The 55,433-nt window shown below is 63.8% G+C and carries 62 protein-coding genes (2 of these 62 only partly in view); 23 read left to right on the forward strand and 39 right to left on the reverse strand.

Annotated elements, in window-relative coordinates; genetic code table 11:
- The 17 genes from AC1DBL_RS01515 to AC1DBL_RS01595 form a co-directional block, all read left to right on the forward strand.
- Positions 1-112: the 3' portion of a Flp family type IVb pilin gene (locus AC1DBL_RS01515; protein WP_476925346.1), read on the forward strand. Its footprint begins 95 nt before the window's first position; only the last 112 of its 207 coding nucleotides appear in the window; its start codon lies off the left edge, out of view; the stop codon is at positions 110-112.
- Between the two features lie 165 nt (positions 113-277).
- Positions 278-1,006, forward strand: coding sequence for a Flp pilus assembly protein CpaB (cpaB, locus tag AC1DBL_RS01520; RefSeq protein WP_476925347.1), 729 nt, complete (start codon positions 278-280; stop codon positions 1,004-1,006).
- On the forward strand, positions 1,003-2,196 hold the full coding sequence (locus AC1DBL_RS01525) for a CpaE/TadZ family protein (RefSeq protein ID WP_476925348.1): 1,194 nt from the start codon (positions 1,003-1,005) through the stop codon (positions 2,194-2,196). Before cpaB (AC1DBL_RS01520) ends, AC1DBL_RS01525 begins: the two co-directional genes overlap by 4 nt.
- On the forward strand, positions 2,193-3,641 hold the full coding sequence (locus AC1DBL_RS01530; protein WP_476925349.1) for a CpaF family protein: 1,449 nt from the start codon (positions 2,193-2,195) through the stop codon (positions 3,639-3,641). The genes AC1DBL_RS01525 and AC1DBL_RS01530 overlap by 4 nt, the downstream gene beginning before the upstream one ends.
- Positions 3,638-4,591 (forward strand): type II secretion system F family protein, encoded by a 954-nt coding sequence (locus AC1DBL_RS01535; protein ID WP_476925350.1) that lies wholly within the window; start codon positions 3,638-3,640, stop codon positions 4,589-4,591. Before AC1DBL_RS01530 ends, AC1DBL_RS01535 begins: the two co-directional genes overlap by 4 nt.
- Positions 4,592-4,605: 14 nt before the next feature.
- Positions 4,606-5,487, forward strand: a complete 882-nt coding sequence (locus AC1DBL_RS01540; protein ID WP_476925351.1) for a type II secretion system F family protein — start codon at positions 4,606-4,608, stop codon at positions 5,485-5,487.
- Between the two features lie 80 nt (positions 5,488-5,567).
- A complete protein-coding gene (locus AC1DBL_RS01545) occupies positions 5,568-6,023 on the forward strand; it encodes a TadE/TadG family type IV pilus assembly protein (protein WP_476925352.1) in 456 nt (151 codons plus the stop codon).
- 53 nt (positions 6,024-6,076) lie between these two features.
- Complete coding sequence (locus AC1DBL_RS01550; protein WP_476925353.1) at positions 6,077-7,474, forward strand: pilus assembly protein TadG-related protein; 1,398 nt, start codon at positions 6,077-6,079, stop codon at positions 7,472-7,474.
- A gap of 255 nt (positions 7,475-7,729) precedes the next feature.
- Positions 7,730-7,945, forward strand: coding sequence for a Flp family type IVb pilin (locus AC1DBL_RS01555; protein ID WP_476925354.1), 216 nt, complete (start codon positions 7,730-7,732; stop codon positions 7,943-7,945).
- Positions 7,946-8,005: 60 nt separating this feature from the next.
- Positions 8,006-8,296 (forward strand): TadE/TadG family type IV pilus assembly protein, encoded by a 291-nt coding sequence (locus tag AC1DBL_RS01560; RefSeq protein ID WP_476925355.1) that lies wholly within the window; start codon positions 8,006-8,008, stop codon positions 8,294-8,296.
- A 2-nt stretch (positions 8,297-8,298) separates the two neighbouring features.
- A complete protein-coding gene (locus AC1DBL_RS01565) occupies positions 8,299-9,276 on the forward strand; it encodes a pilus assembly protein TadG-related protein (RefSeq protein WP_476925356.1) in 978 nt (325 codons plus the stop codon).
- Positions 9,277-9,293: 17 nt separating this feature from the next.
- Positions 9,294-10,043, forward strand: a complete 750-nt coding sequence (gene cpaB / locus AC1DBL_RS01570; protein ID WP_476925357.1) for a Flp pilus assembly protein CpaB — start codon at positions 9,294-9,296, stop codon at positions 10,041-10,043.
- Entirely contained in the window at positions 10,040-11,233 is a 1,194-nt protein-coding gene (locus tag AC1DBL_RS01575) for a CpaE/TadZ family protein (protein WP_476925358.1), read from the forward strand. Before cpaB (AC1DBL_RS01570) ends, AC1DBL_RS01575 begins: the two co-directional genes overlap by 4 nt.
- Complete coding sequence (locus AC1DBL_RS01580; RefSeq protein ID WP_476925359.1) at positions 11,234-12,784, forward strand: CpaF family protein; 1,551 nt, start codon at positions 11,234-11,236, stop codon at positions 12,782-12,784.
- A gap of 7 nt (positions 12,785-12,791) precedes the next feature.
- The gene (locus AC1DBL_RS01585) at positions 12,792-13,724 is read left to right on the forward strand and encodes a type II secretion system F family protein (RefSeq protein WP_476925360.1); all 933 of its coding nucleotides are present in this window, start codon (positions 12,792-12,794) and stop codon (positions 13,722-13,724) included.
- A 7-nt stretch (positions 13,725-13,731) separates the two neighbouring features.
- Positions 13,732-14,613 (forward strand): type II secretion system F family protein, encoded by an 882-nt coding sequence (locus AC1DBL_RS01590; protein ID WP_441417048.1) that lies wholly within the window; start codon positions 13,732-13,734, stop codon positions 14,611-14,613.
- 142 nt (positions 14,614-14,755) lie between these two features.
- Entirely contained in the window at positions 14,756-15,214 is a 459-nt protein-coding gene (locus AC1DBL_RS01595) for an Hpt domain-containing protein (RefSeq protein WP_441417047.1), read from the forward strand.
- Here the strand turns inward: AC1DBL_RS01595 and AC1DBL_RS01600 are convergent.
- The gene (locus tag AC1DBL_RS01600) at positions 15,211-15,993 is read right to left on the reverse strand and encodes a response regulator transcription factor (protein WP_441417046.1); all 783 of its coding nucleotides are present in this window, start codon (positions 15,991-15,993) and stop codon (positions 15,211-15,213) included. The genes AC1DBL_RS01595 and AC1DBL_RS01600 overlap by 4 nt on opposite strands.
- Before the next feature lie 247 nt (positions 15,994-16,240).
- Here AC1DBL_RS01600 and AC1DBL_RS01605 point away from each other — a divergent pair, with 247 nt between their 5' ends.
- Complete coding sequence (locus tag AC1DBL_RS01605; RefSeq protein WP_476925361.1) at positions 16,241-17,929, forward strand: sensor histidine kinase; 1,689 nt, start codon at positions 16,241-16,243, stop codon at positions 17,927-17,929.
- A 122-nt stretch (positions 17,930-18,051) separates the two neighbouring features.
- On the opposite strand, the gene AC1DBL_RS01610 is transcribed toward AC1DBL_RS01605, so the two are convergent.
- From AC1DBL_RS01610 to AC1DBL_RS01645, 8 genes are all read right to left on the reverse strand, one after another.
- Positions 18,052-18,942, reverse strand: coding sequence for a tRNA pseudouridine synthase A (locus AC1DBL_RS01610; RefSeq protein WP_476925362.1), 891 nt, complete (start codon positions 18,940-18,942; stop codon positions 18,052-18,054).
- Positions 18,943-18,973: 31 nt separating this feature from the next.
- Positions 18,974-19,540 (reverse strand): 50S ribosomal protein L17, encoded by a 567-nt coding sequence (gene rplQ / locus AC1DBL_RS01615; RefSeq protein ID WP_441417043.1) that lies wholly within the window; start codon positions 19,538-19,540, stop codon positions 18,974-18,976.
- Positions 19,541-19,615: 75 nt separating this feature from the next.
- A complete protein-coding gene (locus tag AC1DBL_RS01620; RefSeq protein ID WP_024366109.1) occupies positions 19,616-20,626 on the reverse strand; it encodes a DNA-directed RNA polymerase subunit alpha in 1,011 nt (336 codons plus the stop codon).
- 126 nt (positions 20,627-20,752) lie between these two features.
- Positions 20,753-21,154: a 30S ribosomal protein S11 gene (gene rpsK / locus AC1DBL_RS01625; protein WP_018773682.1), complete on the reverse strand. Its 402-nt coding sequence runs from the start codon at positions 21,152-21,154 to the stop codon at positions 20,753-20,755.
- Between the two features lie 52 nt (positions 21,155-21,206).
- Complete coding sequence (gene rpsM, locus AC1DBL_RS01630) at positions 21,207-21,581, reverse strand: 30S ribosomal protein S13 (RefSeq protein ID WP_024366110.1); 375 nt, start codon at positions 21,579-21,581, stop codon at positions 21,207-21,209.
- Between the two features lie 184 nt (positions 21,582-21,765).
- Positions 21,766-21,879 (reverse strand): 50S ribosomal protein L36, encoded by a 114-nt coding sequence (gene rpmJ, locus AC1DBL_RS01635; protein WP_009358722.1) that lies wholly within the window; start codon positions 21,877-21,879, stop codon positions 21,766-21,768.
- Positions 21,880-21,948: 69 nt separating this feature from the next.
- Positions 21,949-22,170, reverse strand: a complete 222-nt coding sequence (infA, locus tag AC1DBL_RS01640; protein WP_009358723.1) for a translation initiation factor IF-1 — start codon at positions 22,168-22,170, stop codon at positions 21,949-21,951.
- Positions 22,171-22,351: 181 nt separating this feature from the next.
- The gene (locus AC1DBL_RS01645; protein WP_476925363.1) at positions 22,352-23,353 is read right to left on the reverse strand and encodes a P1 family peptidase; all 1,002 of its coding nucleotides are present in this window, start codon (positions 23,351-23,353) and stop codon (positions 22,352-22,354) included.
- 234 nt (positions 23,354-23,587) lie between these two features.
- Between AC1DBL_RS01645 and AC1DBL_RS01650 the strand changes: the two genes are divergently transcribed.
- The 3 genes from AC1DBL_RS01650 to AC1DBL_RS01660 are packed head-to-tail and all read left to right on the forward strand — an operon-like array spanning position 23,588 to position 26,867.
- On the forward strand, positions 23,588-24,538 hold the full coding sequence (locus AC1DBL_RS01650) for a carbohydrate ABC transporter permease (RefSeq protein WP_476925364.1): 951 nt from the start codon (positions 23,588-23,590) through the stop codon (positions 24,536-24,538).
- Positions 24,535-25,461 carry a carbohydrate ABC transporter permease gene (locus AC1DBL_RS01655; protein WP_441417040.1) on the forward strand — a complete coding sequence of 309 codons (927 nt, stop codon included), beginning with the start codon at positions 24,535-24,537 and terminating at the stop codon, positions 25,459-25,461. The genes AC1DBL_RS01650 and AC1DBL_RS01655 overlap by 4 nt, the downstream gene beginning before the upstream one ends.
- A gap of 59 nt (positions 25,462-25,520) precedes the next feature.
- A complete protein-coding gene (locus AC1DBL_RS01660; protein ID WP_441417039.1) occupies positions 25,521-26,867 on the forward strand; it encodes an ABC transporter substrate-binding protein in 1,347 nt (448 codons plus the stop codon).
- 121 nt (positions 26,868-26,988) lie between these two features.
- On the opposite strand, the gene map is transcribed toward AC1DBL_RS01660, so the two are convergent.
- From map to rpsJ, 23 genes are all read right to left on the reverse strand, one after another.
- Positions 26,989-27,816: a type I methionyl aminopeptidase gene (map, locus tag AC1DBL_RS01665; RefSeq protein ID WP_441417038.1), complete on the reverse strand. Its 828-nt coding sequence runs from the start codon at positions 27,814-27,816 to the stop codon at positions 26,989-26,991.
- Between the two features lie 109 nt (positions 27,817-27,925).
- Positions 27,926-28,495 carry an adenylate kinase gene (locus AC1DBL_RS01670; RefSeq protein ID WP_441417836.1) on the reverse strand — a complete coding sequence of 190 codons (570 nt, stop codon included), beginning with the start codon at positions 28,493-28,495 and terminating at the stop codon, positions 27,926-27,928.
- 5 nt (positions 28,496-28,500) lie between these two features.
- A complete protein-coding gene (gene secY, locus AC1DBL_RS01675; protein ID WP_476908457.1) occupies positions 28,501-29,811 on the reverse strand; it encodes a preprotein translocase subunit SecY in 1,311 nt (436 codons plus the stop codon).
- 187 nt (positions 29,812-29,998) lie between these two features.
- The gene (gene rplO, locus AC1DBL_RS01680) at positions 29,999-30,493 is read right to left on the reverse strand and encodes a 50S ribosomal protein L15 (RefSeq protein WP_011692793.1); all 495 of its coding nucleotides are present in this window, start codon (positions 30,491-30,493) and stop codon (positions 29,999-30,001) included.
- Entirely contained in the window at positions 30,494-30,700 is a 207-nt protein-coding gene (gene rpmD / locus AC1DBL_RS01685) for a 50S ribosomal protein L30 (protein WP_056626615.1), read from the reverse strand.
- 3 nt (positions 30,701-30,703) lie between these two features.
- A complete protein-coding gene (gene rpsE / locus AC1DBL_RS01690; RefSeq protein WP_441417037.1) occupies positions 30,704-31,384 on the reverse strand; it encodes a 30S ribosomal protein S5 in 681 nt (226 codons plus the stop codon).
- Between the two features lie 26 nt (positions 31,385-31,410).
- The gene (rplR, locus tag AC1DBL_RS01695) at positions 31,411-31,794 is read right to left on the reverse strand and encodes a 50S ribosomal protein L18 (protein ID WP_018773674.1); all 384 of its coding nucleotides are present in this window, start codon (positions 31,792-31,794) and stop codon (positions 31,411-31,413) included.
- Positions 31,795-31,796: 2 nt separating this feature from the next.
- Positions 31,797-32,333 carry a 50S ribosomal protein L6 gene (gene rplF, locus AC1DBL_RS01700; RefSeq protein ID WP_028269576.1) on the reverse strand — a complete coding sequence of 179 codons (537 nt, stop codon included), beginning with the start codon at positions 32,331-32,333 and terminating at the stop codon, positions 31,797-31,799.
- Positions 32,334-32,351: 18 nt separating this feature from the next.
- Positions 32,352-32,750: a 30S ribosomal protein S8 gene (gene rpsH / locus AC1DBL_RS01705; protein ID WP_056737814.1), complete on the reverse strand. Its 399-nt coding sequence runs from the start codon at positions 32,748-32,750 to the stop codon at positions 32,352-32,354.
- A gap of 80 nt (positions 32,751-32,830) precedes the next feature.
- Positions 32,831-33,412: a 50S ribosomal protein L5 gene (gene rplE, locus AC1DBL_RS01710; RefSeq protein WP_056425240.1), complete on the reverse strand. Its 582-nt coding sequence runs from the start codon at positions 33,410-33,412 to the stop codon at positions 32,831-32,833.
- Positions 33,412-33,771, reverse strand: a complete 360-nt coding sequence (gene rplX / locus AC1DBL_RS01715) for a 50S ribosomal protein L24 (protein ID WP_066436866.1) — start codon at positions 33,769-33,771, stop codon at positions 33,412-33,414. The genes rplE and rplX overlap by 1 nt, the downstream gene beginning before the upstream one ends.
- Positions 33,772-33,774: 3 nt before the next feature.
- Complete coding sequence (gene rplN / locus AC1DBL_RS01720; RefSeq protein ID WP_003803789.1) at positions 33,775-34,143, reverse strand: 50S ribosomal protein L14; 369 nt, start codon at positions 34,141-34,143, stop codon at positions 33,775-33,777.
- Positions 34,144-34,698: 555 nt separating this feature from the next.
- Entirely contained in the window at positions 34,699-35,007 is a 309-nt protein-coding gene (gene rpsQ / locus AC1DBL_RS01725) for a 30S ribosomal protein S17 (RefSeq protein ID WP_056737811.1), read from the reverse strand.
- Positions 35,004-35,333 carry a 50S ribosomal protein L29 gene (gene rpmC, locus AC1DBL_RS01730; protein ID WP_011692802.1) on the reverse strand — a complete coding sequence of 110 codons (330 nt, stop codon included), beginning with the start codon at positions 35,331-35,333 and terminating at the stop codon, positions 35,004-35,006. Before rpmC ends, rpsQ begins: the two co-directional genes overlap by 4 nt.
- Positions 35,334-35,335: 2 nt before the next feature.
- Positions 35,336-35,752 (reverse strand): 50S ribosomal protein L16, encoded by a 417-nt coding sequence (rplP, locus tag AC1DBL_RS01735; RefSeq protein WP_138768571.1) that lies wholly within the window; start codon positions 35,750-35,752, stop codon positions 35,336-35,338.
- Complete coding sequence (gene rpsC / locus AC1DBL_RS01740; protein WP_441417036.1) at positions 35,753-36,586, reverse strand: 30S ribosomal protein S3; 834 nt, start codon at positions 36,584-36,586, stop codon at positions 35,753-35,755.
- Positions 36,587-36,952 carry a 50S ribosomal protein L22 gene (rplV, locus tag AC1DBL_RS01745; RefSeq protein ID WP_003803798.1) on the reverse strand — a complete coding sequence of 122 codons (366 nt, stop codon included), beginning with the start codon at positions 36,950-36,952 and terminating at the stop codon, positions 36,587-36,589.
- Positions 36,953-36,990: 38 nt separating this feature from the next.
- Complete coding sequence (gene rpsS / locus AC1DBL_RS01750; RefSeq protein ID WP_018773666.1) at positions 36,991-37,272, reverse strand: 30S ribosomal protein S19; 282 nt, start codon at positions 37,270-37,272, stop codon at positions 36,991-36,993.
- A 12-nt stretch (positions 37,273-37,284) separates the two neighbouring features.
- Positions 37,285-38,124, reverse strand: coding sequence for a 50S ribosomal protein L2 (gene rplB / locus AC1DBL_RS01755; protein ID WP_024366131.1), 840 nt, complete (start codon positions 38,122-38,124; stop codon positions 37,285-37,287).
- A gap of 29 nt (positions 38,125-38,153) precedes the next feature.
- Positions 38,154-38,459 (reverse strand): 50S ribosomal protein L23, encoded by a 306-nt coding sequence (gene rplW, locus AC1DBL_RS01760; protein WP_018773664.1) that lies wholly within the window; start codon positions 38,457-38,459, stop codon positions 38,154-38,156.
- Positions 38,456-39,076 carry a 50S ribosomal protein L4 gene (gene rplD / locus AC1DBL_RS01765; protein WP_441417035.1) on the reverse strand — a complete coding sequence of 207 codons (621 nt, stop codon included), beginning with the start codon at positions 39,074-39,076 and terminating at the stop codon, positions 38,456-38,458. The genes rplW and rplD overlap by 4 nt, the downstream gene beginning before the upstream one ends.
- Before the next feature lie 4 nt (positions 39,077-39,080).
- Positions 39,081-39,731: a 50S ribosomal protein L3 gene (gene rplC, locus AC1DBL_RS01770; RefSeq protein WP_003803812.1), complete on the reverse strand. Its 651-nt coding sequence runs from the start codon at positions 39,729-39,731 to the stop codon at positions 39,081-39,083.
- Positions 39,732-39,748: 17 nt separating this feature from the next.
- On the reverse strand, positions 39,749-40,057 hold the full coding sequence (gene rpsJ / locus AC1DBL_RS01775; RefSeq protein WP_038464699.1) for a 30S ribosomal protein S10: 309 nt from the start codon (positions 40,055-40,057) through the stop codon (positions 39,749-39,751).
- Between the two features lie 437 nt (positions 40,058-40,494).
- Here rpsJ and AC1DBL_RS01780 point away from each other — a divergent pair, with 437 nt between their 5' ends.
- Positions 40,495-41,934 (forward strand): GH1 family beta-glucosidase, encoded by a 1,440-nt coding sequence (locus AC1DBL_RS01780; protein WP_476892120.1) that lies wholly within the window; start codon positions 40,495-40,497, stop codon positions 41,932-41,934.
- 12 nt (positions 41,935-41,946) lie between these two features.
- On the opposite strand, the gene AC1DBL_RS01785 is transcribed toward AC1DBL_RS01780, so the two are convergent.
- From AC1DBL_RS01785 to rpoB, 7 genes are all read right to left on the reverse strand, one after another.
- Positions 41,947-42,072, reverse strand: a complete 126-nt coding sequence (locus tag AC1DBL_RS01785) for a hypothetical protein (RefSeq protein WP_441417033.1) — start codon at positions 42,070-42,072, stop codon at positions 41,947-41,949.
- A gap of 141 nt (positions 42,073-42,213) precedes the next feature.
- Entirely contained in the window at positions 42,214-43,404 is a 1,191-nt protein-coding gene (gene tuf / locus AC1DBL_RS01790) for an elongation factor Tu (protein WP_003803827.1), read from the reverse strand.
- Positions 43,405-43,666: 262 nt separating this feature from the next.
- Positions 43,667-45,781 carry an elongation factor G gene (gene fusA, locus AC1DBL_RS01795; protein WP_476925365.1) on the reverse strand — a complete coding sequence of 705 codons (2,115 nt, stop codon included), beginning with the start codon at positions 45,779-45,781 and terminating at the stop codon, positions 43,667-43,669.
- A 69-nt stretch (positions 45,782-45,850) separates the two neighbouring features.
- A complete protein-coding gene (rpsG, locus tag AC1DBL_RS01800; protein ID WP_026531948.1) occupies positions 45,851-46,321 on the reverse strand; it encodes a 30S ribosomal protein S7 in 471 nt (156 codons plus the stop codon).
- A gap of 1 nt (position 46,322) precedes the next feature.
- Complete coding sequence (rpsL, locus tag AC1DBL_RS01805; protein WP_011692814.1) at positions 46,323-46,697, reverse strand: 30S ribosomal protein S12; 375 nt, start codon at positions 46,695-46,697, stop codon at positions 46,323-46,325.
- Positions 46,698-47,242: 545 nt separating this feature from the next.
- Positions 47,243-51,142, reverse strand: a complete 3,900-nt coding sequence (locus AC1DBL_RS01810; RefSeq protein ID WP_476892119.1) for a DNA-directed RNA polymerase subunit beta' — start codon at positions 51,140-51,142, stop codon at positions 47,243-47,245.
- Between the two features lie 105 nt (positions 51,143-51,247).
- On the reverse strand, positions 51,248-54,763 hold the full coding sequence (gene rpoB, locus AC1DBL_RS01815; protein ID WP_138768564.1) for a DNA-directed RNA polymerase subunit beta: 3,516 nt from the start codon (positions 54,761-54,763) through the stop codon (positions 51,248-51,250).
- 399 nt (positions 54,764-55,162) lie between these two features.
- Here rpoB and AC1DBL_RS01820 point away from each other — a divergent pair, with 399 nt between their 5' ends.
- Positions 55,163-55,433: the start of an acetyl-CoA C-acetyltransferase gene (locus tag AC1DBL_RS01820; protein ID WP_476892118.1), read on the forward strand. 929 nt of this gene lie beyond the right edge of the window; only the first 271 of its 1,200 coding nucleotides appear in the window; it begins with the start codon at positions 55,163-55,165; the stop codon falls past the right edge of the window.

Below are 55,433 nucleotides of genomic sequence, written 5' to 3' on the forward strand. Positions count from 1 at the left end.
AATTATGGTCGCCCTGATCGCCGTCGTTATCATCGGCGCGGTTACCACCCTTGGCACTAACCTCAACACCGCCTTCGGCGACATCGCCAAGCAGGTCGCACCGAAGCCCTAGCGGCTCTCCGCCCACAACGCACGCCACTCTGCCGGCTGTCCGCCACACCGGGCAGCCGGCAGAGGCGTTTAGGCCGAGGCAGTACGGTGCTGCGAGCCGCACACGGCTGACGCCCTACTTGCGCCCAAGCAATATTGAGGTTTTCCAAGAGGTGAGGAATTAGTCATGAAATCTCGTTTAGTCGCGGGGCTGGCTGCGCTAGTCCTGGCGATCGCCGGCACCCTGATGTTGGTAAATTACGTGTCCAATGCAGACCGCCGCGCACAGGAATCTCTCCAACCTGTCGACGTCGTCGTGGTCGATTCAGCGGTTCCGGCCGGTGCGACTGTGGAAGACCTCCGGTCGCACGTCCGGCTCCGGTCCATCCCCGGGGCGGCAAAGGCCGACGGAGCGTTGTCGTCGCTTGACGGAATCACAGGTCAGGTCACAGCCGTCGCCCTGGAACCTGGGGAACAGTTGCTGGCAAGCCGACTGGTAGACCCGTCCCAGCGGGTCACACCGGGCGCGGTGGAGGTCCCCGCCGGCATGCAGGAAGTCACGGTCCTCCTGCCGCCGGAAAGCGTGGTGGGCGGAACCGTCCGGGCCGGTGACCTGGTTGGTCTCTACGTCACCCAGGGGGAAGCTGGCTCGCCACAAATCATGCGCACGCAGCTCGTTTTCGACAAGGTCCTGGTGACAGCTGTACAGCAGGCGCCTGCCAGCGGCACGAACTCAACGGATGGCACGTCCGCTGTGCCCACCGGCTCCTCGTTTGTGACTCTCGCCCGCAATTCCACTGACTCCGCCAAAATCATCCTCAGTGCCCGCGTGGGCAATATCTGGCTGACGAAACAGACGGCAAAGACACCCGCAAGCCAGCGCACAGCCGTCACCACTAGCGGGATCTTCCAATGAGCCGCTTCCTAGTCCTGACCTCATCCCCGGAGTTCGAGCGCCATCTCGCCACGGCCTTGGGTGAGACTCACGACATCCAGGTTCTTGCATCGGAAGCCGCGGGCGGCAGCCCCGGTCACCTGCTGGCCCAAAACCTGGGCGGTCCCGTCGATGTGATGGTCTTCGGCCCGGATGTCCGGTCCGAGCAGATGCTCGCCCAGGCGGCAAAGCTGGAGCACGCTTTCCCTGACATTGTGCTCGTGCTGGCGGCAGTCGCGGCACCCGAGCTAACGCTGGCCGCCATGCGGTCCGGCATCCGCGATGTCCTCCCGCCGGACACGGTGGCCGTACGGATGCGTGAAGCGTTGGAACGCGCTGCCGAAACGTCCAGGAGCCGCAAGCAGATTGCTTCCGATGATGCAAGCCAGAAACGGGTCCGTGGGCGGGTGATCTCCGTGATGTCCCCGAAGGGCGGGGTGGGGAAGACCACCGTTGCCACCAACTTGGCCGTTGGACTGGCCAAACTGGCACCGATGGGCGCGGTCATTGTCGATCTTGACCTTCAATTCGGCGACGTGGCCTCGGGCCTTGGCCTGGAGCCCCAGTACACGATCAATGACGCAGTGTCGGGTGCCGCGTCTAGTGACGCCATGGTACTCAAGGCTTTCCTCAGCCCGCATCCGTCGGGGGCGTACGCGATGTGTGCGCCGCGCCGGCCGGCAGATGCTGACCTCATCAAGCCGGCGCACGTCACGACGCTGATCAACCAGCTCTCGCTGGAGTTCCCGTTTGTCATTTTGGATACGTCGCCCGGTCTCGGGGAAGAGGTCCTGGCCGTTCTGGAACTGGCCACCGACGGCGTCTGGGTGTGCGGCATGGACATTCCCAGCATCCGTGGCCTCAACCACGGACTGGACGTGCTGCGGCAACTGGACCTCATGCCCCCGTCGAACACGATTGTCCTCAACTTCGCCGACAAGCGCAGCGGACTGACCGTCCAGGACGTCGAGGCCACGGTTGGCCTGCCCGTGGACATCATCCTGCCGTGGTCCCGCACATTGCCGTTTTCAACGAATGCCGGCGTACCGCTGATCCAGGACAACCGCCGGGATCCTGCACTGAAGGGGTTGAGAAGCCTTATCGCGCTTTTCGCGCAGAATCCGCCCTCGCCCGCCAACAAACCTCAGCACCGAAGGGGCGAAAAGCCATGAGTCTCATTGACCGACTTGAAGCCGTCCGGGTGGCCGCGGAAAGCCCTGCGCGACCGGACCACACGCCCGGTACCGCCGCGGTTCCAGTTCCTCCGGCGGCCGCACCCGCCGGCACCACTCTGCTTGGGACCTTGGCGGTGGCGCCCCAAGGCGCTTCCTCGGACGCCCTGGCCGGGATAAAGAAGCGCGCAGCCGAAGAGTTGACGGCCCGCCTGGGCAATCGCATCACTGACAGCAGCCTGGACGAAGGCGACGTGCGGCGCATGGTGCGTGAGGCCCTTGGCTCCTTCATCGATGACGAGCAGGTCCCCCTGACCCCGGAAGAAAGGCGGCGCCTTATCCGGGAGATCGTGGACGAGGTTCTAGGCCTCGGGCCGCTGCAGCGACTCCTGGACGACCCGCTGGTCTCCGAAATCATGGTCAACCGCTCTGACCGCATCTACGTTGAACGCGGCGGCCGGCTGCACTTGACCGGGACAACCTTCAGTTCGGACGCCCACCTGCGCAGGGTCATCGAACGGATTGTCTCGCGGGTGGGGCGCCGAATTGACGAGTCTTCGCCGCTGGTTGACGCCAGGCTACAAGACGGTTCGCGCGTCAATGCCGTCATCCCACCCCTCGCGGTGGACGGTCCATCCTTGACAATCCGCAAGTTCTCCGCCGTACCCCTGACCGTCGAGGACCTGATCAAGTTCGATTCCCTGTCACCGGCCATGGCACAGGTGCTCCACGCCTGTGTCCAAGCGCGCCTGAACATCATCGTCTCCGGCGGTACCGGCACGGGAAAAACCACGCTGCTCAACGTTCTCTCCTCGTTCATTCCAGACGACGAACGCATCGTCACCATTGAAGACGCCGTGGAACTGCAACTGCAGCAGGAGCACGTGGTCCGTCTGGAAAGCCGACCAGAAAACATCGAGGGACGCGGCGCCGTTGGCATCCGCGAACTGGTGCGGAATTCCCTCCGCATGCGGCCGGACAGGATTGTGGTCGGCGAAGTCCGCGGCGGCGAAGCCCTGGACATGCTCCAGGCCATGAATACCGGCCATGACGGATCCATCTCCACAGTCCACTCAAACTCGCCCCGGGACGCCATCGCGCGGATGGAGACCCTGGTCCTCATGGCCGGGATGGACCTTCCACTGCGGGCCATCCGCGAACAAATCGCCAGCGCAGTCCATCTGATTGTTCAGTTGAGCAGGCTGAAGGACGGCACGCGTCGGGTGACCCACATTACGGAAGTCCTCGGAATGGAAGGTGACGTGGTGACTCTCCAAGACGCGTTCGTGTTCGACTACGCGGCGGGCGTTGACCAGGATGGTCGTTTCATCGGCAAGTCCGTTCCCACGGGTGTCCGCCCCCGCTTCGTTGAACGGTTCGCCGACTTGGGAATCAGCGTTCCCGGCGAAATCTTCTACCCCGCCTCCACCAAGTCAGGACGGTGAGCACGGTGACCCCCGATTACGCGTTGCTTACCGGCACCATCCTCATTCTGCTGGCCGTATCTCTCGCCCTCTTTGTTGCCCTCCGGCCCCGCTACACCGACATCCACGTCGACCGGAGAAGGCCGCCTGATGAGTCCAACTCATCGATGATTTCGAAGCTTAGCGGCGTCACGGTCGCCGCCGTTGAGCGTCGTGTCGGGCACAAAAGCAGCGGCCCCTTCGGTCGCGATGCACTCGGCGAGGCCGGCCTGAAACTACAGCCCTCCGAATTCATCGTCCTGATCTTGGTTTCTTCCTTCGTTCTTGGCCTGGCAGGCTTCGTGCTGCAGGGCTGGCTTCTCACCGTCCTGTTCGCGGCAATCGGTCCGGTGGGCGCGAAGGCGCTGCTGTCCTTCAAAACCAGCCGGCGCCGCGCCGCCTTCGAGGGCCAGCTGAGCGACATGCTCATGTCCCTTTCCGGCAGCCTGCGTGCAGGACACAGCATTGCCCAGAGCATGCACACGGCCAGCGTGGAGATGCCGGCTCCCATGGGCGAGGAACTCGCCAGGATCGTCAACGAGGAACGAGTCGGCCGGCCGGTGTCAGCGTCCATGGCCGAAGTGGGCCAGAGGTTGCACTGCGAGGACTTCCAGTGGCTCAGCCAGGCTATTGAGATCAACCGCGAAGTTGGCGGCGACTTGGCCGGGGTCCTCGACCACGTCGCGGAGACCGTGCGAGAAAGGGCTCAGATCAAGGGCCAAGTCCGTGCATTGGCCGCGGAAGGAAAGTTCTCGGCATACATCCTGATTGCGCTTCCATTCTTTGTCGCAATCTTCATCAATCTCGTCAATCCGGGATACATGTCGGTCCTGACAACCACGGTGCTGGGCTGGGTCCTCATCACAGCCAGCGTGGTCATGATGGCCATCGGCTCGTTCTGGATCAGCCGCATGGTCAAGATCGAATTCTAAAAGGAGCCGCTCCCATGTCACCCACAGTTTGGCTGCTGATCGCCAGCATCATCCTTCCGTTGACCTACTTCACCTGGTCCCTGATCGGGGTCGACAGGGCGACCGGCCGCTTGATCCAATCGAGACTGGCTGCTGCTTCGGCCCCACAGGCAGGTGCCGCACCGGCCGGCCCCAGCTGGCTGCTTCTTCTTGCCCGAAGGTTGACACCCGGGGCCTATGTGTCCCATTTGGACCGGATGCTCGGGAATGCGGGGCGGCCGGCCTCCATGCCATTGGACCGACTCGTGAGCCTGAAGCCGCTGGCGGCCCTGGGCGGGGTCTTGTTGGCACTTCTATTCGGCGGCACAAAGAGCCCGCAGGGAATCCTGTTGTCAGTGTGCCTCGCGGCAGCCTGTTACTTCCTCCCGGACCTCCTGGTCTACAACAGCGGCACAAAGCGCCAGGCGAGATTGCAGCTGGATCTGCCCAATGTCTTAGACCAATTGCTCATCTCGGTCGAGGCTGGCCTCGGTTTTGAAGCCGCCATGGCCCGTGTCGGTGCGAGCGGCAAGGGACCGCTGGCCGAAGAGATGGTGCGGACCCTGCAGGACATCCAGGCCGGCAGAAGCCGTCGTGAGGCCTACAAAGCCATGGCCGCGCGGTCCACCGTTGCGGATCTAAAGAGCTTCGTCGGTGCTGTCATCCAAGCCGATGTGCAGGGCCTATCTGTCGCCCGGGTCCTGAAACCCCAGGCGGACCAGATGCGAATCAAGAGACGCCTTCGGGCAGAGGAAAAAGCCATGAAGCTTCCGGTGGCCGTTGTATTTCCGCTGCTTCTCTTTATTTTTCCGCCGCTATTTATCGTCATCCTCGGCCCTGCCGTCATTAATGCAATCGCCACGTTTTCGGGCCGATAGCGAAAGCATCTAATCCGGCACGCAATTCATCCCTCATCTAACCAAAGTGGGCGGGACCAACCAGATGGAAGGAGCAACAGATGTTTAGGTCTAAGACAGGACATCGAAAGGTTCGGAATGGCCGGGAGCGCGGTGCGACGGCAGTTGAATTTGCCTTGGTGCTTCCCCTGCTCCTGTCCATGCTCCTTGGGGTAATTGACTTTGGAACGGCCCTCGGACAAAGCGTTAGCCTGCAAGGGGCCGCACGCGAAAGCGCACGGCAGGGGGTCACCCAGGGTGACGTCATTGCGTCTGCCAACCGCGCACGGGGGTCGCTCGACAGCAGCAAGCTCCAGGTGCGATTCGCCGTCGACACGTCAGCCGGGGCTCCCGGGCAAATGGTCGTCTGCTTGCGCTACCCCCAGTCGTCGCTGAGTGGATTCTATTCGTGGGTCCTGGGCGGCGTGTTCGAAGCAAAAGCCGTTATGAAAATGGAAAGCCCCGCGACCGTGACCGCGGGCGCACAGCGTTGGACCGGAGGATCATGCACTCCCTGACACCAGGATCGTTCCTGAAATGGCTACGCCGCATCGGTAAAACCGGGGGGCCAGTGAACGAGGAGATCATACGCGGAAAGGCATCCCGGGAGCTCGGGGCGGCTACAGTCATTTTCGCCTTGTTGGTTCCGGTGCTCTTCGGAGCCCTCGCCATGGCCATTGACGTCGGCAAGCTGGTCTACGAGCGCCAGCACCTTAGCAACGCGCTGGACGCGGCCGCGCTGGCTGGTGCGTCATACCTCCCCGGTGACCCGGTGGCTGCCCGCAACGCCGCGGCGTCATTCGCCCGGGCCAACGACCCCGCAGCGGCGCCAGCGGTCACCTTCTGGTGTGTGGTGGCGTCAACAGGCGCCGGCCGGACGGTGCTAAGCAGTCAGATCCCGAGCGTCTGCAACCCGGGAACGATCGCCGGGGCCAGGTGCAGCGAAACCATCTGCGCGATCCCCTGCATCCCCGGGGGTAGCAACGCCTGCAATTCGATCACTGTGACCGACGATAAGGACGTTGCGTTCAGCTTCGCGCCGGTGATCGGGATTAACACTGGTAATACAGGCTCGCTGGCGTCGGATGCCTGCAAGGGTTCCTGCGGTTCCCAAATCCCGAACCCGATGGATATTGCCATTGTGGCTGACCGAACCGGGAGCATGAGCACCGCGAATCGGGACCTGATGGTCGCTGGGATCAAGAGCACCCTGCAGACCATGACCAGGGATCAGCAATACGTGGCGCTGGGCACGATCCACCGAAGCAAGACACTTCCCGGAAGCTGCATCACCGCGCCATCCACGGACAACACAGGTCCTTGGATCCCCGTTCCGTTCTCCAACGACTACACCAACAACCCCGCAATTCCAGGCGGAACGCCACCACTGAACACGAGCAGCACGCTCGTCAAGGGCCTAACGTGCCTGTCTGCGTCGAGCGGCGGAACGTACCTGGCGGCCCCACTGAAAGCCGCCTCGCGGTACGTGCTGGGCACACCCAGCCTGCCCTCCCGCGCTGGAACGGCACGCAAGGCCATCATCCTGGAAACGGACGGCCAACCCAACGAGCAAAACATCGCGGGATCCGACAACTCATTGAACAACGCAAACGACATCGGGACTACCAACGACGCCGCTGCGTGCAACAACCTGAACGCCGTCGCAACGAACGCCAAAGCGGCGGGCCTGCTCATAGTGACGGTCGCCTTCGGAGACGCAACAAGCGCGCAGTGCGGCAGTGGCGGCGCGTTTGTCCGGAACGTCCTGGCCGCCGCGGCGTCGAAGGACTCACACGGTATCCCCAGCGACGCCGACAACGACTGCTCCACAGCGGCACTCCGGAATACCGAGAACTCTGACGGAGACTTCTTCTTCTGCGCAGCAAGCGGAAACGAGCTCGGCCCGATCTTCGCCTCTGCGGTCAACGCCATCAGTTCCAACTCCAGGCTGATACGGATCCCGAGCTGACTGATTGGCTGGCGTGCATGGAGCCGCCGGCTGAAAGATACCCAGATACCGGACCCCCTTGGACCAGAGCCAAGGGGGTCCTTCTGCATGCCCATCTATAGCGCAAGATGCGCGCAGGGAATGTACAGGAAATAGGCAGTTTGGGCAGTCTTGGCGCAGGAAGTCCACCACACTGATTGACGGCGTGTCGGCGGTTGCTAAATTCCTCTCAGTGCTGGTGCAGGGCCAGCCGCCCAACTCGCTCAGGAGTCACCAATGCGTTCCTTCTTCTCCAACATCGCATCCCGCCTTCGCCGTGACCAGCGCGGCGCCACTGCCGTCGAATACGGCATCATGGTTTCCCTTATTGCGGTCGTCATCATCGTCGCCGTTGGCCTGCTCGGCGGACAGCTGAACAAGACCTTTACTGACGTGCAGTGCCAGATCAGCGGCAGCAAGACGGGCGTTTGCGCCCCGCCGGCAGCTCCCTAAGGCTCTCCGTCTCGATCGTAAGCGACAGTGTGGCGGCGGCGTTTGCCGCCGCCACGCATCATGGAATTCGGCCGAGCCTACAACGTGCAGATCTCGCTCTCCAGCGCGGCTCGTGAAGGCGTCCGCGTGATGGCCATCAACAACAACCCCTCGGCCGCGCGCACCGCGGTCAAGAATGCGGCAACGGGTCTCCGTCCGGTGCTGGCCGACACCAACATCACCATCACGCCCACCCCGTGTACGTCCGGCGCACAGGTCACGGTCAAAATCACCTACACACTCTCCACCATGACCGGCATTGCCGGGCCATTTCCGATGGAAGGCAAAGGAGTGATGTTGTGCGGTGGCTAAGGATGCCAACTACCGACGCCGACGGCGAGCGCGGTGGGATCGCCATCATGGTCGCAATCCTCATGGTTAGTCTGCTCGGCTTCGCTGCTCTCGCCGTCGACGTGGGAGTGATGTACGCGGAGCGGACCCAAGACCAAAATAGCTCGGATGCGGTCGCACTCATGGTCGCCCAAAAATGTGCCAAGAACCTCAACGACGTGGAATGTTCAGACGCGTTGCCTCGTTCGAGTCCGTTGGCAAGCAAACTGGCCAACGGTAATGCTGGAGACGGTCTCAGCAACATCCAAACCATCAGCCTCGACAAGGCCAACCGCAAGGTCAAAGTCATCGTGGGCGCCCAGGAAACTGGGCGCACGCCGAACCGTGTCTCACTGTTTCTGGCCCGCGCGCTGGGGATTGCAAGTGCCGAAGTAACAGCCAGTTCGAACGTTCAGTGGGGAGCCCCGACGAAGGGCACGATTCTCCTTCCTCTCGCCATTGCCCAATGCAAGCTCAATCTGCTGCCCGGGTCGTTCACTGGTGCCGAACAGGTCCTGGACATGGATTCCGGGGGCTGCGGAGAAATTCCAGGAGGCTTTGGCTGGATTTCTGACGGCGACGCAAAATGCGGTGTCACACTTACGGCCGGGCAGGCAAACAGCTCAGGTGCGTGGTTCTCGATCAACACGGGGGCAAGCGCGCCAACGGAGTGCTCGGCTGCCGATTTGAGCCAGATGAACGATCAGACCGTCCTTTTGCCGCTCTATGACATTGCCACGGGAAACGGATCGAGCGGAAAGTACTACATCAAGGGTTTTGCCGCCTTCCACGTCACCGGATACCACTTCGCAAGCAACAACTGGACCACCGGCGGCACGATCAGGAATAAGACCATCAGGGGCTACTTCGTCCGATACGTCTCTCTCTCCGACGCCTTCGAACTGGGCGCGGCACCGGACTACGGTACGTCAGTGGTCCGCCTCACAACTGGAGCGCCCTAAGAATGAAGTCACGCTTATTGGCAGGACTGGCCGCCGTTGTGCTGGCCATGATCGGTGCCATCCTCGTCGTCAGCTATGCACAGGGCGCCGACACCCGAGCCGTCCAGAACCTCAACCCCGTCAGCGTTATGGTGGTGCAGACCGCCGTCCCCGCCGGCACTCCGGTGGCGCAACTGGCCGCATTCGTCACCGCCCAGGAACTTCCGGGCAAGGCAGTCTCTAAGACGGCGCTTACGAACGTGGACGGCCTGGCCGGCAAGGTCACAGCGGTCGATCTGCTGCCGGGAGAACAGCTCGTGGCCGAGCGGCTGATCGAACCCTCGGCGTTCAAGGCCAGCGGGTCGGTGGATGTGCCGAAAGGGCTCCAGGAGGTGTCCTTCCAGCTCGAACCCCAGCGGGTTGTGGGCGGCCGCATCACGGTCGGGGACCACGTTGGCATCTTCATCAACCTGAAAAACGGCGGCCTGGAGGGCAAAGGCGAGACTACCCAACTATCTGTCCACAAGGTCCTAGTGACTGCCGTGCAGCGAGCACCGGTGGCGACGCCAAGTCCGCAGCCGACGACTGCGGGCGCTCCCGTCGAAGACACCTCGCTGCCTACCGGCTCATTGCTTATCACCGTTGCCGTCAACGAGGTAAACGCCACAAAGATTGTCTACGCTTCCAACTTCGCGGACATTGCGAGCATCTGGTTGAGCAAGGAACCACTCAATGCAACGGAAGGTGCCCGGCCCGGCATCATGACCCGCCCGGAGGTTTACAAGTGAGCCGCTTTGTTCTGATCACCCCCAACACTGACTTCGACGCGCGGGTCCGCCAGGCCGTCGCCGGCGGGCTTCCCGGCGGCGTCCAGACCTTTGCCTTCGTCAACCCCGCCGATCCCGGCGAGCTCTTCGCGAACCTCAACCAGGAGCGTCCCGAGGTGCTGATCCTGGGCCCGGACGTGCCTGTCGAGGATGCCCTGCGGCTCGCCACGGTGTTCGACGTGCAACTGCCCGAGCTGAGCGTCATCCTGGTCGCGGAGGCCGACCCGGATTTCGTGCTGCTGGCGATGCGCGCCGGCATCCGGGACATCCTCAGCCCCGGTGCCGATCCCGCGCAGATCCGGGTGCTGCTGGAACGGGCCTGCCAGTCGTTCGCCAGCCGCAATCGCTCCACGGCCGTCCCGCAGCCGGACGGCCGGCCAAGGGGATTGGTGATCGGCGTCTTCTCCCCCAAGGGTGGCGTCGGCAAGACGACCATCGCCACCAATATCGCCATTGGGCTGGGACAGGTATCCCCGATGGGCGTTGTCATCGTGGACCTGGACCTGCAGTTCGGCGACGTCGCCTCCGGCTTGTACCTGAATCCCGAGCACACCGTCACCGACGCCGTCTCGGCGTCGGCCAGCCAGGACTCGCTGGTCCTCAAGGCCTTCCTCACGGTCCACCCCAGCAGCATCTACGCACTCTGCGCACCCCGGACCCCGGTGGAAGCCGATGACATCACGCCCCAGCAGGTCAGCCGGCTGATCGTGCAGCTCGCGGAGCAGTTCCAGTACGTCGTGATAGACACCGCGCCCGGTCTGCCCGAGGTGGGCCTGGCCGCGATGGAGCAGTGCACCGATGTCGTCTGGGTCAGCGCCATGGATGTGCCCAGCATCCGCGGGCTCCGCTCGGGGCTGGATATCCTGCGCCGGCTGGACCTGCTTCCGGAGACCCGCCATGTGGTCCTGAACATGGCCGATTCCAAGTCCGGGCTCAGCGTCCAGGACGTCGAGGCCACTATCGGCGCCCCGGTGGATATCAGCATTCCGCGCTCCAAGGCCGTGGCCTACTCTACGAACCGCGGCATTCCGGTGCTGCAGGACGGCCGGAAGGACCCCGCGGTGAAGGGCCTCCGCCAGCTGGTGACGCGCTTTGACCCCGCCTGGCGGGCCACCGCCCAGAAGAAATTGCACCGACGGGTGGTGGTCTAGGTGAAACTCTCCGAGCGCCTCACGGCAGCGGAAACCGGCCCCCAAACCCGCCCGTCGGCGTCGCCGTCGTCGGCGTCGTCGGCGTCGCCGTCGTCGGCGTCGCCGTCGTCGGCAACGGCGGCGACGGCGCTGTCCCCCGCACCGTCGGTCCGATCCCCTCGGACCGAGCCGGCACGCCCCGAACCTTCGCGTCACGCTGCGGCTGCCGCGCCCGCCTTCGTGGAACACCCCGACGCCCTCCGCGCCAAGGGGCAGCAACCCGTGGATGCCTTCGCCGCCCTGAAGGAGCGCGCCGCCACCGCCCTGTTCGAGCGGATGGGAACCCGCTTCAACGACTCGGCGGTCAAAGAAGAAGAGCTCCGCGCCACCGCACGCGACGAACTGACCCGGATCATCGACGCCGAACAGGTTCCGCTGTCCGCCGAGGAGCGCACCCGGCTGGTCCGCGACGTCGCGGACGACGTGCTCGGCTACGGCCCGCTCCAGCGCCTGCTCGACGACCCCGCGGTAACCGAGATCATGGTCAACCGGATGGACCAGATCTACGTCGAACGGAAAGGCCAGCTGACCCTGACCGATTCGCGCTTCAGCTCCGAGGACCACCTGCGCAAAGTGATTGAACGCATCGTTTCCAAGGTGGGCCGCCGGATCGACGAGTCGTCCCCGCTCGTGGACGCGCGGCTCGAGGACGGCTCGCGCGTCAACGCGGTCATTCCCCCGCTGGCGGTCGGCGGTTCCTCGCTGACCATCCGTAAATTCAGCAAGGTGCCGCTGACGGTCCGCAACCTGATCGACTTCGGGACGCTCACCCCCGAGATGGCGGAGCTGCTGAACGCCTGCGTCCGGGCCAAGCTGAACATCATCGTCTCCGGCGGCACCGGCACCGGCAAAACCACCCTGCTGAACGTCTTGTCCTCCTTCCTGCCGCATGACGAGCGCATCGTCACCATCGAGGACGCCGTCGAACTGCAGATCCAGCAGGACCATGTGGTGCGCCTCGAAAGCCGGCCGCCGAACACCGAAGGCAAAGGCGAAGTGACCATCCGCGACCTTCTCCGCAACTCCCTGCGTATGCGGCCGGACCGGATCGTGGTGGGCGAGGTCCGCGGCGGCGAGTCCCTGGACATGCTCCAGGCGATGAACACCGGCCACGACGGCTCACTCTCCACCGTCCACTCGAACTCGCCGCGCGACGCCGTCGCCCGTCTTGAGACGCTGGTCCTGATGGCGGGGATGGATTTGCCGCTTCGCGCCATCCGCGAGCAGATCGCGTCCGCAGTGAACCTGATTGTGCAGATCTCCCGGCTGCGCGACGGCACCCGCCGCATCACCCACGTCACCGAGGTGCAGGGCATGGAGGGGGACATCGTCACCCTCCAGGACGCCTTCGTTTTCGATTACTCCGCCGGGGTGGACGCCCACGGCCGGTTCCTCGGCAAGCCGGTGGCAACCGGGATCCGGCCGAGGTTCATCGACCGCTTCGAGGACCTGGGCATCTTCGTGTCCCCCGGCGTCTTCGCGGCGCCGCTGGCCCCGGCCGGGAAAGCGTGAGCCGGCCATGACACTGACAATCGGCACCGCCTTCCTGGCCGCTGCCCTCCTGCTGCTGGCAGTGACCTTCCTTTCCCCCGGCACCGCCCGCGTTCCGCTGGACCGACGGCGGCCTGCGCAGGCCGCCGCGGATTCCTCGCTCAGCCGGTTCGCGGGATCCGCGGTCAACCTGGCGGACGGCTTCTTCGCACAACGGAAGGTCCGGCTCTTCAACCGGGAGGCTTTGGAACAAGCGGGACTGCGCATGGGCCAGGGCGACTTCTACGTGCTGCTGGCGGTCGGCGCCTTTGTGGGGGCCCTGGCCGGCTTCGTCGTCGGCGGCGTCCTGCTTGCCCTTCTGCTGGTCCTGCTCGCCCCGGTGGCCGGTCACCTGGCCCTCACGGTCCTGGCCGGAAAGCGTCGTGCCAAGTTCGACGACCAGCTGGGCGACACCCTGCAACTGCTTTCCGGCGGCCTGCGGGCCGGGCACAGCATCTTGCGCGCCATCGACGCCGCCGGGAGCGAATCGCAGAGCCCCACCGCGGAGGAGATGCGCCGCGTCATCACCGAAACGTCCCTGGGCCGCGACCTGCTGGCCTCGCTCAGCGACACCGCCGAACGGATGCGCAACGAGGACTTCGTCTGGATCGCCCAGGCCATCCAGATCAACCGCGAGGTGGGCGGCAACCTCGCGGAAGTGCTGGACCAGGTGAACGAGACCATCCGCGAGCGCAGCGAGATCAAGGGCCACATCAAGTCCCTCGCGGCCGAAGGCAAGTTCTCCGCCTACATCCTGATGGCCATGCCCATCGGCATCGTGGTCATGCTGATGCTGGTCAACCCCGGCTACATGAACGTGATGTTCACCAACCCGCTGGGCTGGGCCATGATGGCGGCCTCCGTGATTCTGATGACGATCGGTGGTCTGTGGATGCGCAAGATCATCGACCTGAAGTTCTGAGGCCCGGATGAACCCCCTGATCCTGTGCTCCCTCCTGCTGGTCAGCCTCCCCTCGGCGTACCTGACGTGGTCCGTGCTCTCCGTCGACCGGAAATCCCAACGCGCCATCCGGGAGATGCTTTCCCTGGGCACCGGACCCGCCGAGTCCGCCGGGCCCAAGGAGACGGCCCTGCTCGAGCGGATCGGCCACCGCCTGACGCCTCCCGCCTATGTCCGGAAACTCGACCGGCTGCTGTCCTTGGCCGGACGTCCCGCCTCGCTCCCGCTGGGTCGGGTTCTGGCCGCCAAACCGCTGCTGGGACTGCTGGGCGCTCTCCTGGGTCTCTGGCTCGCCGGCACGCCGGCCCCGCTCCTGAAGCTGGTGGGCTTGTTCGTGATGCTCCTGGGCTACTTCATCCCGGACCTGCTGCTCTACAGCAAGGGCCAGGAACGCCAGAAGATCATGCAGCTGGAACTGGCCAACACGCTGGACCAGATGCTGATCTCGGTCGAGGCCGGATTGGGATTCGAGGGGGCCATGGCGCGGGCCGGTGAAAACGGCAAGGGACCGCTCGCCGAGGAACTGGTCCGCACCCTGCAGGATATGCAGGTGGGACGCAGCCGGCGCGAGTCGTACCAGGCGCTGGCGGCACGAACCAACATCCCCGAGCTGCGCAGCTTTGTCCAGGCCGTGGTGCAGGCCGACACCTACGGCATTGCCATCAGCCGCGTGCTCCGGATCCAGGCCAAGGTGATGCGCGTCAAGCGGCGCCAGCGAGCCGAGGAGAAGGCCATGAAGCTGCCGGTCACCATCCTGTTCCCCCTGCTGTTCTTCATCTTTCCGGTGCTCTTTATCGCCATCCTGGGGCCCGCCGTGATCAATGCCATAGAGACCTTCAGTGGACACTAATCCGCCCATAGGTTTGCGGCGGACGGCCTGCACGGACGCCGCTAGTTGGCCCATAAAAGTGCCGGACAAGGATAGCCGCAAGGTTTCCGCAGGATACTCCGCCGCCTCCGGCGCCGGTCCGGACAGCTAGTACCGTAGAGCCATGTCTCTCTTAGCTGCCTGCCCCGACGACGCAAACGCGGGGTCCTTGCTCGCCGCCGATGCCCCCGCAGGCGGGGCCGGACTGACGGCGCCGTCCTCCGGCGCGGCCCCGCTCGTGGACCCCGCGGCCCTCCAGGACCTGGGCGAGCAGCTGAACAGCGCCGCCGTCGCCAAGGGCTTCGCCCGGGACTACGCAGAGATGTGGGACCAGCGCTATGACTCGCTGGCCGGGGCCCTGGAACGCCGTGACCAGGCAGCCGCGCTGGACGCCGTGCTGAGCCTCAAGACGTCCTCGTCGATGGTCGGCGGCCTGCGCCTGGCCGAACTCGCCGGCGAACTCGAGGAATCGATCCGGGGCGGGGACCTCGGAAGGGCCGCTTCCCTGCTGGACGATGTCGCCGCCCGCGGCAGCGAAACCGTGGACGAGCTGCAGTTCAGCTACATCCTCTGGGAGCGCTAGGAACGTTCAGCGTACTGGGAGCGCTCAGGCGCCAGCCGGTAGCCCACTCCGCGCACCGTCTGAAGCCAGCGCGGTTGCACCGAATCCTCCCGGAGCTTCCGGCGCAGGTTGCCGATGTGGACCTCAACGGCCCGTTCATCGGACTCGCTGATGTAGGCGTCGGCGCGGTAGTACTCTCCCCGCACCACACGGACCAGCTCGGTCTTGGACTTCACCGCGCCGGCGCCGCGGAGGAGCGCATGCAGGAGGTCGAACTCACTGCGGGTCAGGGCGAGCGGTTCGCCCTCGACCGTCACCGAGCGCATGTCGGGATTCAGTGCCAGCCCGTTGTGGCGCAAAACATTGTCCGGCACGGCAGCGTCGCCGGCCGGCCGTGCCGACGCCGCAGTCAACGCGCCCTGGCCGTCATGCCGGGGCCGGCGCATCATCGCGGCCACCCGGGCCCGTAGCTCTCGGGGCCGGAACGGTTTGGTCAGGAAATCGTCGGCGCCGGTGTGGAGCGCAGTCAGCGTGTCGAGCTCGTCCGTCCGTGCGGTCAGCATGACGATGTAGGCGTCACTGAACTGGCGGATCCGGCGCAGCACCTCATAGCCGTCAATGTCGGGAAGACCCACGTCCAGTGTTACGACGCTGGCCTCCCGGCGCCGGACAACCTCGACGCCCTCCCGCCCCCCGGCCGCTGAATGCACCTCATAGCCGGCCTGCCGGAGCACTGCCTCCACGAGGTTGCGCACATCCGCATCGTCCTCAACAACGACGGCCACCCCAAGGTCAGTCATGCCACCCTCACATCCGATGCTGCTCTGCCGGCCGGCGATGACTGTGCATACGCCGCCGCTGTAAATCCGGGCCTCATGCCCCGATGCCCGCGCCGTGCCCAAGGGACACGGCCTACACATGTCCTGCCACCATACCTACCAAGGGCCCCAATTTCGGTCTCCGGCGCAGTAACACGGGCAACAATAATATGTTTAGTGTCAAGTAGGTGTGACAGCAATGTAAACTCCAGTTGCGAGGAAGGGGCGCTTGTCATTGGGTGAACAGCGGCTGTTTCGTGGCGCGGGCGTGGACCGCCGCTTGGGCGCCCTGCACCCGCGCGCCCGTGTGCTGCTCAGCCAGCTGCCACTCACCCTGTTGTTCGGCGCCGGCCTGACGGCCGCGCCGGCCGCTTGGAGCCTCCACTTGGCCAACGGCTGGGGCCAGACCTCCCTCGCCCTTCATGCCGCACTTCTCCTGGCCTGCCTCCTCGTGCCGTGGCAACGGTTCGGGCCGCTGGCGCCCCTGGCGATTCCGGTCCTGGACCTCGCCGCGATCGGACTCAGCCGGGTGGCGGCCGCCGAGGAACTACCGGGCCTCGGAGTGCTGTCCGTGCTTCCCGTCGTCTGGATCGCCGCCTCGCAGCTCTCCCCCGCCGTCATCGCGGCCGTCAGCTTCCTGGGGCCGCTGCTGGCAGGTCTGCCCTGGTATTTTGCCGCCAGCGCCGGGGACAGCCCGGGGCGCGGCGCCACCGTCGTGCTCCTGGCACTGATGACCCTGGCAGTCGCCCTGGCCATGCAGTTCGCCAGGGCGCAGCTGTGGCGCCAGCAGCGCAAGGTCGAAGCCAAGGAGGCGGAGTTGCAGGCCCTCCTCGCGGAAAGCCGGGAGCGTGAACGGCTGCTGAATACCATCCTGGACACGGTCGACGTCGGCATCGTCGCGATCGGCGCGAACGGCCGCCGGCTGCTCACCAACAGCTGGCAGGCACGGCTCGAGGCGGCCGCGGCGATTCCCGGGCCTGCCGGGCCCGCGGATCCGGGCTGGGAAGACCAACTGCTGCTAACCGGGCGGGACCAGACCACGCTGCTCCCGCCTGCCCGGCGCCCGCTCCGCCGGGCGCTGGAGGGCGAGTCCTTCGCGGACCACCTCGTCTGTTTCGGGGAAGCCCCGGGCAGCCGGGTTGTGTCCACCGGGGCGAGGCCGCTGAAAAACGACGACGGCGGCTTCGGCGGCGCCGTCGTCGTGTACAACGAGGTCACCGGGCTGGTCAATGCCCTCGCCGCCAAGGAAGACGTGGTCGCGACCGTCTCGCACGAGTTCCGGACACCGCTGACGTCGATCATCGGCAACCTGGACCTGGTCCTGGGCGATGAACTGCCTCTGCCGGTGCTGCGCCGGATCGAGGTGGCGCAGCGCAACGCCGAGCGGCTGCTGGCGCTCGTCTCCGACCTGCTGATGTCCGCCAGCTCCGCGGTTCAGGTCCACCCGAGGAAAACCGACCTGGCCGGCCTGGTGGAGGCGAGCCTCGGCTCGGCCCAGGCGCATGCCCAGTCCTCGCGGGTGTCCCTGGCGATGCACGTGCCGGCGCCGCTGTGGGCCAACGTGGACCCGCTGCGGATCAGCCAGGCGCTGGACAACTTGGTCTCCAATGCCATCAAATACTCGCCGGATGGCGGCGCGGTGACTGTCTCGGCCTGGGCCGACGACGGCCGTGTGCTGCTACAGGTGGAGGACAGCGGCATCGGCATGACCGCTGCCGACGCCGAAAGGGTCTTCACCCGCTTCTTCCGGAGCCCGGCCGTACGGGACGGCGCAATCCCCGGGGCCGGGCTGGGCTTGTCCATCACCAAGGCGATCGTGGAGGGCCACGGGGGCTCCATCACCTGCAGCACCCTCCCCGGCTGCGGGAGCACCTTTACCGTGGACCTGCCGGCAGACGGCCACCCGGCCGCTTTCTAGTCCCGCGGGTCAGTCGCCGGTCGGAACTTCCCCAACTTCAGCGCCGTCGCCCGGCGTGTTGCGCCGACCCGCCGTCCTTGCCGGCTTTGGTGCCGTCAAAGACGGGGAAACTCGGCGGCGGGCTATTTGCGAAGGGCGCGCGTCAGCTCGGCCCGTGCCAGCAGCCCGCTAGCGGAGGGGTACGCCACCTCTTCAAGGACCAGCGGGTGCGGGGCGGCAAGGACGGACCGGGCATCCCGCTGGCGGGCGATCAGCCGCTCGTAGAGCCACCCGGGCTGCTCGACGCCGGCTCCGACGTAGAGCGCCGATCCCACGAGCGAACGGACCATGTTGTGGCAGAAGGCGTCAGCCTGGACCGTGGCGACGATGACGCCGTCAGCGCCCCGGGTGAACTCGAAACGCTGCAGTTCCCGGATGGTCGTGGCGCCTTCGCGGGGCTTGCAGTAGGAACGGAAGTCCTGCAGCCCCAGCAGCTGGGAGGCGCCTTCGTTCAGCAATGCGGTGTCCAGCTGCTCCTTGTGCCAGAGCGTCGAGTACCGGCCGAGCGGATCCCACAGGGCCGCCCCGTCCGCGATCCGGTAGCTGTAGCGCCGCCACAGCGCGGAGAACCGGGCATCGAAGCCTTCCGGCGCCAGGGCAACCCGGTGCACTTCGATCGCGCCGCTGAGCTCGCCCAGCCCGCGGCTCAGCGCGCCGCGCAGCCGCCGGAGCAGGGCCGCGGCAGGGTCGAGTTCGGCCCCGCGGTTCAGCCCCTGCCATTCCGCTTCACTCAGGTCCAGGTGCACCACCTGTCCGCGGGCGTGCACGCCGGCGTCGGTGCGACCGGCGACGGTGACGCGGACCGGCCGGCGGATCAGCAGGGCGAGGGCCTCTTCCAGGACGCCCTGCACGGTACGGCGGCCGGGCTGCAGGGCCCAGCCGCTGAACGGGCCGCCGTCGTACGAAAGATCCAGCCGGATACGCAAAAACCCGCCGCCCCCCATAACGGGGGCAGCGGGTTTGAGCTCGTTCATAGACTTAAGTCTATAAGAAGGTTCTAGCGAATTACTTCGCGTCCTTCTCGGACTCTGCAGCAGCTTCCTCGGCGGCCGGAGCCTCTTCGGTCTCGGCGACCTCAGCTTCGGGAGCCTCTTCAGTCTCAGCAGCTTCAGTCTCGGCGACCGGAGCGGCTTCAGCCTTGTCAGCGTCCTTCTTGTCGGCATCGCGCTTCGCAGCGGAAGTAGCCTCGGCTACCACGGCCTGCTTGGCGGAAACCGGCTCGAGAACCAGTTCGATGACAGCCATGGGAGCGTTGTCGCCCTTGCGGTTGCCGATCTTGGTGATACGGGTGTAGCCGCCGTCGCGGTTCTCCACTGCCTGTGCAATGTCGGTGAACAGCTCGTGGACGATGCCCTTGTTGCTGATCAGGCCGAGTACACGACGGCGGGAAGCGAGGTCACCGCGCTTGGCGAAAGTCACCAGGCGCTCGGCGTACGGCTTCAGGCGCTTGGCCTTGGTCACCGTAGTGGTGATCCGCTTGTGCTCGAACAGTGCGGCGGACAGGTTCGCGAGCATAAGACGCTCGTGAGCCGCTCCGCCTCCGAGGCGCGGACCCTTAGCGGGGGTAGGCATTATAGTTTCTCCTCATATGGAAGCCGGCGGGCTGCGCACGCTGCGGTGCGTCCAGCCTGCTGGCCAAGATCTGTTTTAGAGCTCGTCGTCGCTGAAAGCGGCGTCGTCCTCTTCGATGGCTGCGGCGCGGGCTGCGAGGTCGAAACCGGGAGGGGAGTCCTTGAGGGACAGACCCAGTTCAACGAGCTTCGCCTTGACCTCATCAATGGACTTCGCACCGAAGTTACGGATGTCCATCAGGTCAGCCTCGGAGCGGGCAACGAGTTCACCCACGGTGTGGATGCCCTCACGCTTGAGGCAGTTGTAGGAACGGACGGTGAGGTCCAGATCCTCGATCGGCAGAGCCATGTCTGCTGCCAGGGCAGCATCCGTCGGCGACGGGCCAATCTCGATACCTTCAGCTGCGGTGTTCAGCTCGCGGGCCAGACCGAACAGTTCCACCAGGGTGGTACCGGCCGAAGCAACCGCATCGCGCGGGGCGATGGCCTGCTTGGTCTCAACGTCGACAATCAGCTTGTCGAAGTCAGTGCGCTGCTCAACACGGGTAGCTTCCACGCGGAAAGTAACCTTCAGGACCGGCGAGTAGATCGAGTCGACCGGGATGCGGCCGATCTCGGAGTCGCCGGACTTGTTCTGAGCTGCCGAAACGTAGCCGCGGCCGCGCTCGATGGTCAGTTCGAGTTCGAACTTGCCCTTCGAGTTCAGCGTGGCAATGTGCAGATCCGGGTTGTGGAATTCGACGCCGGCCGGCGGAGCGATGTCCGCGGCGGTGACGACTCCCGGGCCCTGCTTGCGCAGGTAAGCAACAACCGGCTCGTCGTGCTCGGAGGAGACCGACAGGTTCTTGATGTTCAGGATGATCTCGGTGACATCTTCCTTGACACCCGGAACTGTGGTGAACTCGTGCAGCACGCCATCGATCCGGATGCTCGTTACAGAGGCACCGGGGATGGAGGAGAGCAGGGTACGGCGGAGGGAGTTTCCGAGGGTGTAACCGAAGCCCGGCTCCAGCGGTTCAATGATGAAACGGGAGCGGTTATCGGAGACGACCTCTTCGGAGAGGGTGGGGCGCTGTGCAATGAGCACTTAGGTTTCCTTTCGGCGAGCATCCGCTATATGACGCAACACAGGTGGTGGAAAGATCGGTCTGAAGACTTAACGCGGCTGGGCTTGCCCGGACCGGTGAGGGTCCGGGCAAGCTCCGGCTAAGACTTAGACGCGGCGGCGCTTCGGCGGGCGGCAGCCGTTGTGCGCGCTGGGGGTTACATCCTGGATGGATCCAACCTCGAGGCCAGCGGCCTGCAGTGAACGGATTGCGGTCTCGCGTCCGGATCCCGGTCCCTTGACGAATACGTCAACCTTGCGCATGCCGTGCTCCTGAGCGCGCTTTGCGGCGGCTTCGGCGGCCATCTGGGCTGCGAACGGGGTGGACTTACGTGAGCCCTTGAAGCCAACCTCACCGGACGAAGCCCAGGAGATGACAGCACCGTTCGGATCCGTGATGGAAACGATGGTGTTGTTAAAGGTGCTCTTGATGTGCGCCTGGCCCAGCGCGATATTCTTCTTGTCCTTCTTACGCGGCTTGCGAACCGCGCCACGAGTCTTCGGGGGCATTATTTCTCCTACAGAAAGTTATCGGGGGGAAGACGAGCTAATCCCGAGGGATTTAGCGGGTCTTCTTCTTGCCTGCGACGGTGCGCTTCGGGCCCTTGCGGGTGCGCGCGTTCGTCTTCGTACGCTGTCCGCGCACTGGCAGGCCCTTACGGTGGCGAATACCTTCGTAGCTGCCGATTTCAACCTTGCGGCGGATATCTGCTGCTACTTCGCGGCGAAGGTCACCCTCAACCTTGTAGTTGCCTTCAATGTAATCACGCAGCTGGACGAGCTCGGCGTCGGACAGGTCCTTGACCCGAACGTCCGCGCTGATGCCGGTGGCAGCCAGGGTTTCGTGTGCACGGGTCTTGCCCACGCCGTAGATGTAAGTAAGCGCAATTTCCAACCGCTTTTCGCGGGGAATGTCTACGCCAGCGAGACGAGCCATAGTGGCAGTGCTCCTTGAATAAACCGGAGGTCGTAGGCAGTACACCCGTACAGTCCGTACGGCCCCAGCCTCCGACCGGGGGTTAGCTGTCCGGACTCGTTATTGCTCAGTGTCCCAGATCAGCTTGTGCTGCCTTTTTATTTACTTGCGTGGGTTAGCAACCCAGGGTTTCCGGTGAAGGAAATTAGCCCTGGCGCTGCTTGTGGCGCGGGTTCTCGCAGATCACCATGACCCGGCCATTACGGCGGATCACTTTGCACTTTTCGCAGATCTGCTTGACGCTCGGCTTGACCTTCATGGCGTTCCTTTGCGTGTTGCAGTTGGTCAGCTGGACCGGCCTTTGGCTAATGCCCTGGCCGGCCAGTGTTTACTTGTAGCGGTAGACGATACGACCACGTGTCAGGTCGTACGGGCTCAGCTCCACCACTACCCGGTCCTCAGGGAGAATCCTGATGTAGTGCTGGCGCATCTTTCCAGAGATGTGTGCCAGAACGATGTGCTTGTTGGTGAGCTCAACGCGAAACATCGCGTTAGGCAGCGCCTCGGTCACAACGCCCTCGATCTCAATGACCCCGTCCTTCTTGGCCATACCCTCCGCTAACTGTTGTTGCCACAGCCCCTCCGGCTTGCACCGACGATCACTGCGGACGATTTTAATTGCTTGTTTTGCTAGCTTGCCTGCTGCCACCAGGCCACAAAAGGGCACAACAGGGCAGACAACCAACAGTCAACACTACGGCATTGCGGGCCGAATGTTAAATCCAGCCATGCTAGCGCACTCCGTCCCCGTATGCACGAAAGCGCCCCGCCGGGGTCTCCACCTCCGCCGCCGCGGCGATCCCGTCCAGGATGGCCAGCCGGACGACGTCGGCTGCCGCGCTCTGCAGGTTTATCAGGCTCAACTGCCGTGCGGCGTCGGTACTGCGGTCCAGCGCGACGGCGCCAGTGGAGAGCGCGAACACCGTGTCGCCGTCGGCCAGCGTATGGCTTGGATTCAGCGCCCGGGCGAGGCCGGCGTGGGCTGCCGAGGCTGTCCGCTTGCACTCGGCCTTGTTCAATGCGGCGTTGGTCGCGACGACGACGAGGGTTGTGTTGAGGGGCGGCGCGGCATTCGCCGACGGGGAATCGGGAACCCGGAAGCGCGCGTCTAAGGGAGGAACGACCGAGCGCGCGGAGGGTTCGGGATTTCCCGTCGGCACCACAAATGGGAGTCCCAGCGCGTTGACTACAGCAAGCGCCCCGACGACGACGCCGTTTTCCAAGGTGATCGAGGCCGTGCCTATTCCGCCCTTGAATTGACCCCGGCCGATAGCTGCGCCGGTGCCGGCCCCCACGTTGCCTCGTTCGACGTCGTGCCCCTCCTGGTGTGCGGCGGCATCGGCGGCGGCGGCATAGCCCATGGCCTCGTCCGGGCGGGCGGCGAAGTCGCCGCCGCGGCCCAGGTCGAAGATGGCCGCCGCGGGGACAATCGGCACCACGCCGCCGGGCACGGGGAAGCCCCTCCCCTGCTCCTCACACCAGCGCTGGGCGCCGTGGGCAGCCGCCAGCCCGAAGGCGCTGCCCCCGGTCAGGACCACGGCGTCGACGGCGGTGCTCAGCGTGGTGGGGTCGAGCGCGTCGGTCTCGTGCGTACCGGGACCGCCGCCCCTGACGTCCACCGAGCCTGCCGTCCCCGGGGGCGGCAGGACCACCGTGACGCCGCTCTGCCAGCCCTCCCCGGTCCGGGCGGCATGGCCCACTCGGATTCCGGGCACATCCGTAATCGCCATCATGGCTCCATTGTGCGCCCCGCCGCCGGGAAACCAGGCGCCGCGATCTCCCCGCCCGCAAACGAACGTTGTGGAATACTGCAACCAACAATAGGTAAACGGGCAAGGAAGCCTGACATAACAAAGCTCTGACGAGGCCTTGTGCGGGGTTCCGCCCACCCAGCGTGTGGTGAAGTGTTCTTGATCCCCCGCCCAACTGCCTGCCCTCGGCAGGCCCGGATCCGTTAGAGACGCCCTATGACTAGACATTTGACGGACAGTCCCGTGGCTACCGCCGGGACCGTCACGCGGGACCAGCGCCGGGGACGCTGGTCTGCCCGGACACGCAGGGACTTCATCGTGTTCCTTGCGCTGGCCCTGCCGAACCTGGCACTGATAGCGGTGTTCACCTACCTCCCGCTCATCAACAACATCTACTACTCCACGCTGGACTGGACGCTGGGCTCCGCCTCCGCCACGGTCGTCGGCTTCGACAACTACATCAACTTCTTCACCAGCGCCGACGCCCCCAAGGTGCTGGGCACCACGGCCATCTTCACCGTCATAACGGTCGGCGGGTCCATGGTCCTCGGACTGCTGGTGGCCCTCGCCTTGAACTCCAAGGTCCGCGGCACCACCTTCGCCCGGTCCGCCGTTTTCGCCCCCTACGTGCTCAGCGGGGTCGGCGTCGGACTGGTCTGGCTGTTCATCTTCGACCCCGGCTACGGGGTGCTGTCCTGGCTGCTGCGCGGGATCGGCCAGCAGAGCCCGCAATGGATCAACGATCCGCAGCTCTCCCTGGTCATGGTGATCACGGTCTACATCTGGAAGAACCTCGGCTACTGCGCCGTCGTCTACCTCGCCGGCCTCCAGTCGCTGCCCCAGGACGTCATGGAAGCGGCGTCGCTGGACGGCGCCAACGGGTTCCGCCGCTTCGTCAGCATGTCGGTCCCGCTGCTCTCCCCCACCACGTTCTTCCTGCTGATCACCACGATGCTCAGTTCGCTGCAGGCTTTCGACCTGATCCGGATCATGACCCCGCTCGGCAACGGGACGTCCACCCTGATCTACGAGGCGTACCTGCAGGCCTTCGGGGCCTTCAACCGGGCCGGCTACTCGGCGTCCATTTCCGTGGTGCTCTTCGCCATCCTCCTGATCATCACCGTGCTGCAGGTGCGGTTCGTAGAACGGAAGGTGCACTACTCGTGAGCACACTCTCTCCCGTGAACCCCGATCCCGCTGCCAACGCCGGACCCGCCGCCGGCCCCGAGGTTCCACCGCAACGGCAGCGACCGTTTTCCCGCGCAAACCTGGTCCAGACAATCGCCGCCGGCTACGTCCCGCTCATCCTCGCCACCCTCGTGGTGGTGCTGCCGCTGCTCTGGATGGTGCTGAGCTCCTTCAAGCAGCCGGGCGAGATCGTCACGACGGACCTGATGATCCTGCCGGAAAGCGTGAACCTGGACAACTACCACGTAGCGATGACGACGGTGCCCTTCGCCAGGTTCTTCCTGAACAGCCTGATCGTCACCACGGTGGGCGCCACTGTGAAGGTGATCCTGGCCATCCTGACGGCCTACGCCCTGGTCTTTGTCCGCTTTCCGTTCAAGAACGTCATCTTCATCCTCATCCTGGTCGCGCTGATGGTGCCGCCGCAGGTGTCCATCCTGCCCAACTACATCCTGATCGCGGGCCTGGGTGGCAAGAACACCCTCTGGGGCATCATCCTGCCCGGGCTGGGCACCGCCTTCGGCACCTTCCTGCTCCGCCAGCACTTCATGACGCTGCCCGGCTCCATCCTGGAAGCTGCCGAGATCGACGGTGCGGGGCACTGGCGCCGGCTGTGGCAGGTCGTCGTCCCGGTCTCCGGCCCGTCAATCGCCACCGTCGCCCTGGTCACCGTCGTGAGCGAATGGAACGACTACATCTGGCCGCTCATCATCACCGACCGGCCGGAAACCATGACGCTGCCCGTGGGCCTGACCCTGTTGCAGAACTCTGAAGGCAACGGCTCCGGCTGGGGCATCCTGATGGCCGGCGCGGTCCTGGTGATTGTTCCGATCCTGCTGGTCTTTGCGGCGCTGCAACGCTACATCGTGGCCGGCCTCACCCAGGGCAGCGTCACCGGGTGACGCCGCCTCCGAATGCACCCCACCATCACAACAAGTCAACACTTTTGAGAGGATCCACCATGGCAACGAATCTTGGCCGCAGACACTTCCTTGGCCTGGCCGGCGCGGGCGCAGGGGCCGCGGCCCTGGCGGCCTGCGGCGGCCCGTCCACGGGAGGCGGCACCGGGGCCTCCGGCGCGGCGGACATCGACTTCAGCGGCGTGAAGCCGGCCTCGTCGATCGATTTCTGGACCAACCACCCGGGCAAGTCCCAGGACGTGGAAAAGGCGATCATCGAGAAGTTCCAGGCCAAGTTCCCGGACATCAAGGTCAACCTGATCACCGCCGGCGCCAATTACGAGGAAATCGCGCAGAAGTTCCAGACCTCCCAGGCAGCGAAGTCGGCCCTGCCCGGCCTTGTGGTGCTCTCGGACGTCTGGTGGTTCCGGTACTACACCAACGGCAACATCATCCCGCTCGACAACCTGATCAAGCAGTTGGACATCAAGGTTGATGACTTCCAGAAGTCACTCGTCGCCGACTACCAGTACGCCGACAAGCAGTGGGCCCTCCCCTACGGCCGCTCCACCCCGCTGTTCTACTACAACAAGGACCACTTCAAGGCCGCCGGCTTGCCGGACCGGGCGCCCAAGACCTGGCAGGAGTTCGCCGAGTGGGCCCCGAAACTGAAGGCCAGTTCCGGCGCCCAGTACGCCTACATCTATCCCGCACTGGCCGGATACGCCGGCTGGACCCTGCAGAACAACCTCTGGGGCTGGGGCGGCAGCTGGTCCAACGAATGGACCATCAACTGTGATTCCGCCGAGTCGGTGGAAGCGCTCCAGTGGGCCCAGGATTCGATCTACAAGGACAAGTGGGCGGGTGTCTCCTCCAAGGAGGCCGCGGACGACTTCGCGGCCGGCATCACCTCCGCCACGATCGCCTCCACCGGCTCCCTGCTGGGCGTGCTGAGCTCCGCCAAGTTCAACGTGGGCGTCGGCTTCCTCCCGGGCGGCCCGAAGAAGGAAAGCGGTGTCTGCCCCACCGGCGGCGCCGGGCTCGGCATCCCCAGCGGTGTCAGCAAGGAAGTCCAGCTCGCTGCCGCGACATTCCTGAAGTTCATGACCGAGCCGGAGAACACCGCCGCGTTCTCCGCCGCGACCGGCTACATGCCGACCCGGACGTCCGCCGACATGACCGCGGTGCTCGCCAAGACGCCTCAGATCAAGACGGCCATCGACCAGCTCGCGGTTACCCACGTCCAGGACAACGCCCGGGTGTTCCTGCCGGGCGCGGACCAGGAAATGGCCAAAGCCGCCGCGAAGATCCTCACCCAGCAGGGCGACGTCAAGGCCACCATGACCGAGCTCAAGACCACCCTCGAGGGCATCTACACGAAGGACGTGAAGCCGAAGCTCAAGAGCTGACGCTGCGCTCACTGCCTGAGGATACGACGAATCCCTGGCGACGCTGGAATACCAGCGCCGCCAGGGATTCGTCGTATCACAAGCCGCCAAGCGCATCGCTAGGGAGCCGCGAAAGAAACGCTTAGGGAATCGGGACGGGGACGACGCCGAGCGGCGCCAGTTTCGCGGCTCCGCCGTCGGGCGCCGAAAGCACCCAGATGCCCTTCTCGTGCACCGCCACGGAGTGCTCCCACTGGCAGGAGCGCTTCCCGTCGGTGGTGACCACGGTCCAGTCGTCGTCGAGGGTGGCGGTTTCGATGCTGCCGCGGACCAGCATGGGTTCGATCGCCAGACACAGTCCGGGCCGGATCTTGGGGCCGCGGTGGCCCGTACGGTAGTTCAGCACGTCCGGGGCCATGTGCATCTCGGAGCCGATCCCGTGGCCCACGTAGTCCTCCAGGATGCCCAGCGGCTTCCCGGGCACGGAGGAAACATAGTCGTCCACAGCGTTGCCGATGTCGCCGACGAACTTGCCGGTGGCCAGCGCCGCGATGCCGTGCCACATGGCCGCCTCGGTGACGTCGGAGAGCCGCTGGTCTTCGGGGTCCGCCGTCCCGACGATCACGGTACGGGCCGAGTCGGAGTGCCAGCCGTCCACGATGGCGCCGCCGTCGATCGAGATGATGTCCCCGTCCTGCAGGACACGGTCGCCGGGGATGCCGTGCACTACTTCCTCGTTGACCGAGGTGCAGATGGTGGCCGGGAAGCCGTGGTAGCCGAGGAAGTTGGACTTCGCTCCGGCGTCCTGGAGCACGCCGGCAAAGACGGCGTCGAGGTCGCGGGTGGTCACTCCGGGGACGGCTGCCGCCACGGCGGCGTCGAGCGCGCGGCTCAGCACCAGCCCGGCCTCGTGCATGGTCCGCATCTGGGCGTTGGTCTTGTATTCAATGCGGGTCTGGCCGAATGCCATCCTCAGCGTCCTTTCGGTGGTGCCGCAGCCGCCCTGCAGTGGGTGTGCGGACAAATGGCTGAGGCTCCTCCCGGCACTGCGGGAGGAGCCTCAATAGTCACGGGCCGGATCAGGCGGACTGCGCCGCTTTGATGGCCTGCATGACGCGATCGGTGACCTCGTCGATGCCGCCGATGCCGTCGACCTGGGTGAGGATGCCGCGGTCGGCATACTTGGCCACCACGGCTTCCGTCTGGCCGTGGTAGAGGTCCAGTCGGTGGCGGATCACGGCTTCGTTGTCGTCGCTGCGGCCGGTGTCCTTGGCGCGGCCCAGGAGGCGCTTGACGAGTTCCTCGTCGTCGGCCGTGAGCTGCAGGACGACGTCGAGCTTCTGGTCGGCGTCGGCGAGGATCGCGTCGAGGTAGTCCACCTGCGCGGTGGTGCGCGGGTAGCCGTCCAGCAGGAAGCCGGCTTCGACGTCGTCCTCCGTGAGGCGGTCCCGGACCATCTTGTTGGTCACGCTGTCCGGGACGAAGTCGCCCGCGTCCATGTACTTCTTGGCTTCGATGCCGAGCGGCGTCTCACCCTTGACGTTGGCACGGAAGATGTCGCCGGTGGAGATCGCAACGACGCCGAGTCGCTCCGAAATGCGTTCCGCCTGCGTTCCCTTGCCGGAACCGGGAGGTCCGATAATCAACATTCTCGTCATCGCAAAAGCCCTTCGTAGTGACGCTGCTGTAGCTGAGCATCAATCTGCTTGACGGTCTCCAAACCTACGCCCACCATGATCAGGATCGAGGTGCCGCCGAACGGGAAGTTCTGGTTGGCGTTGATCAGGACCAAGGCAATCAGCGGGATCAGGGCCACAAAGCCCAGGTAGATCGCGCCGGGCAGGGTGATCCTGGAAAGCACATACTGCAGGTAATCCGCGGTCGGCTTGCCGGCACGGATACCCGGAATGAAGCCGCCGTACTTCTTCATGTTGTCAGAAACTTCCTCAGGGTTGAAAGTGATCGCAACATAGAAGTAAGTGAAGAACACAATCATGGCGAAGTACAGGGCCATGTAGATGGGGTGGTCACCGCGGGTGAGGTTGTTGTTGATCCACTCAACCCACGGCGCGACGGGCTCGCCCGGCGCAGGCCGGTTGAACTGGGAGATCAGGCCCGGCAGGTACAGCATCGAGGACGCGAAGATGACGGGCACGACGCCGGCCATGTTCACCTTGATGGGGATGTAGGTGCTGGTTCCGCCCACGGTGCGGCGGCCGATCATGCGCTTGGCGTACTGCACCGGGATGCGGCGCTGGGACTGCTCAACGAAGACGACCAGGGCCACGGTCAGCAGGCCGATGACGAGGACCGTAAAGAAGGTGCCCGGGCCCTGCGCCTTCCAGATGGCACCGAGGGACGTCGGGAAGCCGGCAGCGATCGAGGTGAAGATGAGCAGCGACATGCCGTTGCCCACACCCTTCTCGGTGACGAGCTCGCCCATCCACATGATCAGGCCGGTGCCGGCCGTCAGCGTGATGATGATCAAGATCGTGGTGATGATGCTCGCGTCCGGAATGATCGGCAGCTGGCAGTTCGGCAGCAGCTGGCCGGAGCGCGCCAGCGACACCAGCGTCGTGGCGTTCAGGAGGCCCAGGGCGATCGTCAGGTACCGGGTGTACTGGGTCAGCTTGGACTGGCCCGAGGCGCCCTCTTCGTAGAGCTGCTGGAACCGGGGAATGACCACGCGGAGCAGCTGGACGATGATGCTTGCCGTGATGTACGGCATGATCCCGAGCGCGAAAATTGAGACCTGCAGCAATGCACCGCCGCTGAACAGGTTGACGAGCTGGTAGATCCCGCCCGAGGTCTGACCGTTCTGCAAGCATTGCTGGACATTCTGGTAGTTCACACCAGGCGAGGGGATGAAGGCACCCAAGCGGAAGATTGTGATGATTCCCAGCGTGAACAACAACTTGCGTCGCAGATCAGGCGTGCGAAAGGCCCGGCCAAATGCGCTAAGCAAGCGTCCTCCTGAGTAATAAGTAAAGTCGTGTGAGATAGGTCAAATAAACCCAACAACCGAGTCTAACGGGTGGATGCGCCCGGCGAACAATCGGCATGGCCGGGAAACAGAAAAAACTCCCGGCACCGGGGGCCTGAGCCCCACGGTGCCGGGAGTTTGAACAACGGGCAACTGCCCCGCCGCCTCTTTAGAGGGCGGTGGTGCTTCCGCCTGCTGCGGCAATCTTTTCTGCGGCGCTGGCCGAGAATGCGTGGACGGTGACGTCAACCTTGACGGTGATGTCGCCGGTGCCCAGCACCTTGACGGGCTGGTTCTTGCGAACGGCACCCTTTTCGACCAGGTTCTCCACGGTGACTGCGCCACCTTCCGGGAACAGCTCGTTGAGCTTGTCCAGGTTTACAACCTGGTACTCAACCCGGAACGGGTTCTTGAAGCCGCGCAGTTTCGGCAGGCGCATGTGCAGCGGCAGCTGGCCGCCGGCAAAGCCAGCCTTGATCTGGTAGCGGGCCTTCGTACCCTTGGTACCGCGACCAGCGGTCTTACCCTTGGAACCTTCACCACGACCAACGCGGGTCTTGGCGGTCTTGGCACCCGGGGCGGGACGCAGGTGGTGAACCTTCAGTGCGTTCTGCTTCTCAGCAGCAGCGCCCTGTGCCTTCTCGGCGGTGTTCTTCTCTGCCATTTACTTCGCCTCCTCTACCTTTACCAGGTGCGGAACCGTGTTGAGCATCCCGACGGTCACGGCGTCGGCGGTGCGGACAACGGTGTGTCCGATCCGCTTCAGGCCGAGGGAGCGAAGGGTGTCGCGCTGGTTCTGCTTGCCGCCAATGGCGGACTTGATCTGAGTGATCTCCAACTGAGCGTCGGAGGGAATCAGGTTCTTAGCCATGACTCAGACACCTGCCTTCTGGTTCAGGAGCGCCTTCACCATTGCCGGCGGAGCGACCTCGTCGAGCGGGAGGCCGCGGCGTGCTGCCACTGCTGCCGGCTCTTCGAGGCGCTTCAGCGCATCAACGGTCGCGTGAACGATGTTGATGGCGTTGGAGGAACCGAGCGACTTGGAGAGGATGTCGTGGATGCCCACGCACTCCAGTACTGCACGGACCGGACCGCCGGCGATAACACCGGTACCGGCGGAAGCCGGACGCAGCATGACAACGCCTGCAGCGGCTTCGCCCTGCACGCGGTGCGGGATGGTGCTGCCGATGCGGGGAACGCGGAAGAAGGACTTCTTGGCCTCTTCAACGCCCTTCGCGATGGCGGCGGGAACTTCCTTAGCCTTGCCGTAGCCGACGCCGACCATACCGTTGCCGTCACCGACGACGACGAGGGCGGTGAAGCTGAAGCGACGACCACCCTTGACGACCTTGGAAACGCGGTTGATGGTTACGACGCGCTCTACGAACTGGCTCTTCTCGGCTTCGCGGCCGCCGTCGCGGCCACCACGGCCACCACGGTCGCCACGGCCCTGGCCGCGGTCGCCACGCTCGCCACGACGGGCGCCACCACGGCGGTCGTCAGTGGTAGCAGGCGCAGCGGTCTCAGTTGCCGGAGCAGCTACAGCTTCAGTCACCTGAATGTCCTTTTCGTTATTTTCGGTCACAGTGCCAGCCCACCTTCACGTGCGCCGTCAGCGACGGCGGCGATCCGGCCGTGGTACTTGTTACCACCGCGGTCGAAGACAACAGCTTCGATACCGGCAGCCTTGGCGCGCTCGGCGACGAGCTCGCCAACGCGCTTGGCCTTGGCGGTCTTGTCACCGTCGAATGCACGAAGGTCGGCTTCCAGAGTGGACGCGCTCGCTACGGTCAGGCCCTTGGTGTCATCGACAACCTGGACGAATACGTGGCGTGCAGAACGGTTGACGACCAGACGCGGACGTACAGCCGTACCGGAGATGCGCTTGCGGATACGAAGCTGGCGGCGGCTGCGCTGGGCAGACTTGCTCTTGTTCGTACGCTTCTTGTTAATTGCGATGGCCATGGTTACTTACCAGCCTTTCCGACCTTGCGGCGGATGACTTCGCCGGCGTAGCGGATGCCCTTGCCCTTATAGGGGTCCGGCTTCCGCAGCTTGCGAATGTTGGCAGCAACCTCGCCGACCTGCTGCTTGGAGATACCTGAAACAGAGAGCTTGGTCGGGGTCTCAACTGCAAAGGTGATGCCGTTCGGAGCCGAGACGTTGACCGGGTGGCTGTAGCCCAGAGCGAACTCAAGGTCAGAACCCTTGGCCTGGACGCGGTAACCGGTACCGACAATCTCAAGCTTCTTCTCGTAGCCTGCGGTAACGCCCTGGATCATGTTGGCGATCAGGGTGCGGGTCAGGCCGTGCAGCGAACGGGAGGCGCGCTCGTCGTTCGGGCGGGCGACAGTCAGGGTGCCATCTTCCAGGGTGACCTCGATCGGGCTGGCCACAGTGTGGCTCAGCTCGCCCTTGGAACCCTTGACGCTGACGACAGAGCCGTCAACCTTGACCTCAACGCCGGCAGGAACGGTGATGGGGAGACGTCCAATACGTGACATTATTCTCTTCCTTTCCCGTTACCAGACGTAAGCGAGGACTTCGCCGCCCACGCCCTTCTTGCCGGCCTGCTTGTCAGTCAGGAGGCCGGAAGAGGTGGACAGGATTGCGATACCCAGGCCACCCAGCACGTGCGGCAGGTTGGTGGACTTTGCGTAAACGCGCAGTCCCGGCTTGGAAATACGACGAACGCCAGCGATGGAACGCTCGCGGTTCGGACCGAACTTGAGCTCGAGGGTCAGCTTCTTGCCAACCTCCGCGTCTTCTTCCTTCCAGGAGGCGATGAAGCCTTCTGCCTTCAGGATGTCAGCAACGCGTGCCTTGAGCTTGCTGTAAGGCATAGACACGGAATCGTGGTATGCCGAGTTTGCATTGCGCAGACGCGTAAGCATATCTGCGACAGGATCTGTCATAGTCATGTGGGCTCTTGCCCTTCCTCATAACGGTTTCCGCTGTCCTGGAAACAAAGCCAGGCAGCCGGACCTTTTACGTAGCTAGATTAATCTTCGGTCTTGAACGGGAAGCCAAGCGCCTTGAGCAGCGCGCGGCCTTCGTCGTCGGTCTTGGCAGTGGTCACGACGGTGATGTCCATGCCGCGAACGCGGTCAATGGAATCCTGGTCGATCTCGTGGAACATAACCTGCTCGGTCAGACCGAAGGTGTAGTTGCCGTTGCCGTCGAACTGCTTGCCGCTGAGGCCCCGGAAGTCGCGGATACGCGGCAGTGCCAGCGTGACCAGACGGTCCAGGAATTCCCACATGCGGTCGCCACGCAGAGTTGCGTGCGCACCGATCGGCATGCCTTCGCGCAGCTTGAACTGTGCGATCGACTTGCGGGCCTTGGTTACCTGCGGCTTCTGGCCGGTGATCAGGGTCAGATCGCGGACAGCGCCGTCGATCAGCTTGGAGTCCTTGGCGGCATCTCCAACACCCATGTTCACAACGACCTTCACCAGACGGGGAACCTGGTTGACGTTCTCGTACTTGAATTCCTCAACGAGCGAGCTCTTGATGGAATCCGCGTACTTGGTCTTCAGACGAGGAACGATCTTGCTTGCCGGAGTCTCGAGAGTCTCAGTCATTAGATGTCCTTCCCTGAGCTCTTGGCCACGCGGACACGCACTTCACGCTTCACGCCATCGCGCTCAACGGTCTCGGTGCGGAAACCGACGCGGGTGGGCTTCTTGGTGGAGGGGTCAACCAGAGCCACGTTGGAGATGTGGATTGAAGCCTCAACGACCTCGATGCCACCGGTCTTGGTGCCGCGCTGCGACTGACCGACCTTGGTGTGCTTGGTTACGCGGTTAATGCCTTCAACCAACACGCGGTTGGTCTCCGGGAATACGCGCAGAACCTTGCCCTGCTTGCCACGGTCGCCGCCGCGCTCAGCCTTGGCGCCAGTGATGACCTGAACGAGGTCACCCTTTTTGATCTTAGCCATGGACTAGAGCACCTCCGGAGCCAGAGAAACGATCTTCATGAACTTCTTGTCGCGAAGTTCACGACCAACCGGTCCGAAGATACGGGTACCGCGGGGGTCACCGTCGTTCTTCAGGATCACAGCTGCGTTCTCGTCAAACTTGATGTAGGAACCATCCGCACGGCGGCGTTCCTTCTTGGTACGGACGATGACAGCCTTGACGACGTCGCCCTTCTTTACGTTGCCGCCCGGAATTGCGTCCTTGACGGTAGCGACGATCACGTCGCCAATGCCTGCGTAGCGACGGCCAGATCCACCGAGAACGCGAATGGTAAGGATTTCCTTAGCACCCGTGTTGTCGGCGACCTTGAGTCGCGACTCCTGCTGAATCACTATTTACTCCTTGCGTCGCGCCGGTTCTCAGACCGAAAATCTTCCTACGGAATGAGCCTTGCGGAACGGTTGATCGGGGTGTCTCTTGACCTGCCTGGATTTTGCCAGACCAGGCCTAAACGCCCGTGCCAAAAACAGTTGCTTCCCGGGAGCGCGAGGCGCGAGGGGGCACTATGCCGTGGCACGATTGTTTACGAGGTTGATGATGACGCACGAAAGGCGCCATACAAACTCAAAATCTTAGCACGTTTCCGGCGCATCCCCATATCACAGCTGCCGGCCCCCTGCCCACGGCGCGCGAAGGGACACTTAGTGGGCGCGGGCGGGGTGCGGCCGACCCTCAGCGGCCGACGTCGTCGCTCACGGCAGTCTCTTGGCCCGCCTGCCGCCCCCTCCCCCGCGAACTGAGCCGGCCGGCGCCGGACACCCACTGAAACTCTGCGCGGCGTGAGATGCCGGCGACGCCACAGGCCCCCGCCGGGAACGAGGAAACCCCCGCTCCCAGAAGGGAACGGGGGTTTCGGCGCAGATTCCCGGGCGGGGAAGCTGCAGGTGTTACTTGGCCTTCTCGAGGATCTCCACCAGGCGCCACCGCTTGGTAGCGGACAGCGGGCGGGTCTCGGCGAGGAGAACGAGGTCGCCGATGCCGGCGGAGTTCTCTTCGTCGTGAGCCTTGATCTTCGTGTTGCGGCGCATAACCTTGCCGTAGAGGGCGTGCTTCACGCGGTCTTCGACCTGGACAACGATGGTCTTTTCCATCTTGTCCGAGACGACATAGCCGCGCTTCGTCTTACGGTAACCGCGCTCGTCAGCCTTGGCTGCGTCGGAAACAGTTTCCGTCACGTTCTCGTCCTTTTCACTCACTTGGCGTCCTCCTCGGTCTCAACCGTTTCAGCCTTGTCAGCCTTCTTGGTTGCAGCCTTCTTGGACTTCTTTTCTTCCTTGGCTTCCACAACCGGTGCGGCAACCTCGGCACGAATGCCCAGCTCGCGCTCACGGAGAACGGTGTAGATGCGTGCGATGTCCTTCTTTACCGCGCGCAGACGACCGTGGTTCTCCAGCTGTCCGGTGGCGGACTGGAAACGCAGGTTGAACAGCTCTTCCTTGGCCTTGCGGAGTTCTTCAACGAGACGCTCGTTGTCGAAACCGTCCAGCTGTGCGGATGCAAGTTCCTTGGATCCTACTGCCATTTCTACTCACCACCTTCGCGACGCACAATGCGTGCCTTCAACGGCAGCTTGTGGATTGCCAGGCGCAGGGCCTCGCGAGCTACCTCTTCACTGACACCGGAGAGTTCGAAGAGAACCCGGCCCGGCTTGACGTTTGAGACCCACCATTCCGGAGAACCCTTACCGGAACCCATGCGGGTTTCGGCCGGCTTCTTCGTCAGCGGACGGTCCGGGTAGATGTTGATCCAGACCTTTCCGCCACGCTTGATGTGGCGGGTCATCGCGATACGGGCAGATTCGATCTGACGGTTCGTGACGTAGGCCGGGCTCAGAGCCTGGATACCCCACTCACCGAACGAGACCTCGGTGCCGCCCGTTGCAGCGCCGGAACGACCCGGGTGGTGCTGCTTACGGTGCTTTACTCGACGCGGGATAAGCATTTAAGCCTGTCCTCCTTCTACTGCCGGTGCAGCTGCTTCGACAGCCGGAGCGTCGGCAGCAGCGGGTGCAGCCTCGGCCGGGCGGTCGTTACGACGACGGCGGTCACCACGGTCAGCGCCACCCGGGCGGCCCGGACGATCGCTGGCACCACGGCCGCGGGACGGAGCAGCAGCTGCCTGCTGAGCCAGTTCCTTGGCGGTGACGTCACCCTTGTAGATCCAGACCTTCACGCCGATGCGGCCGAAGGTGGTCTTGGCCTCGTAGAAGCCGTAGTCGATGTTCGCGCGGAGGGTGTGCAGGGGCACACGGCCTTCGCGGTAGAACTCCGAGCGGGACATTTCTGCGCCACCCAGTCGACCCGAGCAAGCGATACGGATGCCCTTGGCACCAGCGCGCTGCGCGGACTGCATTGCCTTCTTCATTGCACGGCGGAAGGCCACGCGGGAAGTCAGCTGCTCTGCAACGCCCTGGGCAACAAGCTGGGCTTCCATCTCGGGGTTCTTGACCTCGAGGATGTTCAGCTGGACCTGCTTGCCGGTGAGCTTTTCGAGCTCGCCGCGGATGCGGTCTGCCTCGGCGCCGCGGCGGCCGATCACGATGCCCGGACGTGCCGTGTGGATATCCACGCGGACACGGTCGCGGGTGCGCTCGATCTCAACCTTGGCGATGCCGGCGCGCTCCATGCCCGTGGACATGAGCTGGCGGATACGGATGTCTTCGCGAACGAAGTCCTTGTACCGCTGGCCGGCCTTGGTGCTGTCGGCGAACCAGTGCGATACGTGATCGGTGGTGATACCGAGTCGGAACCCGTGCGGGTTAACTTTCTGTCCCACTTAGCGAGCCTCCTCTTTCTCCGGGGTAGCGACTACCACGGTGATGTGGCTCGTGCGCTTCTTGATCTGAAATGCACGACCCTGGGCACGCGGCTGGAACCGCTTCATGGTCGGGCCTTCATCAACAAACGCTTCGCTGATGATGAGGTCACCTTCGTCAAACGCCACGCCGTCGCGGTCCGCGAGGACCCGGGCGTTGGAGATTGCCGACTGAACTACCTTGAATACCGGCTCAGAAGCTGCCTGCGGGGCAAACTTCAGAATTGCCAGAGCCTCGTTCGCTTGCTTACCACGAACAAGGTTGACGACGCGCCGGGCCTTCATAGGCGTTACGCGGATGTGACGCGCAATTGCCTTGGCTTCCATTGCTTTCCTTCTCTCGTCTTTGACGTAAGTGCAGGCGCCTAGCGGCGCTTGCCCTTACGGTCGTCCTTGACATGGCCGCGGAATGTCCGCGTGGGAGCGAATTCGCCGAGCTTGTGCCCGACCATCGACTCAGTGACAAACACCGGGATGTGCTTGCGTCCGTCGTGCACGGCGATCGTGTGGCCGAGCATGTCGGGGACGATCATCGAACGGCGGGACCAGGTCTTGATGACGTTCTTGGTGCCCTTTTCGTTTTCCCTGGCTACCTTCACAAAGAGGTGCTGGTCAACGAAAGGACCTTTTTTCAGGCTGCGTGGCATGTGTCCAGGCTCCTATCGCTTGTTCTTGCCAGTACGACGGCGACGAACAATAAGCTTGTCGCTCTCTTTGTTGGGACGGCGGGTGCGGCCTTCGCGCTTACCGTTCGGGTTGACGGGGTGACGTCCACCGGACGTCTTACCCTCGCCACCACCGTGCGGGTGGTCGACCGGGTTCATGGCGACACCACGGACGGTCGGGCGGACGCCCTTCCAGCGCATACGGCCGGCCTTACCCCAGTTGATGTTCGACTGCTCGGCGTTGCCGACCTCGCCGACGGTTGCGCGGCAGCGCACGTCAACGTTGCGGATTTCGCCGGAAGGCAGACGCAGCTGGGCGAAACGGCCTTCCTTTGCAACGAGCTGGATCGATGCGCCGGCGGAGCGGCCCATCTTGGCGCCGCCACCCGGGCGCAGTTCAACTGCGTGGATTACGGTACCGACCGGGATGTTGCGCAGCGGCAGGTTGTTGCCGGGCTTGATGTCAGCGTCGGCACCTGCTTCCACGGTGTCACCCTGGGCCAGCTTGTTCGGGGCGATGATGTAACGCTTGGTGCCATCAACGTAGTGCAGGAGGGCGATGCGAGCCGTGCGGTTCGGATCGTACTCGATTTCGGCAACGCGGGCGTTGACGCCGTCCTTGTCGTGACGACGGAAGTCGATCAGACGGTACTGGCGCTTGTGGCCACCACCCTTGTGACGGGTCGTGATCTTACCGGTGTTGTTACGGCCACCCTTTTTCGGGAGGGGACGTACCAACGACTTTTCCGGCGTCGACCGCGTGATTTCGGTGAAGTCCGCTACGCTCGAGCCACGACGGCCCGGGGTAGTCGGCTTGTACTTACGGATTCCCATAATTTATTTCCTCGTTAAAGTGGTCTCCGCTACGAGAGCGGACCGCCGAAGATGTCGATAGTGCCTTCTTTGAGGCTCACAATGGCACGCTTGGTGTTCTTGCGGGTACCCCATCCGAATTTGGTGCGCTTGCGCTTACCGGCACGGTTGATGGTGTTGATCGATTCGACCTTGACGGAGAAAATCTTCTCCACGGCCAGCTTGATCTCGGTCTTGTTCGAGCGGGGGTCCACCAGGAAGGTGTACTTGCCCTCGTCGATCAGGCCGTAGCTCTTTTCCGAAACGACGGGTGCAAGCACGACGTCGCGCGGGTCTTTGATGGTGGCTGCGCTCACTTGGCATCCTCCTCGTTCTTTGCAGCCTTGTCAGCAACGAATGCTTCGTAGGCAGCCTTGGTGAAGACTACGTCGTCAGAAACGAGCACGTCGTAGGTGTTCAGCTGGTCTGCGTACAGAACGTGAACATCCTGGAGGTTGCGCACGGAGAGTGCAGCAACATCGTTGGCGCGGTCGATGACAACGAGCAGGTTCTTGCGCTCGGAGACGCCACGCAGCGTTGCCAGTGCGTCACGGGAAGACGGCTTGGTGCCTTCGACCAGATCAGCAACGACGTGGATGCGGCCGTTACGGGCGCGGTCAGAGAGAGCGCCGCGCAGTGCAGCAGCAATCATCTTCTTGGGGGTGCGCTGGCTGTAGTCACGCGGCGTGGGGCCGTGGACGATGCCACCACCGGTCATGTGAGGAGCACGGATTGAACCCTGACGGGCGCGGCCGGTGCCCTTCTGCTTGAACGGCTTGCGACCGGCGCCGGAAACTTCGGCGCGGGTCTTGGTCTTGTGGGTACCCTGGCGAGCAGCAGCGAGCTGTGCAACGACGACCTGGTGCAGCAGCGGCACGTTGGTCTGTACGTCGAAGATCTCTGCAGGCAGGTCAACCTTGACAGTGCTAGTCATTGAACTAGGCTCCCTTCACGGCGGTGCGTACGAGTACGACCTGGCCGCGGGCGCCGGGGACGGCACCCTTGATCAGGAGCAGCGACTTCTCGACGTCAACCGCGTGGACCGTGAGGTTCAGCGTGGTGTGACGAACGGCGCCCATGCGGCCGGCCATTTTCATGCCCTTGAAGACGCGGCTCGGGGTGGATGCTCCACCGATAGAACCGGGCTTACGGTGGTTCTTGTGGGCACCGTGGGAAGCTCCAACGCCGTGGAAGCCGTGACGCTTCATAACACCGGCGAAGCCCTTACCCTTGGTGGTGCCAACGACGTCGATCTTCTGGCCGGCTTCGAAGAGCTCTACGGAGAGCTCCTGGCCCAGCTCGTAAGAGTCAGCATCTGCAGTGCGCAGTTCTACGACGTGGCGGCGAGGCGTGACGCCTGCCTTTTCAAAGTGACCAGCCAGCGGCTTGGTGACCTTGCGGGGGTCGATCTGGCCGTAGCCGATCTGAACGGCGACGTAGCCATCAGTCTCTGCATTGCGCAGCTGCGTGATGACGTTCGAGTCAGCCTGGACCACAGTGACGGGGATGAGCTTGTTGTTCTCGTCCCAGACCTGGGTCATGCCGAGCTTCGTGCCCAGCAGGCCCTTTACGTTACGGGTTGCGGTCATAGTCTCTCAGCACCTCCCTACAGCTTGATTTCGATGTTCACGTCGGCCGGCAGGTCGAGACGCATGAGCGAATCAACAGCCTTGGGCGTGGGATCGATGATGTCGATAAGACGCTTGTGCGTGCGCATTTCAAAGTGCTCGCGGCTGTCCTTGTACTTGTGCGGAGAGCGGATTACGCAGTAGATGTTCTTCTCCGTCGGCAGCGGCACGGGGCCAACTACAGTTGCGCCTGCGCGCGTGACCGTCTCAACGATCTTCCGTGCTGAAACGTCAATGACCTCGTGGTCATATGACTTCAGCCGGATGCGGATTTTTTGTCCCGCCATGTCGCCTGACTCTCTTTCAGTCTGTGCTTCCCCTGTTTAGGGCTGCCCTGTTTACTTACTCGTTGTGTGGCTGCCGAAGCATTTGAAGTCGTAACTACCACCCGCCGCACAAGCTGAATCCGGATGAATCCGGGTTCCTCAACCTGCCGGCGCAACCGACCCCCGCGGTCGGGCGTGTCGCGCTTTGCACGCGTACTCGTCCGCAGTTCCTTGGGAAGTGGGTTATGTTTGGGCTCTTACTTGGACCCTGGCACCCGGCATTATCCGGATCGGGACGCGAAAGAGCGCTTGAACAACTCATCTAGTATGCCGGAATTAATCGGCAGAAGCGAATCAGCGCCGACAGGACCTGCCCCTGGCTCCCCGCTCCTCTCGACTCTTGGTCCTGCCGGCGCCCGGTCATTGCCTTCAGCAACGGTCGATACGAAGATAGGGGCATGACCGTGCAGGATTCCCCCGCCGTCCAGGCCCTCGCTGCCAAGCTGCGGCCGGGCTTCATGCTGGGGGTGGCCTCCGCCGCCTTCCAAATCGAAGGTGCCCTCGCAGCCGGGGGGCGAGGACCCTCAGGCTGGGACGCCTTTGCCGAGAAGCCCGGCAGCATCCAGGACGGGCACTCCCCCGCCGTCGCCTGCGATCACTACAACCGTACGGACGAGGACGTCCGGTTGATGCGCGAGCTGGGCATCGATTCCTACCGGTTCTCGATTTCCTGGCCGCGGATCCAGCCGGACGGCACGGGCCCGTTCAACGCCGAGGGCCTCGACTTCTACGACCGGCTGATCGACCGGCTCCTCGAGGCCGGAATCTCGCCGATGGCCACGCTGTACCACTGGGACACCCCGCTTCCGTTGGAGCACCGCGGAGGCTGGATGAACCGGACGACGGCGGAACGCTTCGCCGACTACAGCGCCGCCGCCGGCGCCCGGTTCGGGGACCGGGTGACCCAGTGGGTGACGTTGAACGAACCGGCCTCCGTCACCCTCAACGGCTATGCCCTCGGCGTGCATGCGCCCGGCCACGACCTGCTCTTCGACGCCCTGCCGTCGGTGCACCACCAGCTCCTGGCCCACGGACTCGCGGTCCAGGCCCTGCGGGCCGAGGGCGTTACCGGAGCGGTCGGCGTCACCAACCTGCACTCCCCCGTCCGGCCGGCCACCGGGTCCGTCACGGACAAACTGCTGGCGAAGGTCTTCGATCTGGCACTAAACCGGATCTACGCCGATCCGATCCTGTTGGGGAGCTATCCGAAACCGCCGCTGCTGGCCAGGCCCTGGTTCCGTGCCCTCGCCAGGATCTCCGACGCGGACCTGCGCAATATCCACCAGCCGCTGGATTTCTACGGGGTGAACTACTACTACCCGGTGAAGGTGGCCACCGGCCGCGGCCCCGCGGACAGCCCGGTCGGCTCAGCGGAGGCGATGGTGAAGCTGCCGTTCCACTTTGCCGCATTCCCGGAGTATGAAACCACCGGCTTCGGCTGGCCGGTTGCGCCGGACCACCTGGGTCCGCTGCTTCGGGAAATGAAGGACCGGTACGGCGAGGCCCTCCCACCGCTCTACATCACCGAGAGTGGAGCGAGCTTCCCGGAACCGGACCATGTGGACGGGCCGATCGCTGACGCGGGCCGGATCAGCTACCTCGCAGACCATCTGGGCCACGCACTCGCCGCGACGGCCCCCGGCGGCATCGCCGACGACGTCGAACTCCTGGGTTACTACGTGTGGACGCTGATGGACAACTTCGAATGGGCGGCCGGCTACTCCCAGCGCTTCGGCCTGGTCCACGTCGACTTCGACACCCAGGCGCGGACCCCCAAGGAGTCCTTCTATTGGTACCAGGCCCTCAGCAGGGCCAGGCAGGACCAGTCCGCGCGCTAGATCACTGCCCCGCTACTTGTTCTTGTTGGCGCGGTCGATGCGTTTTGCACGCTCGATCTCGTGCCGGAAGTATTTCTTGGCCCACAGCCCGCCACCGACGCCGGCGGCAATTACCACCAGGAAAATGATCCATTCCATGCCGGTCTCCTCTCTTCACCTGCAACCGTAGCAGGCACTTAAAAGGAACAGCCCCGCTGCAGTGCAGCGGGGCTGTTCCTTTTCGTCACGGAGGCCGCCAGGCGGCCGCCGATCAGGAGTTCAAGCTCAGATCAGCAAGGACTACTTGATGATCTTGGTGACGCGTCCCGAACCAACGGTGCGGCCGCCTTCGCGGATTGCGAAGCCGAGGCCCTCTTCCATTGCGATCGGCTGGATGAGCGCAACGGTCATCTCAGTGTTGTCGCCGGGCATAACCATTTCCGTGCCTTCCGGCAGGGTGATAACGCCGGTTACGTCCGTGGTGCGGAAGTAGAACTGCGGGCGGTAGTTGGAGTAGAACGGGTTGTGACGTCCGCCTTCGTCCTTGGAGAGGATGTAGACGTTAGCCTCGAAGTCGGTGTGCGGGGTGATGGAACCCGGCTTGACGACAACCTGGCCACGCTCGACATCGTCGCGCTTCAGACCGCGGAGCAGGAGGCCACAGTTCTCGCCGGCCCATGCTTCGTCGAGCTGCTTGTGGAACATCTCGATACCGGTAACCGTGGTCTTCTGGACCGGGCGGATGCCGACGATCTCGACCTCAGAGTTGATCGCGAGGGTTCCACGCTCGGCGCGGCCCGTAACAACGGTGCCACGGCCGGTGATCGTGAAGACGTCTTCGATCGGCATCAGGAACGGCTTGTCACGGTCACGAACCGGGTCCGGAACGGACTCGTCGACAGCAGCCATCAGGTCCTCAACGGACTTGACCCACTCCGGGTCGCCTTCCAGAGCCTTCAGGCCCGAAACGCGGACAACCGGTGCTTCGTCGCCATCGAAGCCCTGCGAGCTCAGGAGCTCACGAACTTCCATTTCGACGAGGTCGAGGAGTTCCTCGTCATCGACCATGTCAGCCTTGTTCAGTGCCACCAGCAGGTAGGGAACACCAACCTGGCGGGCGAGCAGAACGTGCTCGCGGGTCTGGGCCATCGGGCCGTCAGTGGCGGCAACCACGAGGATTGCACCGTCCATCTGAGCAGCGCCGGTGATCATGTTCTTGATGTAGTCAGCGTGACCCGGAGCGTCTACGTGTGCGTAGTGGCGCTTCTCGGTCTGGTACTCAACGTGGGAGATGTTGATGGTAATGCCGCGCTGACGCTCTTCGGGTGCAGAGTCAATCGACGCGAAGTCACGCTTCTCGTTGAGAGTCGGGTACTTGTCGTACAGCACCTTGGAAATGGCGGCCGTCAGCGTCGTCTTACCGTGGTCAACGTGACCAATGGTACCGATGTTAACGTGCGGCTTAGTCCGCTCGAACTTTGCCTTTGCCACAGGTTCCTCCTAGAACGTTTTCAAATGACTTACCCTTCGACCGCGCTTGTCGCGGCTGAAACTCCAGTAAGTCTACTTGGGGGGCTTTGGATTGGTGAAATTGCAGATTCAGGAACTAATACTAGTCCCTCGAGCCTGTTCGTGCTGGCGGCCGGTGCCCGGCTGGACTGCGTCCGACCGGGGCCGACCGCCAGCACCAGGTGAATCTCCTATTGAGGAAACGCACCCGAGTGTTTTCGCTGCTGCGGGAAGTCCTTGCGGACTACTCGCCGCGGCTCTTCTGGATGATCTCGTCGGCAACTGCCTTCGGGACCTCGGCGTAGCTGTTGAACGTCATGGAGTACACAGCGCGGCCCTGGGTCTTCGAACGCAGGTCACCGATGTAGCCGAACATGCCGGACAGCGGGACGTGCGCGCGAATGACCTTGACGCCCTGGGCATCTTCCATGGACTGCATCTGGCCACGGCGGGAGTTGAGGTCACCGATAACTTCACCCATGTATTCCTCAGGGGTGCGGACCTCGACATCCATCAGCGGTTCAAGCAGGACGGGGTTCGCCTTGCGTGCGGCTTCCTTGAAAGCCATACGTCCGGCGATCTTGAACGCCATTTCCGAGGAGTCAACATCGTGGTAAGCGCCGTCAATCAGCGTCGCCTTGATGCCGACAACCGGGTATCCGGCCAGGACGCCGTCGTTCAGCGCATCCTGGATACCAGCGTCAACGGACGGGATGTATTCGCGCGGAACGCGGCCACCGGTGACCTTGTTCTCGAACTGGTACATCTCGCCTTCGGACGTGTCCAGCGGCTCGATGGCGATCTGGATCTTTGCGAACTGGCCCGAACCACCGGTCTGCTTCTTGTGCGTGTAGTCGTGACGCTCTACAGCACGCTTGATGGTTTCGCGGTAGGCAACCTGGGGCTTGCCCACGTTTGCCTCGACCTTGAATTCGCGGCGCATGCGGTCCACCAGGATGTCCAGGTGGAGCTCGCCCATGCCGGCGATGATGGTCTGGCCGGTGTCTTCGTTGAGGGAGACCTGGAAGGTCGGGTCCTCAGCGGAGAGCTTCTGGATGGCCGTGGAGAGCTTCTCCTGGTCACCCTTGGTGTTCGGCTCGATCGCGACCGAGATCACGGGCTCCGGGAAGCTCATGGACTCGAGGACGATCTGGTTCGAAGAATCGCACAGGGTGTCGCCCGTGGTGGTGTCCTTCAGGCCGATCGCTGCGTAGATGTGGCCAGCGGTAGCGCCGTCAACCGGCATTTCCTTGTTGGCGTGCATCTGGAACAGCTTGCCGATGCGCTCCTTCTTGCCCTTGGTGGAGTTGACCACCTGTGCGCCTGCTTCCACGTGACCGGAGTACACGCGGATGAAGGTGAGCTGGCCGAAGAAGGGGTGCGCGGCGATCTTGAACGCCAGTGCGGAGAACGGCTCGTCAGCGGAAGGCTTACGGGTCAGTTCCTTCTCTTCGTCGCGAGGATCGTGACCGATCATCGGGGGGACGTCGAGCGGGTTCGGCAGGTAGTCCACGACGGCGTCGAGCATCGGCTGGACGCCGCGGTTCTTGAACGCGGAACCACAGAAGACCGGGTAGAGCTCGGAGTTGATCGTCATCTTGCGGATGCCGGCCTTGAGCTCGTCGATCGAAATCTCTTCGCCCTCGAGGTACTTCTCCATGAGCTCGTCGGAGGACTCTGCAACCGTCTCAACGAGCGTTGCGCGGTACTCTTCGGCCTTCTCCTTGAGGTCAGCCGGGATCTCCTGGATCTCGTACTTGGCACCCATGGTGACGTCACCCTTGGAGTCGCCGGGCCAGACCAGTGCACGCATGTACAGCAGGTCGACGACGCCGATGAAGTCGTTCTCGGCGCCGATCGGCAGCTGCATGACGAGCGGCTTGGCACCGAGGCGGCTGACGATGGTGTCGACGGTGAAGTAGAAGTCAGCGCCGAGCTTGTCCATCTTGTTGACGAAGCAAATGCGCGGGACGTTGTACTTGTCGGCCTGGCGCCAAACAGTCTCGGACTGCGGCTCCACACCTTCCTTGCCGTCGAACACGGCGACTGCACCGTCGAGGACGCGCAGGGAGCGCTCAACCTCAACCGTGAAGTCAACGTGGCCGGGGGTGTCAATGATGTTGATCTGGTTGTTTTCCCAGAAGCAGGTCACGGCGGCAGACGTGATGGTGATGCCGCGTTCCTTCTCCTGTTCCATCCAGTCGGTGGTCGACGCGCCGTCGTGCGTTTCGCCGATCTTGTGGTTCACACCCGTGTAGAACAGGATGCGCTCGGTAGTAGTGGTCTTGCCGGCATCAATGTGGGCCATGATGCCGATATTGCGGACCTTGCTAAGGTCGGTAAGCACGTCCTGTGCCACGGTGTCTCCCTTTCGGATGGACTGCACGTTCGCCGCCGACTCGGTTGAGCCGGCGGCGTCCGGGAAGTATTACCAGCGGTAGTGTGCGAAGGCCTTGTTGGACTCGGCCATCTTGTGGGTGTCTTCGCGACGCTTCACAGCGGCTCCGAGACCGTTCGAGGCATCCAGGATTTCGTTCTGGAGGCGCTCGGTCATCGTCTTTTCGCGGCGGGCCTTGGAGTAGCCAACCAGCCAGCGGAGGGCGAGGGCCGTGGAACGGCCCGGCTTGACCTCGACGGGAACCTGGTAGGTGGCGCCACCGACGCGGCGGGAGCGGACCTCGAGGGAAGGCTTGACGTTGTCCATGGCCTTCTTGAGGGCTGCAACCGGGTCGCCGCCGGACTTGGCGCGCGCGCCTTCGAGTGCACCGTAGACGATGCGCTCTGCAGTGGACTTCTTGCCGTCAACCAGCACCTTGTTGATCAGCTGAGTGACCAGCGGGGAGCCGTAAACGGGATCTAGTACTAGCGGCCGCTTGGGGGCCGGACCCTTGCGAGGCATATTACTTCTTCTCCATCTTTGCGCCGTAGCGGCTGCGGGCCTGCTTACGGTTCTTCACACCCTGGGTATCGAGGGCGCCACGGACGATCTTGTAACGGACACCCGGAAGGTCCTTAACACGGCCGCCACGGACGAGCACAATGGAGTGCTCCTGCAGGTTGTGGCCAACACCGGGGATGTAGGCGGTGACTTCAACGCCGCCGTTGAGGCGCACGCGGGCAACCTTACGGAGAGCCGAGTTCGGCTTCTTCGGGGTCGTCGTGTAAACGCGGGTGCAGACACCGCGGCGCATGGGGCTGCCGTTAAGCGCGGGAGCCTTGGTCTTCTTGACCTTAGGCGTGCGGCCCTTGCGGACCAGCTGGTTAATCGTAGGCACTCTCGTGTTCTCCGTTTTATCCGGAGCGGTCGTTGACGGCCGCTCTCTTGTCGCTTCGCCTCGCCGCTCGAGCTTTGAAGTTCTCTCCAGAGCAGCTGAGGCGAAGCCTTAATAGTCGGACCGCATACCGGGCCTCTGGACTCTCATCCTGGACTGCCCCTAGGCATGCGAAAATGTGGCATACGTTGCACAAGAACCCTGCAAACCGGAAACGTCGTCCTGATTGAACCTTTCGGCTGCAACCGGCGCACTCATCCACTGCCACAATAACAATTAGTCTCAAGTCTAACACGGACGGCCCCCAGCCCTTAATCGGCGGGCTTTCGGGCCCAACCGCCGCCGGCCGCCTCCCGCCGTCGAGTGCTGAGATACGGCCGTTCCGGAGCCCGAAAAGGGCGGCATCGGAGCAACCGACTGACCAAGGGCCGGAGGCGCTGGCACCGGGGACGCGGCAGGCTGCGGGTTAAACGGGGATGGTCCCGCACCTTGCGGTGCGGGACCATCCCTGGCAGAGCTACGACGGCCCGGAGGGGCCGCCGTGGCGGTTAGCGGAAGTCGCTGCCCAGATCGTAGTCATCCAGCGGGATGGCGTGGAACTCAGGAGCTCCGTCGCCGCCCAGGGAGTCGTAGGAGAAGTCGCTGAACGCGCTCGGGCCGGTGAACAGATTGGCCTTCGCTTCTTCAGTCGGCTCCACCGTGACCTCGGTGTAGCGCGGGAGACCCGTGCCGGCCGGGATGAGCTTACCGATGATGACATTTTCCTTGAGGCCGAGCAGCGGATCGCTCTTGCCTTCCATGGCCGCCTGCGTCAGGACGCGGGTGGTCTCCTGGAAGGAAGCTGCGGACAGCCAGGACTCGGTCGCCAGGGACGCCTTGGTGATACCCATGAGCTCGGGACGGCCGGAGGCCGGCGTCTTGCCCTCGGAGACCACGCGGCGGTTGGCATCCTCGAAGCGGCTGCGCTCGGCGAGCTCGCCGGGCAGCAGATCCGATTCACCGGACTCGATGACCGTGACGCGGCGCAGCATCTGGCGGACGATAACCTCGACGTGCTTGTCGTGGATACCGATGCCCTGGCTGCGGTACACGCCCTGGACTTCGTCAACCAGGAACTTCTGCGCGGCACGGGGGCCCATGATGCGCAGAACCTGCTTGGGGTCGACCGGACCGTTGATGAGCTTCTGTCCGACACTGACGTGCTCGCCGTCTTCGATGAGAAGACGTGAACGGCGCAGCACCGGGTAGGCGATCTCTTCGGACCCGTCATCCGGGGTGATGACCAGGCGCATCTGGCGCTCGGACTCTTCGATGGTGATGCGGCCGGCTGCTTCAGCAATCGGTGCGACACCCTTCGGAGTACGGGCTTCGAAGAGCTCCTGGATACGGGGCAGACCCTGGGTGATGTCGTCGCCACCGCCGGCGGAGACAGCACCACCGGTGTGGAAGGTACGCATGGTCAGCTGGGTACCCGGCTCACCGATGGACTGTGCGGCGATGATGCCCACGGCCTCGCCGATGTCCACGGTCTTGCCGGTGGCCAGCGAACGGCCGTAGCACAGGGCGCAGGTGCCGACGCTGGACTCACAGGTGAGTACGGAGCGGACCTTGACCTCGGTAATGCCGGCTGCGAACAGTTCGGCAATGACGACGTCGCCGCAGTCAGTGCCGGCCGCCGCCAGGACCTTGCCCTTGGCGTCAACGACGTCCACGGCCAGGGTGCGGGCGTACGCGCTGTTCTCGACGTTTTCGTCCAGGACCAGCTCGCCGTTGGCGTCAGCCACCGCGATCGGGGTAACGAGGCCGCGTTCGGTGCCGCAGTCCTCTTCACGGACGATGACGTCCTGCGAAACATCCACCAGACGACGGGTCAGGTAACCCGAGTTGGCGGTACGCAGTGCGGTATCGGCCAGACCCTTACGGGCACCGTGCGTGGCGATGAAGTATTCCAGCACCGACAGGCCCTCGCGGTAGGAGGACTTGATCGGACGCGGGATGATCTCGCCCTTCGGGTTGGCCACCAGGCCACGGATACCCGCGATCTGACGGACCTGCATCCAGTTACCACGGGCACCGGAGGACACCATGCGGTTGATGGTGTTCATCGGGGACAGGCTGTCACGCATCGCCTGGGCGATCTCGTTCGTTGCCTTGTTCCAGATCTCGATCAGTTCCTGGCGACGCTCGTCGTCGTCGATCAGGCCCTTGTCGTACTGGCCCTGGATCTTGGCGGCCATGGTCTCGTAACCGGCGAGGATCTGCGGCTTGTCCGTGGGCACCTCGATGTCCGAGATGGCGACCGTGACGCCCGAGCGGGTTGCCCAGTAGAAACCGGCGTCCTTCAGGTTGTCCAGCGTTGCCGCCGTGACGACCTTCGGGTAGCGCTCGGCGAGGTCGTTGACGATCCGGGACAGCTCGCCCTTGTCGGCAACAGCCTCAACCCACGGGTAGTCCGCGGGCAGCGTCTGGTTGAAGATGACCTGGCCGAGGGAGGTTTCGACCAGTGCGGTCTGACCCGGCTCCCAGCCTTCGGGAGCTTCCCAGCCGGCGTAAGGAACGAAGTCCTCGAGCCGGATCTTGACCTTGGAGTTCAGGTGCAGCTCGTGCAGGTCGAACGCCATGATGGCTTCCGAAACGGAGGAGAAGATCCGGCCTTCGCCAGCTGAACCGACACGCTTGGTGGTCAGGTGGTAGAGACCGATGATCATATCCTGCGAGGGCAGGGTCACCGGGCGGCCGTCGGACGGCTTCAGGATGTTGTTCGAGGACAGCATCAGGATCCGGGCTTCGGCCTGGGCTTCGGGGCTCAGCGGCAGGTGGACTGCCATCTGGTCGCCGTCGAAGTCGGCGTTGAAGGCGCCACAAACCAGCGGGTGGAGCTGGATTGCCTTGCCTTCAACAAGCTGCGGCTCGAACGCCTGGATGCCGAGACGGTGCAGGGTAGGTGCACGGTTCAGCAGCACGGGGTGCTCGGTGATGATCTCTTCGAGCACGTCCCAGACCTGCGGGCGGTAGCGCTCGACCATGCGCTTGGCCGACTTGATGTTCTGTGCGTGGTTGAGGTCAACCAGGCGCTTCATCACGAACGGCTTGAAGAGCTCCAGTGCCATCTGCTTCGGCAGGCCACACTGGTGCAGCTTAAGCTGCGGGCCGACGACGATCACGGAACGGCCCGAGTAGTCGACGCGCTTACCCAGGAGGTTCTGGCGGAAACGACCCTGCTTGCCCTTGAGCATGTCGCTCAGGGACTTCAGCGGGCGGTTGCCCGGTCCGGTGACCGGACGGCCGCGGCGACCGTTGTCGAAGAGGCTGTCAACAGCTTCCTGAAGCATGCGCTTCTCGTTGTTGACGATGATCTCCGGGGCACCGAGGTCAAGCAGGCGCTTGAGGCGGTTGTTGCGGTTGATCACGCGGCGGTACAGGTCGTTGAGGTCGGAGGTCGCGAAGCGGCCACCGTCCAGCTGGACCATCGGACGCAGTTCCGGCGGGATCACCGGGACGGCGTCCAGCACCATGCCGAGCGGGCTGTTGTTGGTGGTCAGGAACGCGTTGACCACCTTGAGCCGCTTCAGGGCGCGGGTCTTGCGCTGGCCCTTGCCGTTGGCGATGATGTCGCGCAGCAGGTCCGACTCGGCCTGCATGTCGAAGCTCTCAAGACGCTTCTTGATGGCCTCGGCACCCATGGAGCCTTCGAAGAACATGCCGTAGCGGTCACGCAGTTCGCGGTACAGGCCCTCGTCACCTTCGAGGTCGGCGACCTTGAGGTTCTTGAAGCGGTCCCAGACCTGCTCGAGGCGCTCGATCTCAGCATCCGCGCGCTTGCGGACGTTGGCCATCTGGCGGTCGGCGGAGTCGCGGGCCTTCTTCTTGTCGGCGGCCTTGGCACCTTCACCCTCGAGCCGCGCGATCTCGTTTTCGAGGTCGCGGGCGATCGTGGCGATGTCGGAGTCGCGGTTGTCGATCAGCTGCTTCTTCTCGATGTCGTGCTCAACCTGGAGGTTGGGCAGTTCCTCGTGACGGGCATCAGCGTCGACGCTGGTGATCATGTAGGCGGCGAAGTAGATGACCTTTTCGAGGTCCTTCGGCGCCAGGTCAAGGAGGTAGCCCAGGCGGGACGGGACACCCTTGAAGTACCAGATGTGCGTGACCGGGGCGGCCAGCTCGATGTGGCCCATGCGCTCACGGCGCACCTTGGCACGGGTGACCTCAACGCCACACCGCTCGCAGATGATGCCCTTGAAGCGCACGCGCTTGTACTTACCGCAGTAGCATTCCCAGTCGCGGGACGGGCCGAAGATCTTCTCGCAGAAGAGGCCGTCCTTCTCGGGCTTGAGCGTGCGGTAGTTGATGGTTTCCGGCTTCTTAACCTCGCCGTAAGACCAGCCACGGATGTCTTCCGCGGTGGCGAGGCCGATCTGCATGAGGCCGAAGGAGGATTCGCTGGACATATGGTCCCTGTTCTCTCTTGTTCTCTAAATTCTGAAGTCTTGGGTTACGGGAAGAGGGAGGTGGCGTCCGACGGCGGGTGGTGACCCGCCGTCGGACCCCGCCTGCTAAACCTCTTCTACGGAACTGGGCTCTGCACGAGACAGATCGATGCCCAGTTCTTCCGCAGCCGTGAAGACTGCGTCATCAGAGTCACGCATTTCAATTGTGGTTCCGTCCGTGGAAAGAACTTCCACGTTCAGGCACAGCGACTGCATTTCCTTGATCAAGACCTTGAAGGACTCAGGAACGCCCGGCTCCGGGATGTTCTCGCCCTTGACGATGGCTTCGTAGACCTTCACACGACCGTGGATATCATCCGACTTGATCGTGAGGAGCTCCTGGAGCGTGTAGGCGGCGCCATAGGCTTCGAGCGCCCACACTTCCATTTCACCGAAGCGCTGGCCACCGAACTGTGCCTTACCACCCAGCGGCTGCTGCGTGATCATGGAGTACGGGCCGGTGGAGCGCGCGTGGATCTTGTCGTCCACCAGGTGGTGGAGCTTCAGGATGTACATGTAGCCGACCGAGATCGGATCCGGGAACGGCTCGCCGGAGCGGCCGTCAAACAGGCGGGTCTTGCCCGAAGAGTTGATCAGGCGGTCGCCGTCGCGGGTGACGTTGGTGGAGTCGAGCAGGCCCGTGATTTCCTCTTCACGAGCACCGTCGAAGACCGGCGTTGCGACAGTGGTCTGGCCACTCTCACGCGGCAGGTTCGGCAGCTGCTTGACCCACTCGGGCTCGCCCTCGATCTTCCAACCGGTCTTGGCAACCCAGCCGAGGTGCGTTTCGAGCACCTGGCCGACGTTCATACGGCCCGGAACACCCAGCGGGTTCAGGACAATATCAACGGGGGTGCCGTCGGCAAGGAAGGGCATGTCCTCGATCGGAAGGATCTTGGAGATAACACCCTTGTTGCCGTGACGGCCGGCGAGCTTGTCGCCGTCGGTGATTTTGCGCTTGGCGGCCACGTAGACGCGCACCAGCTGGTTGACGCCCGGGGGCAGCTCGTCGTCGTTGTCGCGGTCGAAGACGCGGACACCGATCACGGTGCCGGACTCGCCGTGCGGAACCTTCAGCGAGGTGTCGCGCACTTCGCGGGACTTCTCACCGAAGATGGCGCGCAGCAGGCGCTCTTCCGGGGTCAGCTCGGTCTCGCCCTTGGGGGTGACCTTACCTACCAGGATGTCGCCGGCTTCGACCTCGGCACCGATGTGGATGATGCCGCGCTCGTCCAGGCCTGCCAGGACTTCCTCGGACACGTTCGGGATGTCACGGGTGATTTCCTCGGCACCAAGCTTGGTGTCGCGGGCGTCGATCTCGTGCTCCTCGATGTGGATCGAGGACAGGACGTCCTCGGCCACGATCCGCTGGGACAGGATGATGGCATCCTCGAAGTTGTGGCCTTCCCATGACATGAATGCCACGAGCAGGTTCTTACCGAGGGCGAGCTCGCCCTGGTCCGTTGCCGGGCCGTCAGCGATGATGCCGCCGACCTCCAGGCGCTGGCCTTCGTTCACCAGGACACGGTGGTTGTAGCAGTTGCCCTGGTTGGAGCGGGCGAACTTGTTGATCCGGTAGTTGGTCTCCGTGCCGTCGTCGTTGAGCATGATGACGAGCTCGGCGGAAACCTCGGTGACCACACCGGCCTTCTTCGCGATGACTACGTCACCGGCGTCGACGGCGGCGGCGCGCTCCATGCCGGTGCCGACGAACGGCGCCTCGGAGCGGACCAGCGGGACAGCCTGGCGCTGCATGTTGGCACCCATGAGTGCACGGTTGGCATCGTCATGCTCGAGGAACGGGATCAGGGCGGTAGCCACGGACACCATCTGGCGCGGGGAAACGTCCATGAACTCGACGTCGGCGGCGGGAACCAGCACGGGCTCGCCTCCACCACCGCGGGCACGGACCAGCACGGTCTCTTCGGCGAAACGCTTGTTCTCGTCCAGCGGGGCGTTGGCCTGTGCGATCAGCACCTCGGCCTCGTCGTCGGCGGTGAGGTACTGGACCTCATCGGACACGACACCCTCGGAGACCAGACGGTACGGGGTCTCGATGAAACCGAACGGGTTGATGCGTCCGTAGGAAGCCAGCGAACCGATCAGACCGATGTTCGGGCCTTCAGGAGTTTCGATGGGGCACATACGTCCGTAGTGGGACGGGTGCACGTCACGAACTTCCATGCCGGCACGGTCACGGGACAGACCACCCGGACCAAGCGCGGACAGGCGGCGCTTGTGGGTGAGGCCCGAGAGCGGGTTGTTCTGGTCCATGAACTGTGACAGCTGGGAAGTTCCGAAGAACTCCTTGATGGCTGCCACGACGGGGCGGATGTTGATCAGGGTCTGCGGCGTGATGGCCTCGACGTCCTGGGTCGTCATACGCTCGCGGACAACGCGCTCCATGCGGGACAGGCCGGTGCGGACCTGGTTCTCGATGAGCTCGCCGACGGCGCGGATGCGGCGGTTGCCGAAGTGGTCGATGTCGTCGATCTCGACGCGCAGCTCGTGGTCCTGGCCGTCGCGCTTGCCCATGAGGGTCTTCTCACCGGCGTGCAGGGCTACCAGGAACTTGATCATGGCAACGATGTCTTCAACGTGCAGCACGGATGCTTCCTTGTCGCCAAGGGAGCGGTCGATGCCGAGCTTGCGGTTGATCTTGTAACGGCCAACCTTGGCCAGATCGTAGCGCTTGGAGTTGAAGTACAGGTTGTCCAGCAGGGACTGGGCAGCCTCAACGGTGGGCGGCTCGCCCGGTCGCAGCTTCCGGTAGATGTCCAGCAAGGCGTCTTCGCGGGTTTCGGTGGCGTCCTTCTCCAGCGTTGCGCGCATGGAGTCGTACTGGCCGAACTCTTCGAGGATCTGGCCTTCGGTCCAGCCGAGGGCCTTCAGCAGCACCGTGACGGACTGCTTGCGCTTGCGGTCGAGGCGAACGCCGACCTGGTCGCGCTTGTCGATTTCGAGTTCGAACCAGGCGCCGCGGGACGGGATGATCTTCGCGGTGAAGATGTCCTTGTCGCTGGTCTTGTCCGCGGTGCGCTCGAAGTAGGCGCCCGGGGAACGGACCAGCTGGGACACGACGACACGCTCGGTGCCGTTGACGACGAAGGTGCCCTTCTCGGTCATCAGCGGGAAGTCACCCATGAACACGGTCTGCTGCTTGATTTCGCCCGTGTTGTTGTTCATGAATTCGGCCTTGACGTACAGCGGAGCCGAGTAGGTAGCGTCCCGGTCCTTGCACTCGGCCATGGTGTACTTCGGATCAGCGAACTCCGGCTCGGAGAAGCTCAGGGACATGGTGCCCTGGAAGTCCTCGATCGGGGAGATCTCTTCGAAGATGTCAGACAGGCCCGAAGTGGTGGCGACGCTGAGGTCGCCTTCTTCGACGGCCTTCGCGACGCGTGCCTGCCAGCGTTCGTTTCCGACCAGCCAGTCGAAGCTGTCGGTTTGCAGGGCAAGCAGATTCGGAACGTCAAGCGGTTCGTGAATCTTTGCGAAGGAGAGCCGGCGGGTTGCACCGTCGGTGCTGTCGGCATTGATAGCGGTAGCGTTGTTTACATTAGAGGTGCTCGAGGCGACCAAGAGGGATCCTTCCACAGACCTTCAGGCGTTTTCAGATCTCCCCCGTTATGCACCCTGCGAAGTGACTTCGCAGTGCTACCAGTCCGGTTCCGCTATATGACCCGGGACCCGGCTGCCCATGCTGGTGCGCGTTGTAGACGGCACATTGATGGAGCAGCTGTCAGGCTAAGCCCACCGCTATATGAAGGCTGAAGGTAAACAGGGAAGACGCAAATATCTACGATACGGCAAAGCAACCTACTTGTCTACCCCACTTGCGGCGTGAATGCAAGCACGGCCCCCGCTCCCCCACGGCCTCGCCGCGGGCCCACCCACAGCCGGGACGATTCCGCGGAATGGCTCCGTGATGGGGCTCACGATAGCCTTGGAGGACATCGTTAGAGATCGGAAGAGATAACCATGAGCAACTCCGCGGACAACAATGATGTTGTCATCCTCGCCGCCGCCCGCACCCCGCAGGGGCGGCTCAACGGGCAGTTGGCCAGCTTCACCGCCGTCGAACTCGGCGCCCACGCGATCCGGGCGGCCCTGGCCGCCAGCGGAGTGAAGCCGGACCAGGTCGACTCGGTGGTCATGGGCCAGGTCCTGCAGGCCGGCGCGGGCCAGAACCCGGCCCGGCAGAGCGCCATCGGCGCCGGCATCGGCTGGAACGTCCCCACCGTCACCATCA

The sequence above is a fragment of the Arthrobacter sp. 10T44 genome (genome assembly GCF_056393885.1).

What these genes read in the sequence shown, in the direction of transcription:
- AC1DBL_RS01540 (WP_476925351.1), top strand. Translation starts at nt 4,606, where the DNA reads ATGTCACCCACAGTTTGGCTGCTGATCGCCAGCATCATCCTTCCGTTG.
- rpsM (WP_024366110.1), bottom strand. Translation starts at nt 21,581, where the DNA reads ATGGCTCGTCTCGCTGGCGTAGACATTCCCCGCGAAAAGCGGTTGGAA.
- AC1DBL_RS01530 (WP_476925349.1), top strand. Translation starts at nt 2,193, where the DNA reads ATGAGTCTCATTGACCGACTTGAAGCCGTCCGGGTGGCCGCGGAAAGC.
- AC1DBL_RS01660 (WP_441417039.1), top strand. Translation starts at nt 25,521, where the DNA reads ATGGCAACGAATCTTGGCCGCAGACACTTCCTTGGCCTGGCCGGCGCG.
- AC1DBL_RS01650 (WP_476925364.1), top strand. Translation starts at nt 23,588, where the DNA reads ATGACTAGACATTTGACGGACAGTCCCGTGGCTACCGCCGGGACCGTC.
- rpsS (WP_018773666.1), bottom strand. Translation starts at nt 37,272, where the DNA reads ATGCCACGCAGCCTGAAAAAAGGTCCTTTCGTTGACCAGCACCTCTTT.
- AC1DBL_RS01780 (WP_476892120.1), top strand. Translation starts at nt 40,495, where the DNA reads ATGACCGTGCAGGATTCCCCCGCCGTCCAGGCCCTCGCTGCCAAGCTG.
- rplP (WP_138768571.1), bottom strand. Translation starts at nt 35,752, where the DNA reads ATGCTTATCCCGCGTCGAGTAAAGCACCGTAAGCAGCACCACCCGGGT.
- rplD (WP_441417035.1), bottom strand. Translation starts at nt 39,076, where the DNA reads ATGACTAGCACTGTCAAGGTTGACCTGCCTGCAGAGATCTTCGACGTA.
- infA (WP_009358723.1), bottom strand. Translation starts at nt 22,170, where the DNA reads ATGGCCAAGAAGGACGGGGTCATTGAGATCGAGGGCGTTGTGACCGAG.
- rplQ (WP_441417043.1), bottom strand. Translation starts at nt 19,540, where the DNA reads ATGCCTACCCCCGCTAAGGGTCCGCGCCTCGGAGGCGGAGCGGCTCAC.
- rplF (WP_028269576.1), bottom strand. Translation starts at nt 32,333, where the DNA reads ATGTCACGTATTGGACGTCTCCCCATCACCGTTCCTGCCGGCGTTGAG.
- AC1DBL_RS01785 (WP_441417033.1), bottom strand. Translation starts at nt 42,072, where the DNA reads ATGGAATGGATCATTTTCCTGGTGGTAATTGCCGCCGGCGTCGGTGGC.
- AC1DBL_RS01545 (WP_476925352.1), top strand. Translation starts at nt 5,568, where the DNA reads ATGTTTAGGTCTAAGACAGGACATCGAAAGGTTCGGAATGGCCGGGAG.
- AC1DBL_RS01525 (WP_476925348.1), top strand. Translation starts at nt 1,003, where the DNA reads ATGAGCCGCTTCCTAGTCCTGACCTCATCCCCGGAGTTCGAGCGCCAT.
- AC1DBL_RS01565 (WP_476925356.1), top strand. Translation starts at nt 8,299, where the DNA reads ATGCCAACTACCGACGCCGACGGCGAGCGCGGTGGGATCGCCATCATG.
- rplB (WP_024366131.1), bottom strand. Translation starts at nt 38,124, where the DNA reads ATGGGAATCCGTAAGTACAAGCCGACTACCCCGGGCCGTCGTGGCTCG.
- AC1DBL_RS01810 (WP_476892119.1), bottom strand. Translation starts at nt 51,142, where the DNA reads ATGTCCAGCGAATCCTCCTTCGGCCTCATGCAGATCGGCCTCGCCACC.
- rpmC (WP_011692802.1), bottom strand. Translation starts at nt 35,333, where the DNA reads ATGGCAGTAGGATCCAAGGAACTTGCATCCGCACAGCTGGACGGTTTC.
- rplX (WP_066436866.1), bottom strand. Translation starts at nt 33,771, where the DNA reads ATGGCTAAGATCAAAAAGGGTGACCTCGTTCAGGTCATCACTGGCGCC.
- AC1DBL_RS01645 (WP_476925363.1), bottom strand. Translation starts at nt 23,353, where the DNA reads ATGATGGCGATTACGGATGTGCCCGGAATCCGAGTGGGCCATGCCGCC.
- AC1DBL_RS01600 (WP_441417046.1), bottom strand. Translation starts at nt 15,993, where the DNA reads ATGACTGACCTTGGGGTGGCCGTCGTTGTTGAGGACGATGCGGATGTG.
- map (WP_441417038.1), bottom strand. Translation starts at nt 27,816, where the DNA reads ATGGCATTCGGCCAGACCCGCATTGAATACAAGACCAACGCCCAGATG.
- rpsH (WP_056737814.1), bottom strand. Translation starts at nt 32,750, where the DNA reads ATGACTATGACAGATCCTGTCGCAGATATGCTTACGCGTCTGCGCAAT.
- rplO (WP_011692793.1), bottom strand. Translation starts at nt 30,493, where the DNA reads ATGGCAGAGAAGAACACCGCCGAGAAGGCACAGGGCGCTGCTGCTGAG.
- rplR (WP_018773674.1), bottom strand. Translation starts at nt 31,794, where the DNA reads ATGGCCATCGCAATTAACAAGAAGCGTACGAACAAGAGCAAGTCTGCC.
- AC1DBL_RS01595 (WP_441417047.1), top strand. Translation starts at nt 14,756, where the DNA reads ATGTCTCTCTTAGCTGCCTGCCCCGACGACGCAAACGCGGGGTCCTTG.
- AC1DBL_RS01670 (WP_441417836.1), bottom strand. Translation starts at nt 28,495, where the DNA reads ATGTTGATTATCGGACCTCCCGGTTCCGGCAAGGGAACGCAGGCGGAA.
- cpaB (WP_476925347.1), top strand. Translation starts at nt 278, where the DNA reads ATGAAATCTCGTTTAGTCGCGGGGCTGGCTGCGCTAGTCCTGGCGATC.
- AC1DBL_RS01610 (WP_476925362.1), bottom strand. Translation starts at nt 18,942, where the DNA reads ATGAACGAGCTCAAACCCGCTGCCCCCGTTATGGGGGGCGGCGGGTTT.
- rplV (WP_003803798.1), bottom strand. Translation starts at nt 36,952, where the DNA reads ATGGAAGCCAAGGCAATTGCGCGTCACATCCGCGTAACGCCTATGAAG.
- rpsK (WP_018773682.1), bottom strand. Translation starts at nt 21,154, where the DNA reads ATGCCCCCGAAGACTCGTGGCGCGGTTCGCAAGCCGCGTAAGAAGGAC.
- rpmJ (WP_009358722.1), bottom strand. Translation starts at nt 21,879, where the DNA reads ATGAAGGTCAAGCCGAGCGTCAAGCAGATCTGCGAAAAGTGCAAAGTG.
- rpsJ (WP_038464699.1), bottom strand. Translation starts at nt 40,057, where the DNA reads ATGGCGGGACAAAAAATCCGCATCCGGCTGAAGTCATATGACCACGAG.
- rpsG (WP_026531948.1), bottom strand. Translation starts at nt 46,321, where the DNA reads ATGCCTCGCAAGGGTCCGGCCCCCAAGCGGCCGCTAGTACTAGATCCC.
- rplC (WP_003803812.1), bottom strand. Translation starts at nt 39,731, where the DNA reads ATGACCGCAACCCGTAACGTAAAGGGCCTGCTGGGCACGAAGCTCGGC.
- rpmD (WP_056626615.1), bottom strand. Translation starts at nt 30,700, where the DNA reads ATGGCTAAGAACCTGATTCCCTCCGACGCTCAGTTGGAGATCACTCAG.
- AC1DBL_RS01555 (WP_476925354.1), top strand. Translation starts at nt 7,730, where the DNA reads ATGCGTTCCTTCTTCTCCAACATCGCATCCCGCCTTCGCCGTGACCAG.
- AC1DBL_RS01560 (WP_476925355.1), top strand. Translation starts at nt 8,006, where the DNA reads ATGGAATTCGGCCGAGCCTACAACGTGCAGATCTCGCTCTCCAGCGCG.
- AC1DBL_RS01585 (WP_476925360.1), top strand. Translation starts at nt 12,792, where the DNA reads ATGACACTGACAATCGGCACCGCCTTCCTGGCCGCTGCCCTCCTGCTG.
- AC1DBL_RS01590 (WP_441417048.1), top strand. Translation starts at nt 13,732, where the DNA reads ATGAACCCCCTGATCCTGTGCTCCCTCCTGCTGGTCAGCCTCCCCTCG.
- rplE (WP_056425240.1), bottom strand. Translation starts at nt 33,412, where the DNA reads ATGACTGAGACTCTCGAGACTCCGGCAAGCAAGATCGTTCCTCGTCTG.